General features: G+C 72.4%; 54 protein-coding genes (2 of these 54 running past the window's edge). 20 read left to right on the top strand and 34 right to left on the bottom strand.

Annotation, left to right across the window (positions count from 1 at the left end):
• Positions 1-74, bottom strand: partial view of a sugar ABC transporter substrate-binding protein gene (locus E6U81_RS11775; RefSeq protein ID WP_136230023.1) — the start only. Its footprint begins 937 nt before the window's first position; the window shows 74 of its 1011 coding nt (coding positions 1-74); the start codon lies at positions 72-74; its stop codon lies off the left edge, out of view.
• Positions 75-294: 220 nt separating this feature from the next.
• Here E6U81_RS11775 and E6U81_RS11770 point away from each other — a divergent pair, with 220 nt between their 5' ends.
• Entirely contained in the window at positions 295-1308 is a 1014-nt protein-coding gene (locus E6U81_RS11770) for a Gfo/Idh/MocA family oxidoreductase (RefSeq protein WP_136230022.1), read from the top strand.
• 145 nt (positions 1309-1453) lie between these two features.
• Here E6U81_RS11770 and E6U81_RS11765 read toward each other — a convergent pair whose 3' ends face one another.
• Positions 1454-2377, bottom strand: coding sequence for a DMT family transporter (locus tag E6U81_RS11765; protein ID WP_136230021.1), 924 nt, complete (start codon positions 2375-2377; stop codon positions 1454-1456).
• A 134-nt stretch (positions 2378-2511) separates the two neighbouring features.
• Between E6U81_RS11765 and E6U81_RS11760 the strand changes: the two genes are divergently transcribed.
• Positions 2512-2880, top strand: coding sequence for a hypothetical protein (locus E6U81_RS11760; RefSeq protein WP_136230020.1), 369 nt, complete (start codon positions 2512-2514; stop codon positions 2878-2880).
• A 61-nt stretch (positions 2881-2941) separates the two neighbouring features.
• On the opposite strand, the gene E6U81_RS11755 is transcribed toward E6U81_RS11760, so the two are convergent.
• Both E6U81_RS11755 and E6U81_RS11750 read right to left on the bottom strand, forming a co-directional pair.
• Positions 2942-3535 carry a hypothetical protein gene (locus E6U81_RS11755; protein ID WP_240803768.1) on the bottom strand — a complete coding sequence of 198 codons (594 nt, stop codon included), beginning with the start codon at positions 3533-3535 and terminating at the stop codon, positions 2942-2944.
• Between the two features lie 59 nt (positions 3536-3594).
• Positions 3595-4212: a dihydrofolate reductase family protein gene (locus E6U81_RS11750; protein ID WP_136230019.1), complete on the bottom strand. Its 618-nt coding sequence runs from the start codon at positions 4210-4212 to the stop codon at positions 3595-3597.
• Between the two features lie 201 nt (positions 4213-4413).
• Between E6U81_RS11750 and E6U81_RS11745 the strand changes: the two genes are divergently transcribed.
• Positions 4414-5148 (top strand): SDR family oxidoreductase, encoded by a 735-nt coding sequence (locus E6U81_RS11745; RefSeq protein WP_136230018.1) that lies wholly within the window; start codon positions 4414-4416, stop codon positions 5146-5148.
• Between the two features lie 531 nt (positions 5149-5679).
• Positions 5680-6162 carry a GNAT family N-acetyltransferase gene (locus tag E6U81_RS40985; protein ID WP_168714613.1) on the top strand — a complete coding sequence of 161 codons (483 nt, stop codon included), beginning with the start codon at positions 5680-5682 and terminating at the stop codon, positions 6160-6162.
• A 210-nt stretch (positions 6163-6372) separates the two neighbouring features.
• On the opposite strand, the gene alc is transcribed toward E6U81_RS40985, so the two are convergent.
• Positions 6373-7491 (bottom strand): allantoicase, encoded by a 1119-nt coding sequence (gene alc / locus E6U81_RS11735; RefSeq protein ID WP_136230016.1) that lies wholly within the window; start codon positions 7489-7491, stop codon positions 6373-6375.
• Positions 7492-7494: 3 nt separating this feature from the next.
• Entirely contained in the window at positions 7495-8838 is a 1344-nt protein-coding gene (allB, locus tag E6U81_RS11730; RefSeq protein ID WP_136230015.1) for an allantoinase AllB, read from the bottom strand.
• Positions 8839-9165: 327 nt separating this feature from the next.
• Between allB and E6U81_RS11725 the strand changes: the two genes are divergently transcribed.
• Positions 9166-9969: an IclR family transcriptional regulator gene (locus E6U81_RS11725; RefSeq protein ID WP_030852090.1), complete on the top strand. Its 804-nt coding sequence runs from the start codon at positions 9166-9168 to the stop codon at positions 9967-9969.
• 72 nt (positions 9970-10041) lie between these two features.
• On the opposite strand, the gene E6U81_RS11720 is transcribed toward E6U81_RS11725, so the two are convergent.
• Both E6U81_RS11720 and E6U81_RS11715 read right to left on the bottom strand, forming a co-directional pair.
• Complete coding sequence (locus E6U81_RS11720) at positions 10042-10737, bottom strand: ABC transporter ATP-binding protein (RefSeq protein ID WP_136230014.1); 696 nt, start codon at positions 10735-10737, stop codon at positions 10042-10044.
• The gene (locus E6U81_RS11715; RefSeq protein ID WP_136230013.1) at positions 10734-11819 is read right to left on the bottom strand and encodes an ABC transporter permease; all 1086 of its coding nucleotides are present in this window, start codon (positions 11817-11819) and stop codon (positions 10734-10736) included. Before E6U81_RS11715 ends, E6U81_RS11720 begins: the two co-directional genes overlap by 4 nt.
• 134 nt (positions 11820-11953) lie before the next feature.
• Between E6U81_RS11715 and E6U81_RS11710 the strand changes: the two genes are divergently transcribed.
• Both E6U81_RS11710 and E6U81_RS11705 read left to right on the top strand, forming a co-directional pair.
• A complete protein-coding gene (locus E6U81_RS11710; protein WP_136230012.1) occupies positions 11954-13225 on the top strand; it encodes a sensor histidine kinase in 1272 nt (423 codons plus the stop codon).
• On the top strand, positions 13222-13851 hold the full coding sequence (locus tag E6U81_RS11705; RefSeq protein WP_136230011.1) for a response regulator transcription factor: 630 nt from the start codon (positions 13222-13224) through the stop codon (positions 13849-13851). Before E6U81_RS11710 ends, E6U81_RS11705 begins: the two co-directional genes overlap by 4 nt.
• Before the next feature lie 12 nt (positions 13852-13863).
• Here E6U81_RS11705 and E6U81_RS11700 read toward each other — a convergent pair whose 3' ends face one another.
• A complete protein-coding gene (locus tag E6U81_RS11700) occupies positions 13864-15351 on the bottom strand; it encodes a PLP-dependent aminotransferase family protein (protein WP_136230010.1) in 1488 nt (495 codons plus the stop codon).
• Between the two features lie 88 nt (positions 15352-15439).
• Between E6U81_RS11700 and E6U81_RS39765 the strand changes: the two genes are divergently transcribed.
• The 5 genes from E6U81_RS39765 (at position 15440) to E6U81_RS11680 (ending at position 20274) form a co-directional block, all read left to right on the top strand.
• Complete coding sequence (locus E6U81_RS39765; RefSeq protein WP_168714607.1) at positions 15440-15622, top strand: hypothetical protein; 183 nt, start codon at positions 15440-15442, stop codon at positions 15620-15622.
• Entirely contained in the window at positions 15589-16200 is a 612-nt protein-coding gene (locus tag E6U81_RS11695) for a nucleotidyltransferase family protein (protein WP_136230009.1), read from the top strand. The genes E6U81_RS39765 and E6U81_RS11695 overlap by 34 nt, the downstream gene beginning before the upstream one ends.
• A 251-nt stretch (positions 16201-16451) precedes the next feature.
• Complete coding sequence (gene aceB, locus E6U81_RS11690) at positions 16452-18071, top strand: malate synthase A (protein ID WP_136230008.1); 1620 nt, start codon at positions 16452-16454, stop codon at positions 18069-18071.
• Between the two features lie 374 nt (positions 18072-18445).
• Positions 18446-19636: a GDSL-type esterase/lipase family protein gene (locus E6U81_RS11685; RefSeq protein ID WP_240803767.1), complete on the top strand. Its 1191-nt coding sequence runs from the start codon at positions 18446-18448 to the stop codon at positions 19634-19636.
• Between the two features lie 50 nt (positions 19637-19686).
• The gene (locus tag E6U81_RS11680; RefSeq protein WP_136230007.1) at positions 19687-20274 is read left to right on the top strand and encodes a 3'-5' exoribonuclease; all 588 of its coding nucleotides are present in this window, start codon (positions 19687-19689) and stop codon (positions 20272-20274) included.
• A 116-nt stretch (positions 20275-20390) separates the two neighbouring features.
• On the opposite strand, the gene E6U81_RS11675 is transcribed toward E6U81_RS11680, so the two are convergent.
• The 7 genes from E6U81_RS11675 to E6U81_RS11645 form a co-directional block, all read right to left on the bottom strand.
• Positions 20391-21782 carry a nucleobase:cation symporter-2 family protein gene (locus E6U81_RS11675; protein ID WP_136230006.1) on the bottom strand — a complete coding sequence of 464 codons (1392 nt, stop codon included), beginning with the start codon at positions 21780-21782 and terminating at the stop codon, positions 20391-20393.
• A gap of 313 nt (positions 21783-22095) precedes the next feature.
• Positions 22096-23496: an 8-oxoguanine deaminase gene (locus tag E6U81_RS11670; protein ID WP_136230005.1), complete on the bottom strand. Its 1401-nt coding sequence runs from the start codon at positions 23494-23496 to the stop codon at positions 22096-22098.
• Positions 23497-23689: 193 nt separating this feature from the next.
• Entirely contained in the window at positions 23690-24613 is a 924-nt protein-coding gene (gene pucL / locus E6U81_RS11665; RefSeq protein WP_136230004.1) for a factor-independent urate hydroxylase, read from the bottom strand.
• A 1-nt stretch (position 24614) separates the two neighbouring features.
• Positions 24615-25007, bottom strand: a complete 393-nt coding sequence (gene uraH, locus E6U81_RS11660; RefSeq protein WP_030765369.1) for a hydroxyisourate hydrolase — start codon at positions 25005-25007, stop codon at positions 24615-24617.
• 8 nt (positions 25008-25015) lie between these two features.
• Positions 25016-25522, bottom strand: a complete 507-nt coding sequence (uraD, locus tag E6U81_RS11655) for a 2-oxo-4-hydroxy-4-carboxy-5-ureidoimidazoline decarboxylase (RefSeq protein ID WP_136230003.1) — start codon at positions 25520-25522, stop codon at positions 25016-25018.
• A 154-nt stretch (positions 25523-25676) separates the two neighbouring features.
• Entirely contained in the window at positions 25677-26060 is a 384-nt protein-coding gene (locus tag E6U81_RS11650) for a helix-turn-helix domain-containing protein (protein WP_136230002.1), read from the bottom strand.
• Entirely contained in the window at positions 26057-26308 is a 252-nt protein-coding gene (locus tag E6U81_RS11645) for a hypothetical protein (RefSeq protein WP_078959365.1), read from the bottom strand. The genes E6U81_RS11650 and E6U81_RS11645 overlap by 4 nt, the downstream gene beginning before the upstream one ends.
• A 125-nt stretch (positions 26309-26433) precedes the next feature.
• Between E6U81_RS11645 and E6U81_RS11640 the strand changes: the two genes are divergently transcribed.
• The 3 genes from E6U81_RS11640 to E6U81_RS11630 all read left to right on the top strand — a co-directional run bounded on the left by E6U81_RS11640 (position 26434) and on the right by E6U81_RS11630 (position 29929).
• Positions 26434-27267, top strand: coding sequence for a TIM barrel protein (locus E6U81_RS11640; protein WP_136230001.1), 834 nt, complete (start codon positions 26434-26436; stop codon positions 27265-27267).
• A 75-nt stretch (positions 27268-27342) separates the two neighbouring features.
• Positions 27343-28233: a 2-hydroxy-3-oxopropionate reductase gene (locus E6U81_RS11635; RefSeq protein WP_136230000.1), complete on the top strand. Its 891-nt coding sequence runs from the start codon at positions 27343-27345 to the stop codon at positions 28231-28233.
• 238 nt (positions 28234-28471) lie between these two features.
• Positions 28472-29929, top strand: a complete 1458-nt coding sequence (locus E6U81_RS11630) for a catalase (RefSeq protein ID WP_136230170.1) — start codon at positions 28472-28474, stop codon at positions 29927-29929.
• Positions 29930-30327: 398 nt separating this feature from the next.
• Here E6U81_RS11630 and E6U81_RS11625 read toward each other — a convergent pair whose 3' ends face one another.
• The 3 genes from E6U81_RS11625 to gcl form a co-directional block, all read right to left on the bottom strand.
• The gene (locus E6U81_RS11625; RefSeq protein WP_136229999.1) at positions 30328-30783 is read right to left on the bottom strand and encodes a hypothetical protein; all 456 of its coding nucleotides are present in this window, start codon (positions 30781-30783) and stop codon (positions 30328-30330) included.
• A gap of 83 nt (positions 30784-30866) precedes the next feature.
• On the bottom strand, positions 30867-32363 hold the full coding sequence (locus E6U81_RS11620) for an APC family permease (RefSeq protein WP_240803766.1): 1497 nt from the start codon (positions 32361-32363) through the stop codon (positions 30867-30869).
• A gap of 200 nt (positions 32364-32563) precedes the next feature.
• Positions 32564-34351, bottom strand: coding sequence for a glyoxylate carboligase (gene gcl, locus E6U81_RS11615; protein WP_136229998.1), 1788 nt, complete (start codon positions 34349-34351; stop codon positions 32564-32566).
• Between the two features lie 266 nt (positions 34352-34617).
• Between gcl and E6U81_RS11610 the strand changes: the two genes are divergently transcribed.
• Together E6U81_RS11610 and E6U81_RS11605 are read left to right on the top strand one after the other, a co-directional pair.
• On the top strand, positions 34618-35547 hold the full coding sequence (locus E6U81_RS11610; RefSeq protein WP_136229997.1) for a hypothetical protein: 930 nt from the start codon (positions 34618-34620) through the stop codon (positions 35545-35547).
• A 54-nt stretch (positions 35548-35601) separates the two neighbouring features.
• A complete protein-coding gene (locus E6U81_RS11605; RefSeq protein WP_136229996.1) occupies positions 35602-36090 on the top strand; it encodes a glutathione peroxidase in 489 nt (162 codons plus the stop codon).
• A gap of 124 nt (positions 36091-36214) precedes the next feature.
• Here E6U81_RS11605 and E6U81_RS11595 read toward each other — a convergent pair whose 3' ends face one another.
• The 3 genes from E6U81_RS11595 to E6U81_RS11580 form a co-directional block, all read right to left on the bottom strand.
• Positions 36215-37915 carry an AMP-binding protein gene (locus tag E6U81_RS11595; RefSeq protein WP_136229995.1) on the bottom strand — a complete coding sequence of 567 codons (1701 nt, stop codon included), beginning with the start codon at positions 37913-37915 and terminating at the stop codon, positions 36215-36217.
• Between the two features lie 84 nt (positions 37916-37999).
• Positions 38000-39118: a winged helix DNA-binding domain-containing protein gene (locus E6U81_RS11590; RefSeq protein WP_136229994.1), complete on the bottom strand. Its 1119-nt coding sequence runs from the start codon at positions 39116-39118 to the stop codon at positions 38000-38002.
• A 430-nt stretch (positions 39119-39548) separates the two neighbouring features.
• On the bottom strand, positions 39549-41498 hold the full coding sequence (locus E6U81_RS11580; RefSeq protein ID WP_136229993.1) for a M20/M25/M40 family metallo-hydrolase: 1950 nt from the start codon (positions 41496-41498) through the stop codon (positions 39549-39551).
• 346 nt (positions 41499-41844) lie between these two features.
• On the opposite strand from E6U81_RS11580, the gene E6U81_RS11575 reads away from it, so the two are divergent.
• From E6U81_RS11575 to E6U81_RS11565, 3 genes are all read left to right on the top strand, one after another.
• Positions 41845-43545 (top strand): M4 family metallopeptidase, encoded by a 1701-nt coding sequence (locus E6U81_RS11575; RefSeq protein WP_136229992.1) that lies wholly within the window; start codon positions 41845-41847, stop codon positions 43543-43545.
• A gap of 136 nt (positions 43546-43681) precedes the next feature.
• A complete protein-coding gene (locus E6U81_RS11570) occupies positions 43682-44065 on the top strand; it encodes a hypothetical protein (RefSeq protein WP_136229991.1) in 384 nt (127 codons plus the stop codon).
• 189 nt (positions 44066-44254) lie between these two features.
• Positions 44255-44449 carry a hypothetical protein gene (locus tag E6U81_RS11565; protein WP_136229990.1) on the top strand — a complete coding sequence of 65 codons (195 nt, stop codon included), beginning with the start codon at positions 44255-44257 and terminating at the stop codon, positions 44447-44449.
• A 37-nt stretch (positions 44450-44486) separates the two neighbouring features.
• On the opposite strand, the gene hypE is transcribed toward E6U81_RS11565, so the two are convergent.
• The 12 genes from hypE to E6U81_RS11505 all read right to left on the bottom strand — a co-directional run.
• On the bottom strand, positions 44487-45578 hold the full coding sequence (gene hypE / locus E6U81_RS11560) for a hydrogenase expression/formation protein HypE (protein ID WP_276615803.1): 1092 nt from the start codon (positions 45576-45578) through the stop codon (positions 44487-44489).
• On the bottom strand, positions 45571-46713 hold the full coding sequence (gene hypD / locus E6U81_RS11555) for a hydrogenase formation protein HypD (RefSeq protein ID WP_136229989.1): 1143 nt from the start codon (positions 46711-46713) through the stop codon (positions 45571-45573). The genes hypE and hypD overlap by 8 nt, the downstream gene beginning before the upstream one ends.
• Entirely contained in the window at positions 46710-47069 is a 360-nt protein-coding gene (locus tag E6U81_RS11550) for a HypC/HybG/HupF family hydrogenase formation chaperone (RefSeq protein ID WP_240803765.1), read from the bottom strand. Before E6U81_RS11550 ends, hypD begins: the two co-directional genes overlap by 4 nt.
• The gene (gene hypF / locus E6U81_RS11545) at positions 47038-49449 is read right to left on the bottom strand and encodes a carbamoyltransferase HypF (protein WP_136229988.1); all 2412 of its coding nucleotides are present in this window, start codon (positions 49447-49449) and stop codon (positions 47038-47040) included. Before hypF ends, E6U81_RS11550 begins: the two co-directional genes overlap by 32 nt.
• Positions 49449-50432 (bottom strand): hydrogenase nickel incorporation protein HypB, encoded by a 984-nt coding sequence (gene hypB, locus E6U81_RS11540; protein WP_136229987.1) that lies wholly within the window; start codon positions 50430-50432, stop codon positions 49449-49451. The genes hypF and hypB overlap by 1 nt, the downstream gene beginning before the upstream one ends.
• A gap of 3 nt (positions 50433-50435) precedes the next feature.
• Positions 50436-50831, bottom strand: a complete 396-nt coding sequence (locus tag E6U81_RS11535) for a hydrogenase maturation nickel metallochaperone HypA (protein ID WP_136229986.1) — start codon at positions 50829-50831, stop codon at positions 50436-50438.
• Between the two features lie 217 nt (positions 50832-51048).
• Positions 51049-51603: a hydrogenase maturation protease gene (locus tag E6U81_RS11530; protein ID WP_136229985.1), complete on the bottom strand. Its 555-nt coding sequence runs from the start codon at positions 51601-51603 to the stop codon at positions 51049-51051.
• Positions 51600-53018, bottom strand: coding sequence for a hypothetical protein (locus E6U81_RS11525; RefSeq protein WP_136229984.1), 1419 nt, complete (start codon positions 53016-53018; stop codon positions 51600-51602). The genes E6U81_RS11530 and E6U81_RS11525 overlap by 4 nt, the downstream gene beginning before the upstream one ends.
• A complete protein-coding gene (locus E6U81_RS11520) occupies positions 53015-53728 on the bottom strand; it encodes a DUF6084 family protein (RefSeq protein ID WP_136229983.1) in 714 nt (237 codons plus the stop codon). The genes E6U81_RS11525 and E6U81_RS11520 overlap by 4 nt, the downstream gene beginning before the upstream one ends.
• Positions 53725-54387 carry a DUF5947 family protein gene (locus E6U81_RS11515; RefSeq protein WP_240803764.1) on the bottom strand — a complete coding sequence of 221 codons (663 nt, stop codon included), beginning with the start codon at positions 54385-54387 and terminating at the stop codon, positions 53725-53727. The genes E6U81_RS11520 and E6U81_RS11515 overlap by 4 nt, the downstream gene beginning before the upstream one ends.
• The gene (locus E6U81_RS11510) at positions 54384-54911 is read right to left on the bottom strand and encodes a hypothetical protein (protein ID WP_136229982.1); all 528 of its coding nucleotides are present in this window, start codon (positions 54909-54911) and stop codon (positions 54384-54386) included. The genes E6U81_RS11515 and E6U81_RS11510 overlap by 4 nt, the downstream gene beginning before the upstream one ends.
• Positions 54908-55425, bottom strand: the 3' end of a protein-coding gene (locus E6U81_RS11505; protein WP_136229981.1) for a nickel-dependent hydrogenase large subunit. It continues 1267 nt past the right edge of the window; the window shows 518 of its 1785 coding nt (coding positions 1268-1785); its start codon lies off the right edge, out of view; it ends in the stop codon at positions 54908-54910. The genes E6U81_RS11510 and E6U81_RS11505 overlap by 4 nt, the downstream gene beginning before the upstream one ends.

Here is a 55425-nt window from a genome sequence, read left to right as displayed (position 1 = left end):
CCCGCGAGCGAGGCCCCCAGTACCGCCGCGAGCACGGCGCCCACGACGCGCACCCCTGTCCGAACCCTAGCCACGTCGCCGCGCCCTTCCCTCGTCCGTCTCGTCCGCCATCGCGGCCGTCATCATTCGGTCATTCCGGTTTCAGCCGCCCAGTATCCGCCACAGTGGACCATGAAGGGCCATCGGGGCATGCACCCGCAGATCGACACGGCGGGATCGCAGATCAGCACGCGAAACCCCCAAGATCGACGCGAGCGGATTGACAGGTTCCCCCAACGGGGCCAGGTTGAGTTCATGCGCATCGGGCTCATCGGAACTGGCCGGATCGGCTCGTTCCACGCGGCGGCACTCGCCCGCCACCCGGAGGCGGGCTCGCTCCTGCTCGCCGACTCCGATCCCGCGCGGGCGGCACGCCTCGCCGACCGGCTCGGGGCCACGGCCGCGCCCTCCGTGGAGCAGGTCTTCACCTGGGGCGTGGACGCGGTGGTCGTGGCCTCCTCCACCGACGGGCACGCGGAGCTGGTCGTCCGGGCGATCCGCGGCGGGCTCCCGGTGTTCTGCGAGAAGCCGGTCGCCCCCGACCTCGGCCGCACCCTGTCCGTCCTGCGCGAGGTGTCGGCCCTGGGCGGGCTGCTCCAGGTGGGCTTCATGCGCCGCTTCGACGCGGGCTACCGCACGGCCCGGGAGATGGTCCGCTCCGGCGCCCTGGGCCGGCTGCACACCGTACGGACGACGACGGCCGATCCCACTCCGCCAGCCGCCGACTACCTGGCGACATCGGGCGGCCTCTACCGGGACTGCATGGTGCACGACTTCGACATGGTGCGGTGGGTGACCGGCCGCGAGGTGGTGGAGGTGTACGCCGCCGGGTCGGACGCCGGTCCGCCGCAGTTCCGGCAGACGGGTGACGTGGACACGGCCGCGGCGGTCCTCACACTGGACGACGGGACCCTGGTCACGGCCACCGGTACCCGGTGCAACGGCGCCGGCTACGACGTGCGGATGGAACTGGCCGGGGAGCGGGACCAGGTCTCCGCCGGACTGGACGACCGGACGCCGATCGCCTCGACCGAACCGAACGGGCCGCCGGCCGCGAGCAAGCCGTGGACCGGCTTCCTGGAGCGCTTCGGCCCCGCGTACGAGGCCGAGCTGGATGCCTTCGTACGGCTGGTGCGCGGCGAGTGCGAGAACCCCTGCGACGGGCGGGAGGCCCTGGCCGCGCTGCGGGTCGCGGAGGCCTGCGAGCTGTCGCGGCGGGAGCGGCGCCGGGTCCGGCTGGAGGAGCTCCCGGACCTGTCGGATCGGTAACCGCATCGGCGACCGGTTCGGTGACCGGTTCGGTGGGCAGGGCATCCGGCCACCCTACGGGGGTGATCCCCGGCTGACTGCGGCGCTTTCCGGTCACGCTCGCGGACGCGCTCGCGGCCTGCTCGGGGACCTGCTCGGGGCATGCTCAGGCAGGGGCCGGGGTGAGCGCGCGCCGCCCCCAGGCGGTGCCGACCAAAACCAGCACAACGCCGGCGTAGCCGAGAGGTCCCAGGTGCTCCCCACCGACAGCGATGCCCGCGACGGCCGCCCACAGGGGCTCGGTGCCGAGCAGCAGGCTGACCCGGGAGGGCGAGGTACGCCGTACGGCCCACATCTGCACGAAGAAGGCGAAGAGGGTGCAGAAGACGGAGAGGAACGCCAGGCCGGCCCACTGGGCGGGCCCGAAGTCCGCCGCGGCGGCCCAGGGGGTCGCGCCGGTCCCCGGTACGGCGGCCAGCAGGGCGAAGACGAGCACGGCGCCGCCGAGCTGCACCGTGGTCAGCGACAGCGGGTCGGCGCCGCGGACGCCCTCGGAGCGGGCCATCAGCAGCACGTGCAGGGTGCGGGCGAGGGCGGCGCCGAGGATCAGCAGGTCGCCGAGGCCGGGTGCGGTGAAGCCGGCGCCCTGGGTGAGCAGCACGACGCCGAGGACGGAGGCCGCGGCGGCCCCGAGGAAGGAGGCGGAGGGTGCCTTCCGCTTCACGGCGGCGTCGGCGAGCGGGGTGAAGATCATGGTCAGGCTGATGATCAGCCCCGCGTTGGTGGCGGAGGTGTGGACGACCCCGTAGGTCTCCAGCAGGAAGATCCCGCCGAGCACGAGCCCCAGCAGCCCGGCGCCGCGCAGCTGGGCCGGGGTCAGCGCGCGCAGCCGCGCCCACCCGGCGACGACCAGCACGGGCAGCACGAGCGCGAACCGCAGCACGAGTACGGCGATAACGGTGTGCGCGGTGGTGATCCCCTTGGCGGCGAGATAGCTCCCGCCCCACACGACGGCGACGGCCAGCACGGGCAGATCACCGGCCCAGGCGCGGCGGGGTGGGGCTTGCAGGGCGGGCGAGGCGACGGCCACGGGAGGTCTCCAACATCACTCGGGAGGTGGAGACATCGGTGGCTCGCACGGTTGCGGGGCACACCGTACCGGAGCCGATCATGCGGGGCGACCCGTTTCCGGGCCTCGCGCCCCCGACCCGTAGAGTCGGCCGCATGGCTGATCTCTACGCCGTGGATCTGGCGTTCGACCTGCTCGACACCACGCCCGACGCCGTGCTCGCGGAGGTGCGCCGTCACATGACGGGGGACGGCCTGCTCTCACCCCGGGGCCCGGCCTGGCGGGTCGGCGGGATGCTCGTCGGCGAGTTCGGCCCGGCGGAACGCGACGGCTGGGCCCTGACGGCCCGCCAGGAGATCCACGAGCATCAGCTCCCGGCCCTGGAGGACCTCCTGCTGCTCCTCACCCCGCACATCCGCCCGCCGGGCCCGGTCGGCCGCATCCGCCACCACGCCCACGAGTCCCCGGACCTCCTGGTCCTGCGCGAGGGCCGGGTGGTCCAACTGGCCCTGGACCGGCGGTAGCCGATGCCGCCGGGGGTGCCCGGCACCGGCTGCGGCGGGACCGCCGGCGGGACCGGCAGGTCTACACCGTCCTGTGCCACCCGCCGTCCTCGGTGCCCCAGCCGGTGACGCGGGGCCGGACCGTGGGGAGGGCCCAGGGCTCCACGCTCGCGCCGCAGAGCTCGGCCAGGAACTGGACCGTTCCGCCCTCGTAGTGCCACCAGGGGCCGTTGCGGGACCAGACGGTGACGGGCCAGTGGTCCGGATCCCCTTCGAGCCCGGACCAGAAGAACCGGTCGCCCTCCGCCGAGTCCGCCCAGGCCATCAGGGGCGCCGACAGGAGCTCCTCGGGACGCAGCTCGGCGGGACAGTTCGACCCCCAGTCCCCGTTCTCCTTCTCCATGGCCCTGGCCCAGTCGCGCTCCTCGCCGGGCTCGGGGAGGCTGACGGTCAGGAAGTCGTCCAGCTCGAACGGCGGACACCATTCGGCGAGCGCCTTGAAGTCGGCCGGCAGAGCCGTGCCGAGGATCTCCTCGACCTCCCGCCACCCGAACACGGCGGGTTCCTGCCGCCGGATGTCCACCAGTCCTGGAACGGCACGTTCCAGTGCGGTGACCGCCTCGTCGGCGTCGATGATCCTGCGTACCGGCTTCTGCGTACCTATGAGCTCTTCCACGGCCGCAGCCTGCCAGACGGGCCGTTCGCCCTCCCGGCCGGGCTCCGCCCGGCCGCTCGCTACGCGCCGACGGTGCCGAACGACGCCCGGCCCGTCGGCCGGTAGGTGTGGATGGCCGTCCCGACGGGCGTCGTGCGGGAGGCCGTCAGCTCGTAGGCGGTCGGCAGCCCGCCGGTGGGGAACAGCCTGCGTCCCGCGCCCAGGACCACGGGGAACACCAGCAGGTTGATCTCGTCGACGAGGTCCCGGGCGAGCAGCCACTGCGCGAGCTGCCCGCTCCCGTGCACCTGGAGTTCCCCATCGAGCGCGTCCTTGGCCCGGACGATCTCGCTCTGCAGGTGCTCCCCGTCGAGCACGGTGGCCGGCCCCCAGGCCGGCTCCTCGATGGTGGTCGAGGCCACGTACTTGTGCAGCCGGTTCAGCCCGCCCGCGACGGGGTCGCCCGGCTCGTCGTGCTCCGGCCAGTAGCCGGCGAAGATCTCGTACGTCTTCCGTCCGAGCAGGAACGCCCCCGCCCGGCCGAACACCTCGGTGATGAACTCCCCCATCTCCTCGTCGACGTAGGGCGCGGCCCACCCGCCGTATTCGAACCCGTCACTGCGGTCCTCGTCGGGCCCGCCGGGCGCCTGCAGCACGCCGTCCAGCGTCACGAAGGTGGTCAGTGTCAGCTCCGCCATGGCCCTGCGCTCCTCGCTCGATGGTCTCTACGGGTTCAGACTCCCGCTCCCGCCAGAACTCATCGCGCCGCCACGCACGGCCCGCACCCGATTCCCGTCGCCCCCGGGAACGCGGGGTCGGATTCCTGCCAGCGGTGGCGGGTCGGGCGCTATTTGATTGAACTCGCAACCAATCAGCGGGGCGAATGCGGGAGGAAAGCCATGGACAGGAACGCGGTGGCACTGGTGACCGGGGGGAGCCGGGGGATCGGGGCGGCGGTCGCGGTGCGGCTCGCCGAGGACGGGGCGGACGTGGCGATCACGTACCTCAGCGACGCGGAAGCCGCGGGGCGCGTGGTGAAGGCGGTGGAGGCGCTCGGGCGGCGGGCGGTCGCGCTGCGGGCCGATGCGGGGGACGCGGCGGAGGTCGCCAACGCCGTCGGGGAGACCGTACGGCGGTTCGGGCGGCTCGACGTGCTCGTCAACAACGCCGGGGTGGGGGCGGTCGGGCCCCTGGAGGCGGTGGAGTCGGCCGACGTGGACCGGGTGCTCGGCGTCAACGTGCGGGGCGCGTTCCTCGCGGCGCAGGCCGCGGCCGGACGGATGCGGGAGGGCGGGCGGATCATCACGATCGGCAGCTGCATGGCGCAGCGGGTGCCGGGGCCGGGCGGGGTCCTGTACGCGATGAGCAAGGCCGCGACGATCGGGCTGACGAAGGCTCTGGCGCGGGAGCTCGGCGGCCGCGGGATCACCGCGAACGTGGTGCATCCGGGGCCCGTCGACACCGACATGAACCCGGCCGACGGCCCGTACGCGGGCCCGCAGGCGGCGATGACGGCGCTGGGCCGGTTCGGGAAGGCGGCGGAGGTCGCGGACGTGGTGGCCTTCCTGGCCGGACCGGGCGCCGGCTACGTCACGGGCGCGGAGTTCGCGGTGGACGGCGGCCACGCGGCGTAGCCCTCGCCGGGCGTGCGGGCGGACACGACCCGGGGGCCCCCGAACCCCGGGCAGACCCGACCCCGGGGTGCCCCAGGACCCCGGACGGGCATGGACCCGAGGCGCCCCGCTCCCGGGCAGGCGGGGAGCCGGGGCACCCCTGCCCCCGGGCGGGCAAGGACCTGGGTGCCCCGGCCGCTGGCCGGCCCGCGGACCGGGAGGCCGGGGCAGCGCCCGGCCCGCCCTCCCCCGGGCCGGGGGCGGCGCGCATCCGGGAGCCCCGAAGCCTGGGCGGACACGCACCCGGGTGCCCCAGGCCCCCGAGCGGTCACCGACCTGGGAACCCCCCGAGCCCGAGCGGACCCGCATCCGGGAGCCCGGAGACCCGGCGGGCATGGACCCCGGGCGGACAGGGCGCTGGGTGCCCCGGCCGCTGGCCGGCCCGCGGGCCGGCCAGGAGCCCGGGTCGCGCCCGGCTCGCCCTCCCCCGGGCCGCGGGCCGACTGGCGCGCTTATGCTCGGCTTGATCGACATACCGAACGGGCTGGGGGAATCGTGGACTTCACCGACCGGCAGGGCCGGAGCGTGGTGCTCGACGAGATCACGGACGGGAACTGGCGCGCCGTCGCCGACGTGGCGCCGGCGGACGGCCAGCGCCGGTTCGTCGCCGCGCTCGGCGCCCGGTACCTGCTCCTCTCGATGCGCGGCGGGGTGTGGAGTTCGCTCGCGATCCGCGCCGGCGACACCGTCGTGGGGCACGTGATGTGGGCGTACGACGACGAGGGCGGCGCCCACTGGATCGGCGGCATGATCGTCGACGCCGCCGAGCAGGGCCGGGGCGTGGGGCGGGCCGCGGTGCGCGCACTGGTCGGGCGGCTCGCGGCGCTGCCGGCCTGCCGGGAGATCCGGCTCTCGTACCATCCCGACAACGCGCCCGCCGCCAGGCTGTACGCCGAGCTCGGCTTCGTGCCCACCGGCGAGTTCGAGGACGACGAGGTCGTGGCCGCGCTGGGCGTCGCACCGGTCTCCGGCTGACCGGGCGGGCCTGGGCGGAGCCGGGCCTTGTGCCGCCTCGGCGGGGCTTCTCCGGGTCTTCGCGGCGGCCCGTCTCGGCCCGCGCCGTGCCCCGCGGGGCGCGGGGCCACCGCTCGCCCACGCCGCAGGGGCGCACCGGGATCCGGTGCGCCCCTGCGGGGTGTGCCGGCCCCGGGGGTGTCGGCCCCCGGGGCGGTCAGCGGTACGGCGTCAGCCGCCCAGCTCCTGGTGACGGGCGGTCAGCGCCGCCGCGCCGGCCTCCGTCAGGGAGCCGAACAGGCGCAGGCGCGAGAAGCCGCCGTCCGGGAAGATGTCGATCCGTACGTGGGTGCCCACCGCCGGGGCGTCCAGTACGAAGCGGTGGTTGGTGTCGGGCTGCAGGCGGGTCCGGGGCAGGAACTCCGTCCACTCGCCCTCCTCGCCCGTCCTGACCGACAGGGAGGCCCAGCCGGCCGAGTTGCCCTTGAGGTACGCGGTGTCGATCTCGACGGCGCGGATCTCGGACTCGGTGACGAGCTGGTAGCGGATCCAGTCGTTGCCGTTGTCGCGGCGGCGGGCGGTCTCCCAGCCGTCGTCCATCTTGCGGGAGCGGCCCGGGTTGATGGTGTTGGTCGGCGGGGAGTAGAAGCGGTTGGAGGCGTCCTGGACGGAGCCGCCGTTCTCCAGCGCCACCACGTCGAAGGAGCCGAGCGCGGCGAGCCACTCGGGGTCGGGCAGGACCTCGCCGTGGACCCGCAGGCGGGCGATGCCGCCGTCGGGGTGCTGGTTGACGCGCAGGTGCGTGAAGCGCTGCTCGGCGTCGACCTCGAAGCCGTTGGCGGCGTGCCCGCCGACCGCCGTGCGGGGCACGATGGTCGTCCACTTCACGTCGTCGCCCTGGAGCTCCTCCGGGGTCGGCGCGAGGGCGCCCTCCCAGTTGGTGGCCTCGATGGAGACGGCCTGCGGCATGTTGCCGCGGAAGTGGGCGGTGTCGACGACGATGCCGCGGATGACGCCGGGCGCGCCGAGGCGTACGAGGGCCCAGTCGTGGTCCTCGGGCGTGGGCCAGGGCTGGGTGGCGGAGACGCCGCGGCGGCGGCGGGTCTCCCAGCCGTCCATGACCTTGCCCTTGTGGCCGAAGTCCTCGGGGTCGAAGTGCGCGGCCTCGGAGATCAGCAGGTTCTCGCGCTGGGCGAAGAACTCGTCGTTGGCGGCGATGACACCGGCGCCCAGTTCACGGGCGGCGAGGTTCGCGTACTGGGTGAAGGGGAAGTCCGCGGTGCGGTAGTCCGCGTACGGGTCGCCGCCTCCGTACGGGTTCGCGTTGCCGGTGAAGGATTCAATCGCCACTGGTCAGTTCTGCCTTTCGAGGAGGAGGCCCGTGGGCTCGGTCGGGGTGCCGTGGTCGGCGATCTGCGTGCCGCGCAGCCAGGTGGACTTCACGACGCCGTGCAGGGTCTTGCCCGCGTACGCCGTGACCCGGTTGCGGTGGTGGAGTTCGGCCGGATCCACGGTGAACGTTTCTTCGGGGGCGAGCACGGCGAAGTCGGCGTCGCGGCCGGCCTCGATCGCGCCCTTCTGCGCCAGCCCGGCGAGGGCGGCCGGGGCGGCGGACATCCAGCGGACGACGTCCTCCAGGGTCCGGCCGCGGCGGCGCGCCTCGGTCCAGATGGCGGGAAGGCCCAGCTGGAGGGAGGAGATGCCGCCCCACGCGGTGGAGAAGTCGCTCGTCTTCAGGTCCGCGGTGGAGGGCGAGTGGTCGGAGACGATGCAGTCGATGGTGCCGTCGGCGAGCGCGTCCCACAGGAGGTCCTGGTTGGCGGCCTCGCGGATCGGCGGGCAGCACTTGAACTCGCTCGCGCCGTCCGGCACTTCCTCGGCGGTGAGGGTGAGGTAGTGCGGGCAGGACTCGACGGTGATCCTGACGCCCTCGGCCTTGGCCGTGGCGATCAGCGGCAGCGCGTCCGAGGACGACAGGTGCAGGACGTGGACGCGGGCGTTCAGCCGCTTCGCCTGGGCGATGAGGTTGCCGATGGCGGTGTTCTCGGCGTCGCGCGGCCGGGAGGCCAGGAAGTCGGCGTACTTGGGGCCGGGGACGACGGGGGCGGCGTCGAGGTGGTGGGGGTCCTCGGCGTGCACGATCAGCAGGCCGCCGAAGCCGGTGATCTCGGCGAGGGAGGTGGCCAGCTGCTCCTGGTCGAGCTCGGGGAACTCGTCCACGCCCGAGGGCGACAGGAAGCACTTGAAGCCGTAGACCCCGGCGTCGTGCAGCGGGGCCAGGTCCTTGACGTTGTCCGGGAGGGCGCCGCCCCAGAAGCCGACGTCCACGTGCGCCTTGGCGCGGGCGACCTCCTGCTTGACGCGCAGGTTGTCGACCGTGGTGGTCGGCGGGAGCGAGTTGAGCGGCATGTCGAGGATCGTGGTGATGCCGCCGGCCGCGGCGGCGCGGGTGGCCGTCCAGAAGCCCTCCCACTCGGTGCGGCCGGGGTCGTTCACGTGGACGTGGGTGTCGACCAGGCCGGGGAGCAGGACGTCGTCGCCGAAGTCCTCCAGCCGGGCTCCGGCCGGCACCTCGGCGTCGTGTGCGAGCACGGCCGTGATCTTCCCGCCGGCGACGGCGACCGAGGCGGCGCGCGTCCCCTCGGGGGTGATGACGCGCGTCGAGCGCAGTACCAGTTCCACAGCCACGTCGGCCACCGGAACCTCCCCATCTACTTCCACAGAGCGAAATTCAACGTTCTGTTGACGGAGTCTTCCCGGCGATCCGGGAGCAGTCAAGAGTCCACAGACGGACCACTGACACACCGGGACCGCAATTGGATGTTTCCACAGGATGGAATTAAGATTTCGCTATACAGAATGTAGCTACCACCACGGGAGTCGGGCGGATAACTTCCGGAGGACGTCCGCCACCAGGACAAACCACCTCTGACCGGCGGCGACGGCCCCCACCCCAGCACTAGGGCCGACGCCGACCGCCGGGTAGGCTGCTCCCTTGCCTGCCAGCACCGAAAGGACCGCGCCGTGCCGACGTCCAGCGCCAGCACCACCGACGCTTCCTCAAAGACCCCTGCCGCCAGCGGTGGCGTCCAGTCCCTTGAGCGCGCCTTCGATCTGCTCGAACGTATGGCCGACGCCGGGGGCGAGGTCGGCCTCAGCGAGCTCTCGGCCGCCAGCGGTCTGCCCCTGCCCACGATCCACCGCCTGATGCGCACGCTGGTGGCGTGCGGGTACGTACGCCAGCAGCCCAACCGACGGTACTCCCTCGGCCCCCGCCTGATCCGCCTCGGCGAGTCCGCGTCGCGCCTGCTGGGCACCTGGGCGCGCCCCTACCTCGCCCGTCTGGTCGAGGAGACCGGCGAGACGGCGAACATGGCCCTGCTCGACGGGGACGAGATCGTCTACGTCGCCCAGGTGCCGTCCAAGCACTCGATGCGCATGTTCACCGAGGTCGGCCGCCGGGTCCTCCCGCACTCCACCGGTGTGGGCAAGGCACTGCTCGCCCACACCCCTGCCGACGAGGTACGGGCCCTGCTGGCCCGCACCGGGATGCCGGCCGCGACCGAGAAGACCATCACCACGCCCGAGGGCTTCCTGGAGGCACTGGAGCAGGTCCGCAGGGCCGGCTACGCGGTCGACGACAACGAGCAGGAGATAGGAGTCCGCTGCCTGGCCGTGTCGGTGCCGAACTCGCCGACCGCCGCCGCGATCTCCATCTCCGGCCCGGCCGGACGCGTCACCGAGGCCGTGACCGAGTCCTTCGTCCCGATCCTCCAGAACGTCGCCGCCGAGCTGTCGGTGGCCCTGGCCAACCAGAGCCCGGCGTAGGTCTGCCGCACGGCCGTGCGAAGGCCCCGGCGCCCCCACCGAGGGGGCACCGGGGCCTTCCCGTACGCGGGCTCAGGACGCGGCGACGCGGTCCTGGTGCCCGGCCGTCAGCCGGCCGTCGGCCATGGTCGCCGTGCGGTCCATCCGCTCCAGGTGGGCGTGGTCGTGGGTGACGAGCACCGTCGCGGTGGAACGCTCGCGCGTCAGCGTGACCAGCAGGTCCAGCACGGCCGCGCCGCGCTCGTGGTCGAGGGCGCTGGTCGGCTCGTCGACCAGCAGCACGGCGGGCTCGTTCATCAACGCGCGGGCGATGTTGATCCGCTGGCGCTGGCCGCCGGAGAGCTGGTGGGGGCGCTTGTCGGCCTTGTCGGCGAGACCCACCGCGTCCAGCAGTTCCAGTGCCCGCCGGCGCAGGGCCTTCGCGGGCCGGCCCGCCACGTGGGCCATGACCTGGAGCTGCTCGGCGGCGGTCAGCGAGGCCAGCAGGTTCGGCTGCTGGAAGACGATGCCTATCTTCTCCCGGCGCAGGGCCGACTTCTCGGCGGGGCCGAGCCGCGTGGTGTCCTCGCCGGCGACGACGACCCGGCCGCGGTCCGGGGTGACGAGGGTGGCGGCGACCGCGAGCAGGGAGGACTTGCCGGAGCCGGAGGGCCCGATCACCGCCGTGAGGGTGCCGGCCGGGACCTCCAGGCCGACCGCGTCGAGGGCGGTGAGCCGGCTCTCCCCGTCGGGGTAGGTGAGCGTGACGTCGTGGACGAGGAGGGTCATCGGGCGCTCCCGAGGGCGGTCAGCGGGTCGACGGCGGTGATCCGCCGGATGGACAGGGCCGCGCCCAGCGCGCCGAGCGCGATCATGATCGCGGCGGGAACGAGCACCGTGGCGGCGTCGAGGACGAAGGGAACGTCGCCGCCGCTGATCACTGCGCCGAATCCGGCGGCGAGCCCGGTGCCCAGGCCGGTGCCGATGGCGAGCATCACCACGGCCTGGCCGAGGGCGTCCCGCAGCAGGTAGGGGGTGGAGGCTCCCAGGGCCTTCAGGACGGCGATGTCGCCGCTGCGCTGGATGGTCCACACCGTGAAGAAGGCCCCTATGACCAGGGCCGAGATGGCGAAGAGGAAGCCGCGCATCAGCTGGAGCGAGCCGTTCTCGGCCTGGTAGGAGCCTATGGCGCCCAGGGCCTCGTCCACGGTCTGCGCCCGGGTGGCCGCCGCCCGGTCGGCGGCGGCGAGGTCCAGGCCGCTGCCGGAGACGGCGACGACGGTGGCGAGGGTGTCGATGGAGGTGCCGGGGTTGCCGATGCGCTGCCAGTCGTTGAGGTCCATCCAGACGACCGGGGTGTGGCTGTAGGCGGCGGTGCCGGCGACGGCGGCCACCGTCAGTTCGAGCGGGCCGATCTTGAGCTTGGCGCCTGCGCTGAGGCCGCCGAGCTCCTTCGCCGCCTTCTCGGCGAGGACCACCCGGCCCTGCGTGAGGCCCGCGTCCCGCGGCGCTATCCCGCCCGCGGGCTCCACGCCGAAGACCGAGACCGCGGCGGTGCGCTCACCCGAGACGGCGTTGGTGGTGCGGATGCCGAGGGGCTGCGCGGCCTTCACACCGGGCTGCCCCCGCCAGGCCAGCCACGCGGACTCGGGCACCTGGGAGTTGGTGAAGGACACCTTCTGGTCCCCGGTGGGAGCGGCGAAGGCCAGGTGCGAGGCGGGCAGGCCGGTGATGGCCGAGATGTTCTCCCGGGCCAGGCCGGCGGTGAGCCCGGACAGCAGGCCGACCAGCAGCGTGATCAGCAGCACCACCGAGCCCATGAGGGCGAAGCGGCCCTTGGCGAACCGTAGATCTCTCCATGCGACGAACATGTCCCCCACCTTGGTGTTCCGCGTGGACACAAGGCATCGCGCCACAGTAGTGATCCTCGTATCGAAGGGCGCACCGGTACATCAAACTTTCGGTTGACCGGGGCCGGCGGGGACCCGCTTACGCTGGTCGGGACATGACTGCCGCCGCTCCCCCCGTACCGCCCGGCTCCTGCGCGCCCCCGGCCGCAGCCACCGCCACCACCGCCGCCCGGGCCCTGACCCCCGTGTCGAAGGTGCTGAAGCTGTGCCTGCACGCCCTGCTCCTCGGGCTGCTCGCGCTGGCCGCCGGCCGGGCCGTCGCCGACTCCGCGCCCCGGGTGGGCTGGGTGGTCGCCGCCTGCGCGCTGCTCGCCACCGTGTACGCGGCCGGGGTGCGGGCGCCCGCCGTGCACAGCTCGCCGCGGGCGGGCGCGGTGTGGCTGGCCGGGCTCGGGGCGGCCTGGGCGGGCCTGCTGCTGGTCTCCCCCGACGGGCTGTGGATCGCCTTCCCGCTGTACTTCCTGGAACTGCACCTGCTGCGGCTGCGGTGGGGGGTCGCGGCCGTCGCGGTGACGGCCTGCGCCGCCATCGGCGGCTTCCTCGCCCACAGCGGCGCGGCGACCCCGGGGGCCTTCCTCGGGCCGCTGCTGGGCGGCGCCGTGGCGGTGGCGACCGTACTGGGCTACCAGGCCCTGTACCGCGAGAGCGAACGGCGCCGGGAGCTCATCGAGGAGCTCATCACCACCCGCGCCGACCTGGCCGCGGCCGAACGCAGCGCGGGGATCCTGGCCGAGCGGGAGCGGCTGGCCCGGGAGATCCACGACACCCTCGCCCAGGGCCTGTCCTCCATCCAGCTGCTGCTGCGGGCGGCCGAGCGGGCGCTTCCGGAGGGTGCCCCGGCCCTGCCGCACATCGCGCAGGCCCGGGAGGCCGCCCAGGACAACCTCGCCGAGGCGCGTCGCTTCGTCCGCGCCCTGACACCGCCGGACCTGGAGCACGGCTCGCTCGCCGCGGCGCTGGAGCGGCTGTGCGCGGGCGTGCCGGGGCCGCGGGTGCGGTTCTCGCTGAGCGGCCGGCCGCGGGTGCTGCCGACCCCGTACGAGGTCGCGCTGCTGCGGATCGCCCAGTCGGCGCTGGCCAACGTGGTGCGGCATGCCCGGGCCGGGCGCGCGGAGATCACGCTGACCTTCATGGACGCCTCGGTGACGCTGGACATCGTCGACGACGGGCACGGCTTCGACCCGTCCTCGGCCGCCTCCGGCTCGGGCGACGGCGGCTTCGGGCTGCCCGCCATGCGCTCGCGCGCCGAGACCCTGGGCGGGCTGTTCACGGTGGAGTCCGCCCCCGGGCAGGGCACCGCCGTGGCCGTCACCCTGCCGCTGCCCCTGGAACACCTGGAACACGCGGACCCCGTGGAGGCCCTGTGACCATCCGGCTCCTGCTCGCCGACGACCACCCCGTGGTCCGGGCGGGCCTGCGCGCGGTACTGGACACCGAGGAGGACTTCGCGGTGGTGGCCGAGGCGGCGACCGCCGAGCGGGCGGTGGAGCTGGCCGCCGGCGCACCGGTGGACGTGGTGCTGATGGACCTCCAGTTCGGGCCGGGCATGCACGGATCGGAGGCGACGGCCCTGATCACGGCCCGCCCGGGCGCCCCCCGGGTGCTGGTGCTGACCACGTACGACACGGACGCGGACATCCTGGCGGCGGTGGAGGCGGGCGCCTCGGGCTACCTGCTCAAGGACGCCCCGCCGGAGGAGCTGGCGGCTGCCGTGCGCACGGCAGCCGCGGGCCAGTCGGCGCTGGCCCCCGCGGTGGCGCTGCGCCTGATGGACCGGATGCGGATGCCGGCGGAGGCGCTGACGAAGCGGGAGCTGGAGGTGCTCCAGCTGGTGGCGGACGGCCTGTCGAACCAGCAGATCTCCAAGCAGCTCTTCCTCAGCCAGGCCACGGTCAAGTCCCACCTGGTCCACGTCTACGCGAAGCTCGGCGTCGAATCCCGCACGGCGGCGGTCGCGGCAGCCGCCACCCGCCGCCTGATCCGCACCCCGTAGCGCGGGCCGCCCCTACGCCACCCAGTGCGGTCGGTCCACCGACGGGGGCAGGGGGACGCCGTCGTGGAAGGCGGCCGCGAGGCGGCGTACGCCCTCGTCCAGGCGGTCGGCCGGGAGGGTGTACGGGATGCGCAGGCGGTGTTCGAAGGTGCCCGGGTCGACGCCGAAGCGGGCGCCGCGGCCGATGTGCACACCGGCGGCCGCGGCCCGTTCGGCCAGGGCAGAGCTGACCGGTTCGCCGAGGTCGACCCAGAGCGAGAGGCCGCCCGGCGGTATCCGCCAGGACCATTCCGGAGTGTGCCGCTGGAGCGCGTCCACCAGGGCCGTGCGCCGGGCGCGCAGCTGGTCGAGCCGTGCGGGCAGGGCGCCGTCCATGCCGTCCAGCAGCGGGAGCGCGACGAGCTGGTCGAGGACCGAGCCGGTCATGTCGGCGGAGACCCGCAGGGCCGTCAGTTCGGTGATCATCTTCGCGGTGGCCCGGACCCAGCCGACGCGCAGGCCGCCCCAGTGGGTCTTGCTGAGCGAGCCGATGGTCACCACATGGTCGGCGCCGCCGCGCGGGGCCAGGGAGGCCAGGGGCGCGGGGGCGGGGACGTCCAGGGCGATGTCGGCGATGGTCTCGTCGACGACGAGCCAGGTGCCGGTGCGCCGGGTCGCCGCGAGCAGCCGCAGCCGCTGCTCCTCGGGCATGAGCGCGCCCGTCGGGTTGTGGAAGTCGGGGATCGTGTACGCCAGCCTCGGCACGGTCTGGCGCAGCGTGGACTCGGCGATCTCCATGTCCCAGCCGGTGTCGGAGACGGCGATGGACCCGGTCCGCAGCCGGGCGTGGCGCAGGGCGTCCAGGGCGTTGGCGTAGGTGGGGTTCTCGGTGACGACCCGGTCCCCGGCGCGGCAGAGCAGGCTGACGACCAGGGTGAAGGCCTGCTGGGCGCCGGAGGTGACCAGGATCTGCTCGGGGCGGGTGGGCAGGCCGCGCCGGGTGAAGCGCTCGGCGACGGCCGTGCGCAGGTCGGGCAGGCCGAAGGGGTGGTAGCCGGGGGTGCGGGCGGCGTCCGGCAGCCGGGGCGCGGCCCACGCGAGGGCGTCGGCGAGGGCGCCGTCGGGGGCGCCCATGGCGGCGATGGCCAGGTCGATGCCGGGCTCGCCGTCGGCGCTGTACCCACCGGCGCCGACGAGGGCGTGGGCGCCGACCGGGCGGTGGCCCTCGGGGAGCTCGGTCCAGGTGCCGGAGCCGCGCCGGCTGCGGACGTAGCCGCTCTCGCGCAGCAGGTCGTAGGCGCCGGTGACGGTGGCCCGGCTGGCGCCGACGGCTTCGGCGAGCTCACGTTCGGCGGGCAGGCGCACGTGCAGGGCGATGCGGCCGTCGAGGATCAGCGTGCGGACGGCTTCGGCGAGCGAGCGGTAGCCGGGGCGGGCGAGTACGTCGGCGGGGAGCAGCGCCGCGAGCTGGCGGCTGCCGATGGTTCTGTCCGCTGTCTGGACCACTCGCCCGTTCGCCATGCCAACCTCCCCTGATTGGCTCTGACGGCCAGGCCAATCGAGGTCCAGACTCGCGGTATTGGCCCCCGATTGGCAAGGAGACGCCGAGATGCTGACCGACCGTGACGAACGTGCCCTGCTGGCCGCCGCCGAGAACCGGATCTCCCGTCCGCTGCGGATCGGGGCCGCGCTGGCCTCCGTACGACGTGCCTTCGCGCGGCGGCCGCAGGACCGCGCGCAGGGGCGAGAATCGGTGGCATGTCATCCCACACGCACTCCGATTCACCCGTGATCGCGGGACTGCTCCTGGCCGCCGGCGGCGGCCGGCGGCTCGGCGGCCGCCCCAAGGCCCTGCTGCCCTACCGCGGCCGGCCGCTGGTGGAGAACGCCGTGCGGGTGCTGCGGGAGGCGGGCTGCGGCCCGGTGCACGTGGTGCTCGGCGCCTCGGCGGCCGAGGTCCGCGAGCGCGCCGACCTGTCCGGCTGCGTGGTCGTGGACAATCCGGACTGGGCGGAGGGAATGGGTTCCTCGCTGCGGGTGGGCCTGGCCTCCCTGGCCGGTACGGGCGCCAGCGCGGCCCTGGTCTCGCTGGTCGACCAGCCGGGAATCGGCCCGGCGGCCGTGGCCCGGGTCCGGGAGGCCTACCGCTCCCCCGCGAGCCTGGCGGCGGCGGCGTACGGCGGGGAGCGCGGGCACCCGGTGCTGTTCGGCGCGGACCGCTGGGCGGACATCGCGGCGACGGCGACGGGCGACCAGGGCGCCCGGGTCCATCTGGCGCGCCACGCCGGAGAGCTCATGCTGGTGGAGTGCTCCGACGTCGCGGAGGCATTCGACATCGACACACCGCCCGACCTGGCACGACTCCTCTGAGCACCGCGTGACGACAGTGGCACTGAGGGCCACCGACAAGTGGAATCTGTCGACTCAGAGAATCTCGACATCAACAAACCATTGAACTTCCACCATGAGGAAATTACTATCCACTGGTCAGAAGCGCCCTGAACCCACAGACGGCGCCCGCGACCGTATTTCGGAACTCTCCACACCCGACGGCACTGCGTGCCGTCTCGCGCGAGCATTCCCCGCGGCCGCCAGGCACCGCCGCTGAAGGAGTGACAGTTATGTCCGCACCAGCGCCGTCCCCGCTGGCCATCGTCGACGCCGAGCCCCTGCCCCGGCAGGACGAAGTCCTCACCGAAGCGGCCCTCGCGTTCGTGGCCGAGCTCCACCGGCGGTTCGCCCCCCGCCGTGCCGAGCTCCTCGCCCGCCGCGGTGAGCGCCGTGCCGAGATCGCCCGGACCTCCACCCTCGACTTCCTCCCGGACACCGCACAGGTCCGCGAGGGCGACTGGAAGGTGGCGCCGGCCCCGGCCGCGCTGAACGACCGCCGTGTGGAGATCACCGGTCCGACGGACCGCAAGATGACCATCAACGCCCTGAACTCGGGCGCCAAGGTCTGGCTCGCCGACTTCGAGGACGCCTCGGCTCCCACCTGGGAGAACGTCGTCCTCGGCCAGCTCAACCTGATCGACGCCTACGAGCGCCGCATCGACTTCACCGACCCCCGCACCGGCAAGTCGTACGCCCTGGGGCCCGCCGGGGAGCTCGCGACCGTCGTCATGCGCCCGCGCGGCTGGCACCTGGAGGAGCGCCACCTGCAGTTCGAGGGCGGCCCGGCCTCCGGCTCGCTCGTCGACTTCGGCCTGTACTTCTTCCACAACGCCAAGCGCCTGATCGGCCTCGGCAAGGGCCCGTACTTCTACCTGCCGAAGACGGAGTCGCACCTGGAGGCCCGCCTCTGGAACGACATCTTCGTCTTCTCCCAGGACTACGTCGGCATTCCGCAGGGCACGGTCCGCGCGACCGTCCTGATCGAGACGATCACCGCCGCGTACGAGATGGACGAGATCCTCTACGAGCTGCGCGACCACGCGGCGGGCCTGAACGCGGGCCGCTGGGACTACCTCTTCTCCATCGTGAAGAACTTCCGCGACGGCGGCGAGAAGTTCGTCCTGCCGGACCGCAACGCGGTGACGATGACCGCCCCCTTCATGCGGGCGTACACCGAACTGCTCGTCCGCACCTGCCACAAGCGCGGCGCGCACGCCATCGGCGGCATGGCGGCCTTCATCCCGTCCCGCAAGGACGCCGAGGCCAACAAGATCGCCTTCGCGAAGGTCAAGGCCGACAAGGACCGTGAGGCGGGCGACGGCTTCGACGGCTCCTGGGTCGCCCACCCCGACCTGGTCCCGATCGCCATGGCCTCCTTCGACGCCGTCCTCGGCGACAAGCCCAACCAGAAGGACCGGCTGCGCGAGGACGTCTCGGTGGCCCCGGGCGAGCTCATCGCGATCGACTCCCTCGACGCGCGGCCGACGTACGAGGGCCTGCGCAACGCGGTCCAGGTCGGCATCCGCTACATCGAGGCCTGGCTGCGCGGCCTCGGCGCCGTCGGCATCTTCGGCCTGATGGAGGACGCGGCCACCGCCGAGATCTCCCGCTCGCAGATCTGGCAGTGGATCAACGCCGGGGTCGTCTTCGAGAACGGGCAGACCGCCACCGCCGAGCTGACCCGCGAGATGGCCGCCGAGGAACTGGCCGCCCTGCGCACCGAGGTCGGCGAGGAGGCCTTCGCGGCGGGCAAGTGGCAGCAGGCCCACGACCTCTTCCTGAAGGTCTCCCTGGACGCCGACTACGCGGACTTCCTCACCCTCCCCGCGTACGACCAGCTGGTCGGCTGAGCCCCCGGGTCCGGCCGGAACGCACAGCGACCGGACCCCCCGACTCCGCCCCCGCAGCCCACGGCTGCGGGGGCGGAGCCGTATCCGCCGCCCGGCCGGAAGCACCGACCGGGCGCCCCCACGCCGTGCGCCCCGAGGGCGGCGGCCGCCACAACTCACCAGCACCACAAGGGCGTTGCGCTCGCAGGCGACCCCGGAGACCGAACGACCGATCGGTCGTTACTGGTTCGTAACGTGACTGTACCTAGCGGTAACAAGCGGGCCCGTGTCACCTTTCCGATGCCACCGGCCGGCGGTACCCCCACTTTCCCAGCCACACGAACGGCAACGCAGTCGTTGCCGGCTTCGGCGTGGCCGAGCGCAGGAGTTCCGCAGTGATCGGATTCCGCAACGTCAGCAAGGACCGGGTCCCCAGTCGGGTGCGACGACTGGCCTGTGCCGCCGTGACCGTGCCGCTCGCCGCCGGCGCGCTGCTGGCCGGCGGCGCCGGAACCGCCGGGGCCGCCCCCGGGACCGGGCCCACGGCCGTGGTGTCCATGGGCGACAGCTACATCTCCGGCGAGGCCGGGCGCTGGAAGGGCAACAGCCTGACCAACACCGGGAACCGCAACGGCACGGACCGGGGCTGGGTCAGCGGCAGCACCTACGATCCCGCCCGGGTGTACGGGACCACGGCCGGCGGCTGCCACCGGTCGGACTCGGCCGAGGTGCGCAGCGCCGGGGCGATCGCCGACGTCGCCGTGAACCTGGCCTGCTCCGGGGCCGTCTCGCAGAACGTGTTCCGCGCCTCGAACGGCGGCGTCTCCTACAGGGGCGAAGCCCCCCAGGCCGATCAGCTGGCCGCGGTGGCCGCGAGCAACAACGTCAAGGTCATCGCCCTGTCCATCGGCGGCAACGACCTGGGCTTCGCCGACATCATCAAGGAATGCGCCCTCGACTTCGTCATCTGGAACTCGTACTGCTACGACAACCAGCAGTACGGCGTCGACCAGAAGATCGACGCGGTCATGGCCGACGTCGGCAAGTCGGTCGACGAGATCCGGGCCGTCATGCGCACGGCCGGGTACGCCGACTCCTCCTACCGGATCGTGCTCCAGTCCTACCCGTCGCCGATCCCGCGCGGCGCGGAGAACCGGTACACCCAGAGCGACTGGAGCCGGCTCAACACGGGCGGCTGCCCCTTCTGGAACCGGGACTCGGACTGGGCGCGCGATTCGCTCGTGCCGCAGATCGCGAACCGCATCAAGGGCGTCGCCGCCGCCAAGGGCGTGCAGTTCCTGGACCTGAGGGACATGCTCCAGGGGCGCGAGGTGTGCGCGAAGTCGAGCAAGCTGGTGAGCTCCACCGTCCCGGCCTCGGCGAGGACGAGCGAATGGGCGCGCTGGATCGACAACAACGAGTCGCAGGGCCTGATCCAGGAGTCCATGCACCCCAACTACTACGGCCAGCTGGCCGCCGGCCGGTGCCTGGCCCTGGCGGTGGCGCAGCCCGCGGCCTCGGCCACCAGCTGCAGGAACACGGCGGGGAGCGATCACACGGGAATGTTCCTGACACCTGCGCCGTAGCGGTGAAAACCGGATGATCGACAGCGGCGCGGGCTGGCATGCTCTCGTGCATGGCAGCCCGCAACGCACGTCCCAGCCTGTACATCTCCGTCGACATCGAGGCCGACGGACCCATTCCAGGACCGTATTCGATGATCAGCTTCGGGGCCGCGGTCGCCGGCCGGCAGGAGGGGGACGTGTACACGGCCGCAGATCCGGAAAGGCGCACCTTCTACCGGGAGTTGCAGCCGATCAGTGACGCGTTCGTACCCGAGGCGCTGGCCGTCAGCGGGCTGGACCGCGACCGGCTGGTCCGGGAGGGCGCCGCTCCGGCGGCGGCGATGGCCGAGTTCCGCGCCTGGGTGCGGAAGGTGTCCGTGGACGCCCAGCCGGTGATGTGCGGCTACCCGGCGTCCTTCGACTGGACGTTCCTGTACTGGTATCTGATGCGGTTCGGCGGGGACAGCCCCTTCGGGCACTCCGGGTGCCTCGACATGAAGACCCTCTACGCGACGAAGGCGCGGGTGCCGCTGCGGGCCGCGGTCAAGGGGCGGATGCCCCGCGAACTGCTGTCCAAGCGGCGCCACACGCACCACGCACTCGACGACGCGATCGAGCAGGCCGAGCTGATGAGCAACCTGATGCTCTGGCGGCCCTGACCCGACGCGCCGTCACCGCACGTACGGGCGCACGGCGGTGCGCTCGTACCGGACACGGCGGTGCGCTCGCCACACCCGCAGTGGGTGGCGAGCGCACCGCCGTGCTTCCTGGCCGGTCAGTGGACCGGTACGGGTTCGGGTGCGGCCCCCGAGGCCGCGCCCTTCCTGGCGCCGAGGTGGTTGAAGGCCAGGTTCAGCACGATGGCCACCACGCAGCCGGTGCTGATGCCGGAGTCGAGGACGACCAGCAGGTCCTTGGGGAAGGCGTGGTAGAACTCCGGCGCGGCGATCGGGATCAGGCCGATGCCGACGGACGCGGCGACGATCAGGGCGTTCTCGCCCTTCTCCATGGCCGCGCCGGCCAGGGTCTGGATGCCGCTGGCGGCCACCGAACCGAACAGGACGATGCCGGCGCCCCCCAGGACGGGCAGCGGGACCACCCCGATGACGGAGGCCGCCATCGGACACAGGCCCAGCAGGATCAGGATGCCGCCGCCCGCGGCGACGACGAAGCGGCTGCGTACCTTGGTCATGGCGACCAGCCCGATGTTCTGGGCGAAGGCGCTGCACATGAACCCGTTGAAGAGCGGGCTGATCGCGCTGCCGAGGGTGTCGGCGCGCAGGCCTCCGGCGATGGCCTTCTCGTCCGCCGGCCGGCCGACGATCTTGCCCAGGGCCAGGATGTCGGCCGTGGACTCGGTCATGCAGACGAGCATGACGATGCACATCGAGACGATCGCCGCGACCTGGAACTGCGGTGCGCCGAAGTGGAACGGGGTGGGGAAGCCGACCACCGAGGCGTTGCTGACGGCGTCGAAGCTGGTCATCCCCAGCGGAAGGGCGATCAGGGTGCCCGCGACCAGGCCGAGCAGGATGGAGATCTGCTGGAGGAAGCCGCGCAGGAACTTGCGCATGAGCAGGACGATCACCAGGGTGACGGCGGCCATGCCGATGTTCTTCATCGAGCCGTAGTCGGCGGCCGTGCGGTTGCCGCCCTGCGACCAGTTGAAGGCCACGGGCAGGAGCGAGACGCCGATCAGGGTGATGACCGTGCCCGTGACCACGGGCGGGAAGAAGCGGACGAGCTTGCCGAAGTAGGGGGCGGCGAGGAAGCCGACGGCGCCGGCGACGATGATCGCGCCGAAGATGACGGGGAGGGCGTCGGCGCCCTCCCCCTTGCCTATGGCGATCATCGGGGTCACTCCGGCGAAGGAGACGCCGTTGACGAAGGGGAGTTTGGCGCCGATCTTCCAGAAGCCGAGGGTCTGCAGGAGGGTGGCGAGCCCGGCGGTGAAGAGGGAGGCGCCCATCAGGAAGGCGGTCTCGGTGGCGGAGAGCCCGACCGCGGGGCCGACGATCATGGGCGGGGCCACGACGCCCGCGTACATGGCGGCCACGTGCTGCAGGCCGCTCGTGAACATTTTCAGCGGAGGCAGGGTCTCGTCGACCGGGTGCTTCTCCTCCGGTACTGCGACTGCGTCTTTGCGAAACCTGGGCGGTTGGGCCACGGCTTCCTCCGGTCGGGTAACACGTCGGCAGGGACGTGGGTGTCATGGAGGTGGTGCGAAAGCGGTGCGAGTCGAGCGCGCGTGTGAAGTTGTGGGTGGTTCCGGTGGAGCTACTTCTTGCCCCAAGGGGTGCAGAAACGATTCGCCCAATCGCCGCTTCCGCAATGCGCCATGGCGCTGGTGGCACGAGTCACCGCTCCCGGGGACGCCTTCGGATTTCCTCGGGCGCCTCCCGGGAACGGCTGCCCACGGACCCCGCTCGGGTCCGCGGCGACCGGCCGGGGGCCGTCCCCCCCGGCCGGACTCCGGGGGATCAGGCCTGCGCGATCCGCGCGAGGCGCTGGGCCTCTTCCCGCGTGGACACCGCGATGGCGTCCTCGTCGGCGAAGAGCAGCCGGTTGTTCTCGACGATCTGCTTGCCGTTGACGAACGAGGCCGTCACCGGGGCGGCCGCACCGAAGACCAGAGCGGTCACCGGGTCGGCGATCGAGGAGTGCAGGAAGGTGTTCAGGTTCCACAGGACCAGGTCGGCGCACTTGCCGACCTCCAGCGAACCGATGTTGTCGGCACGGCCGAGGACCTGCGCACCGCCGTACGTACCGAGGCGCAGGGCCTGGCGCGCGTTCAGGGCACGCTCGCGGTGGACCGGGTTCAGACGGTTGATCAGCAGCGCGTTGCGCAGCTCGGTGTGCAGCTCGCCGGACTCGTTGGAGGCGGTGCCGTCCACGCCGAGGCCGACCGGGACGCCGGCGGCCAGCATGTCCGGAACGCGGGCGATGCCGGCGGCCAGACGGGCGTTGGAGGACGGGCAGTGCGCGACACCGGTCTTGGTACGGGCGAACGCGGCGATGTCGGAGTCGTTCATGTGGACGCTGTGCGCCATCCACACGTCCTCGCCGAGCCAGCCGGTCGACTCGAAGTAGTCGGTCGGGCCCATGCCGAAGAGCTCGTGGCAGAACTTCTCTTCCTCGACGGTCTCGCTGCCGTGCGTGTGCATGCGCACGCCGAGGCGGCGGGCCAGCTCGGCGCCCTGCTTGAGCAGCTCGGTGGAGACCGAGAAGGGGGAGCAGGGGGCGACGGCGACCTGGGTCATCGAGTCGAAGGACGCGTCGTGGAACTTCTTGACGGTCGCCTCGGTGTCGGCCAGTGCGCCTTCGAGGGTCTCGACGGCGTGGTCCGGCGGCAGGCCGCCGTCCTTCTCGCTGCGGTCCATCGAGCCGCGGGCGAGGGTGAAGCGGACGCCCATCTCGGACGCGGCCCGGATGATCGAGCCGGAGAGGTCGCCGGATCCCTTGGGGAAGACGTAGTGGTGGTCCATGGCGGTGGTGACACCGCCCTTGGCCATCGCGGCGAGGGAGCCCTGCGCGGCCGTGTACGTCATCTGCTCGTCGATGCGCGCCCAGGTCGGGTACAGCGCGACGAGCCAGTTGAAGAGGTTGTGGTCGGTGGCCAGGCCGCGCGTGATCCACTGGTAGAAGTGGTGGTGCGTGTTGACCAGGCCGGGGGTCACGAGGTGCCCGGTGCCGTCGATCCGGCGGACTACGTTCTCGAGGTTCTCGGGGGCCTTGCCCGCACCGATGAATTCGATCTTGTTGCCTGCGACGACGATGTGACCCGAGGCGTACTCGGTGTCATTGGCGTCGACGGTCGCGATCGCACAGTTCTCGATGACGATGCGCCGGGCGGCGCTGTCATGGGCTGCCGATGCTGCCATGGGACTTCCTCGTGCTTTCAGTGGCGGTGCGGGCACGGCAGGACCCAGGGGATTTGAGTGCCGGAGCCGGGGCCTTGGCAGCTGACAGTACTGCCGCCCCACGGAGTGCGTCCGGGTGCCGATTCAGGAAGTTGGGTCGTGTCGCGCGGTCCCGGGGCCACTGCGGAGAGCCCCGGGACGCGCGTGCCGCGCTCTAGAGGTTGGTCATGTCCACCGGGATGCGCGCGTCGGCACCGTCCCGCAGGATCGTGGCCTCGATCAGACCGTACGGACGGTCCGCGGCGAAGTACACCTCGTTGTCGTTCTTGAGGCCGAAGGGCTCCAGGTCGACGAGGAAGTGGTGCTTGTTCGGGAGCGAGAAGCGGACCTCGTCGATCTCCGAACGGTGGTTGATGATGCGCGAACCCATCTGGTACAGGGTCTGCTGCAGCGAGAGGGAGTAGGTCTCCGCGAAGGCCTGCAGCATGTGCTTGCGGGTCTCGGCGTAGGACTTCTCCCAGTTGGGCATCCGCTGCTCGTCGTCGGACCAGTTGAAGCGCCAGCGGCTCGACACCTGGGTGGCCAGGATGCGGTCGTACGCCTCCTGCAGGGTCGTGTACTTGTCCTTCACGTAACCCCAGAACTCGGAGTTCGTGGAGTTCATGACGACGAGGTCCTTGAGGCCGGAGATGACCTCCCAGTTCGTGCCGTCGTACGTGATCTGGGTGACCCGGGTCTCGCCGCCGTTGCGGACGAAGGAGTGGTTCACCTCGTCGGAGCCGATGAACTTGGAGTTGGCGTCCGAGGTGGCGATCCGGGACCAGGAGTACTCCTCGATCCGGATGCGCGCCTTCTGGATCGGCTCCTGGCTGTTCACGAACCAGCGCGCCAGGTGGATGCCGAACTGCTCGGCGGACTCGATGCCGTACTCCTTGGCGAACGCGTACACCGTGTTCTTGGTGGTGTCCGTCGGCAGGACGTTGGCGTTCGAGCCGGAGTAGTGGACGTCGTCCATGTCGCCGGAGAGGGCGACCGAGACGTTCAGGTCCTTGATGTGGTGGGTGTCGCCGTCCCGCGTGATCTTGACTACGCGGTTCTCTGCTTTGCCGTACTGGTTCTGGCCCAGAATGGTGGCCATGCTAGCTCCCTCGGTAAACGGAGTAGCCGAACGGGTTGAGCAGCAGCGGTACGTGGTAGTGCTCGCCCGGGTTCACCGCGAAGGTGATGGTGACCTCGGGGAAGAACGGACCGCTGTCCCTTACGCGGGGGGCGTCCTGCTGTGCCTCGGCGGCTTGCTTCTTGGAGAAGTACGTCTCGGTCTCGAAGTCGAGACGCACGTGGGTGGTGCCCTCCGGCAGCGCCGGCAGGTCCTTGCAGCGCCCGTCCGCATCGGTGGCGGAGCCGCCCAGGGCCGCCCACTCGCCGTCGAGGCCCGTGCGGGCCGACAGGGAGATGGCGACGCCCTCGGCGGGCTTGCCGATGCTGGTGTCCAGGATGTGCGTGGACACCGACGCGGTGGTCTCGGTACTCATGGTCGGTCTCACTCTCCTTCTACGAGGCGGGTCAGGCGGATCTTGTTGATCTTGACGAGCTCCCCGCGGGCGGTTTCCCGCTCCTGCTCGGGCGAGTTGTCGATCCGGACCTTGACCGCGTCACGCATGAACTCACCGGTCGCACCGGTGGCGCAGATGAGGAAGACGTGGCCAAACTTCTCCTGGTAGGCCAGGTTCAGTTCGAGGAGTTCGTTCTTGAGCTCCTCCGAGGCACCGGCCATGCCGCGCTGCTCGCGGGCGGAGGTCGGGTCTCCCGGCTTCGGCCGGCCGATCGGCGCGTGGCCTCCCATCGCCTCGGCCAGGTCCTCCGCGGTGAGCTCCGCCATGGCGGCCTCGTTCGCGGCGAACAGGGACTCGGCGGTGGCGAAGGGGCGCTGGGCGAGCATCCTGCTCCCCCACGCCGAGCTGGCGCACACCTCGTGCAGCTCGGCCGTGGCCGCGCCGTCGTCCAAGGTGTTGATCCGGGTGAGACCCGGGGTCGGACTCGAAGTCACGGTAGGCCTCCGTGGCCTGTTGTTGCTTTGACGGGCTGCGCATAGCTAACGCTCTCCACAACACGGCGTCAACACTTTGTTGAAACTTCCCGTACACAAAAGCCGCCGCCCGGGCGAATTGGGCGGCGGCTGGTCACCGTGAGTCAGAAGTCGTTCACGCTTGGCTGTTCTTGCTGGGGTTTTCCCTGTTCAAGTAGTTGTAGACCGTGAACCGGCTGACCCCCAGGGCGCCCGCGACCGTTTCCACACCGTGCCGGACGGAGAAGGCGCCGCGCGCCTCCAGTATCCGCACGACGTCCTGCTTGGACTTCCGGTCGAGCTGGGACAACGGTACGCCGTGCCGGCGCTCCAGCGCGGCCAGGATGTGGTCCAGCGAGTCCGAGAGCTGGGGCAGCCGCACGGCGAGCAGCTCCTGCCCTTCCCAGGTGAGCACGACGTCGTCGGGCGTGGCCCGGGCCGGGTCCATCAGCTCGCCGCCCATGGCGTCGACGAGCGGCTTGACCGCGGCGACGAAGGGGTGGTCGCGGGGCTCGGTCATGGCGTCTCCTCGCCGATCACGTTGACCTGGAGGGTGACGCGCGTGGCCCCGGCCCCCAGGGAGTCGCGCAGCAGCGCGGTCACCGCGGACAGCACCCGGTCGGCCTCGCCTTCCGCGGTGTTGCCGAACGGGCCGACGTCCACCGCCTCCAGCTGGGCCTTCTGGATGACCTCGCGGGCCGCCACGGCGTGGTCGGGGGCCTCTTCGAGATCGAAGGGCTCGGTCGTGAACTCCACTCTCAATCGCACGCCGTCAAGCTACCGCGCCGTCTCGATTTTTCGGGAGTCCGCACTTGACATCCGCGCGGGGCCCCATGCAGTCTTCCATCAAGCAGAAAATAACTTCCGCAATACGGAAGGAGCGCACACCCCTCATGGGATACACGGACCAGCGCTTCGATGTGAACCTGTCGATCCTCTTCACGGAACTCCCGCTCCTGGAGCGTCCCGCGGCTGCCGCCGCAGCGGGCTTCACGGCGGTCGAGCTGTGGTGGCCCTGGATCGAGACCCCCACCCCCGCACAGTCGGAGCTCGACGCCCTCAAGAAAGCTCTTGAGGACGCCGGCACCCAGCTGGTGGGCCTGAACTTCTACGCCGGCCAGCTGCCGGGCCCGGACCGCGGCGCGGTCTCGGTACCCGGCGAGGAGTCGGACCGCTTCAACGCCAACATCAACGTGGCGGCGGACTTCGCCGCCTCGGTCGGCTGCAAGGCGCTCAACGCCCTGTACGGCAACCGCGTCGAAGGCGTGGACCCGGCCGTCCAGGACGAGCTGGCCCTGAAGAACCTGGTCGTGGCCGCCCAGGCCGCGGACCGCGTGGGTGCGGTCCTCCTGATCGAGACCCTCAACAAGCCCGAGTCGCCGCTCTACCCGCTGGTGAGCGCCCCGGCCGGCATCGAGGTGGTGGACAAGGTGAACGAGGCCACCGGCCTCGGCAACGCCAAGTTCCTGCTCGACCTGTACCACCTGGCGATGAACGATGAGGACCTCTCCGAGGTCATCGAAAAGTACGCCGCCAAGACCGGGCACGTCCAGATCGCGGACAAGCCGGGACGGGGTGCCCCGGGCACCGGCGAGCTGCCCCTGGAGGAGCTGCTCGACCAGCTGAAGAAGGCCGGATACGAGGGCTACGTAGGCCTCGAGTACAAGGCCGCGGACGCCGCCGCCTCCTTCGCATGGCTGCCGGCCGAGGCCCGCGCCGCCAAGTAAGAGGACGAAGTCCGGGCGATCAGCCAGGCACCTCACGCACTTTTCGTACAAAGCATTAAGAGAAGGACCCTCATCATGAGCAACCTCCCCAAGATCGCCTGGATCGGTCTCGGAATCATGGGCTCCCCCATGTCCGAGAACCTGCTGAAGGCCGGCTACCAGGTCACCGGCTTCACGCTGGAGCAGGACAAGCTGGAGCGCCTGGCCGCCGCCGGCGGCACCGCGGCCGGCTCGATCGCCGAGGCCGTCAAGGACGCCGACGTGATCATCACGATGGTGCCCGCCTCCCCGCAGGTCGAGGCCATCAACTACGGTCCCGAGGGCATCCTCGAGAACGCCCGGTCGGGCGCCCTGATCGTCGACATGTCCTCGATCACCCCGCAGACCTCCGTGGACCTGGCGAAGAACGCCGCCGAGAAGGGCATCCGCGTCATCGACGCCCCGGTGTCCGGCGGCGAGGCCGGCGCCATCGAGGCCGTCCTGTCGATCATGGTGGGTGGCGAGCAGGCCGACTTCGACGAGGCCCTGCCGGTCCTCGAGACCCTCGGCAAGACGATCGTCCTGTGCGGCCCGCACGGCTCCGGCCAGACGGTGAAGGCCGCCAACCAGCTCATCGTCGCGGTGAACATCCAGGCGTGCGCCGAGGCCGTCGTCTTCCTCGAGAAGTCGGGCGTGAACCTCACCGCCGCCCTGGACGTCCTCAACGGCGGTCTGGCCGGCTCCACGGTCCTGACCCGCAAGAAGGACAACTTCCTGAACCGCGACTTCAAGCCCGGTTTCCGGATCGACCTGCACCACAAGGACATGGGCATCGTCACCGACGCCGCCCGCAACGTCGGTGCGGCCCTCCCGGTCGGCGCGGTCGTCGCCCAGCTGGTCGCCTCGCTGCGCGCCCAGGGTGACGGCGGCCTGGACCACTCGGCCCTGCTGCGCGCCGTCGAGCGCCTCTCCGGCGCCCAGGTCTGAGGTCCCCGCCGGGCCCCCACGGGGCCCGGAACGCCCCCTCGCAGGAGGGGGCGCCGAGTCTCCGGATGGTGCCGGTGCTGACACCTGTCCTGTCGCGCCCAAGCGCCGGCACCGTCCGGGTCATCTCGCCCCACAACTTCGTTCAACAAACTGTTGACGTTTAGTTCTCGCCGAATTTAGGCTGTTCCGCATGACGGAAGACGCTTTCCGTCAGCAGTTACCCGTACGGAAGGTCACCATGTCGAAGCGCACGCTGACGACCGAGTCCGGCGCCCCGGTCGCCGACAACCAGAACTCCGCCACCGCCGGCGTCGGTGGCCCGCTCCTGATCCAGGACCAGCAGCTCCTTGAGAAGCTCGCCCGCTTCAACCGTGAGCGCATCCCGGAGCGTGTGGTGCACGCCCGCGGCTCGGCCGCGTACGGCTACTTCGAGGTGACCGACGACGTCACCGCCTACACCAGCGCCGCCTTCCTGAACACGGTCGGCAAGAAGACCGAGACCTTCCTGCGGTTCTCCACCGTCGCCGACTCCCTCGGCGGCGCGGACGCGGTGCGCGACCCCCGCGGTTTCGCCCTGAAGTTCTACACCGAAGAGGGCAACTACGACCTCGTCGGCAACAACACCCCGGTGTTCTTCATCAAGGACCCGATCAAGTTCCCCGACTTCATCCACTCCCAGAAGCGCGACCCCTTCACGGGCAAGCAGGAGCCGGACAACGTCTGGGACTTCTGGGCGCACGCCCCCGAGGCCACGCACCAGATCACCTGGCTCATGGGTGACCGCGGCATCCCGGCGTCGTACCGCCACATGAACGGCTACGGCTCCCACACCTACCAGTGGACGAACGAGCAGGGCGAGGCCTTCTTCGTCAAGTACCACTTCAAGACGAACCAGGGCATCCGCTGCCTCTCCGGCGAGCAGGCCGCCGAGCTCGTCGGCCGGGACGCGAACTCGCACCAGACCGACCTGCTGCAGGCGATCGAGCGCGGGGTGAACCCGAGCTGGACCCTCTACGTCCAGATCATGCCGGCCGCCGAGGCCGCGGACTACCGCTTCAACCCGTTCGACCTCACCAAGGTGTGGCCGCACGCCGACTACCCGCTGCAGCGCGTGGGCCGTCTGGTCCTCGACCGCAACCCGGACAACGTCTTCGCCGAGGTCGAGCAGTCCGCCTTCTCCCCGAACAACTTCGTCCCGGGCATCACCGCCTCGCCGGACAAGATGCTCCAGGGCCGACTCTTCGCCTACGCCGACGCCCAGCGCTACCGCCTCGGTGTGAACCACACCGTGCTGCCGGTCAACGCCCCGAAGGCGACGAAGGCCGACAACTACGGCCGCGACGGCGTCATGGCGCTGCGCAACGGCTCGCGCCACGACAAGAACTACGAGCCCAACTCGTACCAGGGCCCGGCCGAGACCGGTCTGGCGCTGGGCGCCCCGAAGGCCGTCTCCGGCTACACGGGCACCCACGAGGCCCCGGCCCACACCAAGGACGACGACTTCTTCCAGGCCGGTGAGCTCTTCCGCCTGATGTCGGAGGCCGAGAAGCAGCGTCTGGTGGCGAACATCGCCGGCGGCCTCTCCCAGGTCACCCTCGAGGACGTCATCGAGAAGAACCTGGCTCACTTCCACGCCGCCGACGCCGACTACGGCCGTCGCGTCGAGGAGGCCGTGCGCGCCCTGCGCGACGCCTGAGCCACACAGGTGTACCGGGGGCCTGACGGGAGGTCAGGCCCCGGGTGCTGAGCCCGACCCGTGGACCCGGATGAGGGGTGGTACGCGGCGAGGGCAGGACGAGGACCGTGGCGAGCGTGCGAGCCAGTGCGGTGGTAATGGGTTCCGAGGCCCGTCTCTTGACCTGAGGGAGACGGTGCCGGAGTTCTCGTCGCCCGCCCGCCACGGTCCCAGCCACTCCTCTTCTTACAGGGGCTGCGCACAGAGCGCCCTGCAGGAAGAGGAGACCTCCTCCCCACAGACTCCGCCCGGCGGTGCGAACGTCCTGTCGCGCCAGCCTCGCACCGTCGGGCGGTAACAAACCAGAGCGCCGAGTCACGGACGGTCCCGTGACTCGGCGCTTTGTCGTACCCCGGCCCTCAGCGTGCCGGTGGCACGAAGGTGGGCCGCAGGGCGGGCGGCAGGTCGGACTTCCGCCCGAACACCTGGACGTGGTCCGGGTTCATGTCGTCGTTCTCCCACGTCGCGAGGAACCCCGCCGCCAGCAGGATCCTGATCAGCTCGCCCTGCATTCGGGTGCTCGCCGTTGCGAAAAGCCGGACGGCCGGCGCCTCGACCTCGCCGGCGAGGAAGGCCTCCCTCGCCGCCCGGGCCATGCCGGAATCGGGTGTCCAGCTGACGGAGACGGCCGCCGACCCCAGCTCGGCGTCGGCATCGACCATCACCCTCGGACCCATCCGGCCCGGGCCGTCGGGAGCGTCCTCGCGAAAGGCGGGCAGGCCCGCGTCCTGCAGGGCCCGGACGACCTGCCCGGCCAGCTCCCTGCGGACGGTGAGGACTTCCTCGCAGGCGCGCGGGTGTCCGGGCTCGGCCATCTCTTCCCCTCATCAGGCACGCGACCCGCCCGGGCCGCGGCCCGGCCAGGATCGCACGCGGGGCAGACGGGGCCCAAGGGCTCCTACCAGTCGGTGTCGGCGCCCGGTTCGGTCTCCAGGGACTCGCGGTCGAACAGCAGCATGCCGAGGAAGAACAGCCCTCCCAGCCCGAGCAGCCCGGCCACCACCACGACGGGGACCAGGGCCTCCCGCGGGGTCACGAGGGCGAACAGCGCGAGCAGCGTCCAGGCCAGCGCGCAGCCCGCGACGGGCAGTTCCAGGCGGCCGAGGTCGAAGGCGCCCTCCCGGCGGCCCAGGCGGCGGCGTACGGCCAGGTAGAGGACGATCGTGGCGCCGTAGATGAGGGCCGGCAGGATCGTCGACGCCGTGATCAGCTCCAGCAGCGCCGCGCCGGGCAGTGCGACCATCAGGACGCACCCGAGCGCGAGGATCAGCAGGGTCGCGGGGACCGGCGTCCGCGTACGGGGGTCCACCCGGCGCATCACCCGGTGCGCGGGGAAGCGCCCGTCACGCGACATCGCGTACACGAGCCGCGAGCAGGCGGTCATCACCACGATCCCGGCACCGAAGAACGCGAACGAGATCGCGACGAGCAGCCCCTTCTCGGCGGACGGCCCGAGCCGGTCCCGCATGATCGCCGCGACCGGCGAACCCTCGGCGGTGATCCGCGGGAGGTCCTGGACGGCGACGGTGAGGGCGATCAGGAGCAGCATGCCGAGGATCCCGGCGGCGACGACCGACCCCACGATCGCGCGGGGGACGCTGCGGTGGGGGTCCTTGGCCTCCTCGGCCAGGTTCGCCGCGGAGTCGAAGCCGACGAGGGTGGCCAGCCCCATGATCATCGCCAGCATCAGCCCGCCGCCGACGGCGAAGTAGCCGGGCGCGTGCGCGGCCACGCCGCGTGAGGTGAGGTTGCCGGCCGAGCCGTCGCCCGTGACCGCCACGGCGACGAGGAGGGCGATCGCCACCACCACGACGAGCACCACTTCGAGTCCCACCGCGGCCGAGTTGATCCAGCCGACCAGGCGTGTCGAGGCGATGGCGAGGACGGCCTGGACGAACAGCACCACGAGGGTGATCACCCGGGCGGTGCCCTCGTCCGGCGCGATACCGGCGAGCGGCATGAAGGCCTGGCTCGCCAGCGCGTTGTCGATCGCCACCACGGCGATCGCGAGGTAGCAGAAGGTCAACCAGCCGAACCACCAGCCGGTCCGGGTGCTGCCCAGCCGGGACGCCCACTGGTACGAGGAGCCGCTGAGCGGGATGCGGGCCGCGAACTGGGCGACCACCAGCGCCACCAGGGTCTGCCCCACCGCGGCGAGGGGCCAGAGCCAGATCCCCACCGGCCCGGAGCTGCGCAGCACTTCGTCGTAGGTGGCGAAGACGCCGACCGCCACCGAGATGAAGGCGAACGAGATCGCGAACACCTGGAAGGAGCCCAGCGTGCGCTTCAGCTCCTGCCGGTACCCGCCGAGCCCGACGTCGGCCCCGGCACTCCCGTCGCCACTGTCCACGGCCCCGCTGTCGCCGTCCGGTCCGCCCGTCGATGCCTGCGCCACCCCGGCCACCTCGCTCTCCTCCGGCACCCGGCGGCAGCCGGAGGCCCCGGCCAGTGTCCTGCGCCGCGGCGCGCCGGCCCGGCCGCCGGCGGCCGACGCACACGAGTCGGAACCCGAACGGACGCGGTGGCCGAACGCGCCGCGCCCCCCGCCCTCCTCGCGGAGGGACGGGGGGCGCGGCGTACGGCCGGAGCCGGGGATCAGACCTGCAGGGCCTTGATCGCGGTCGGGGCGTGACCGGGCTCGGTCGCGAGCTCCTCGAACTCGGTGACGTCGCTCATGTCGACGGTCTTGCTCATCGAGATGTTGGTGATGCGCTCCAGGATGGCCTCGACGACGACCGGGACCTGGAACTCCTGGGCCAGCTTCTTGGCCTGCTCGAAGGCGGCGCCCAGCTCGTTCGGGTCGGTGACGCGGATGGCCTTGACGCCCAGGCCCTCGGCGACCTTGACGTGGTCGACGCCGTAGGCGCCGAGCTCCGGGGTGTTGATGTTCTCGAACTCGAGGTTGACCTCGAAGTTGATGCCGAGACCACCCTGCGCCTGACGGATCAGGCCCAGGTAGGCGTTGTTCACGAGGACGTGGACGTAGGGGACCTTGTGCTGGGCGGCGACCGCCAGCTCCTCGATCATGAACTGGAAGTCGTAGTCGCCGGAGAGCGCGACGATCGGGGTCTCCGGGTCCGCGGTGGCGGCACCGATGGCGGCCGGGATGGTCCAGCCGAGCGGGCCGGCCTGGCCGCAGTTGATCCAGTGGCGCGGCTTGAAGACGTGCAGCATCTGCGCGCCGGCGATCTGGGAGAGGCCGATGGTGGTGACGTATCGGGTCTCGGGACCGAACGCCTTGTTCATCTCCTCGTAGACGCGCTGCGGCTTCATGGGGATGTTGTCGAAGTGCGTACGGCGCTGCAGGGTGGCCTTGCGCTCCTGGGCGGAGGCGGCCCAGGCGGAGAAGTCCGGCAGCTTGCCCTCGGCCTTGAGCTCCTTGGCGACCTCGATGAAGAGCTCCAGCGCGGCCTTGGCGTCGGAGGCGATGCCGAAGTCCGGGGCGAAGATCTTGCCGATCTGGGTGGGCTCGATGTCGACGTGGACGAACTTGCGGTCGCCCAGGTACGCGTCCAGGTTGTAACCGGTGTGGCGGTTGGCCCAGCGGTTGCCGATGCCGAGGACGACGTCCGACTCCAGGAAGGTCGCGTTGCCGTAGCGGTGCGAGGTCTGGACGCCGACCATGCCGGCCGCCAGCTCGTGGTCGTCCGGGATGACGCCCCAGCCCATGAGGGTGGAGATGACCGGGATGTTGGTCAGCTCGGCGAACTCGACCAGCAGGTCGGAGGCGTCGGCGTTGATGATGCCGCCGCCGGCGACGATCAGCGGGCGCTCGGACTCCAGCAGGAAGCTCAGGGCCTTCTCGGCCTGGGCGCGGCTGGCCTGCGGCTTGTAGACCGGCAGCGGCTGGTAGGTGGCCGGGTCGAACTCGATCTCGGTCAGCTGGACGTCGATCGGCAGGTCGATGAGGACCGGGCCGGGGCGGCCGGAGCGCATGAGGTGGAAGGCCTGCTGGAAGACGCCGGGGACCTGCGCGGCCTCCAGGACCGTCGTGGCGGCCTTGGTGACGGGCTTGGCGATCGAGGCGATGTCGACGGCCTGGAAGTCCTCCTTGTGGAGCTTCGAGACCGGGGCCTGACCGGTGATGCACAGGATCGGGATCGAGTCCGCGATGGCGGAGTACAGGCCGGTGATCATGTCGGTGCCGGCCGGGCCCGAGGTACCGATGCAGACGCCGATGTTGCCCGCCTTGGCACGCGTGTACCCCTCCGCCATGTGCGAGGCGCCCTCGACGTGGCGGGCGAGCGTGTGGTTGATGCCGCCCACGTTCTTGAGCTCGCGGTAGAAGGGGTTGATCGCAGCACCGGGGACACCGAACGCTTGTTCGACACCCTCGAGCTTGAGGATCTCAACTGCAGCAGCGGCGGCTGTCATACGAGGCATCAGGTTCTCCTGCGGGTCTGGCGGTCAGGCTTTTCCGTAATCCGGAAGTTTTGTTCTGCTATACGGAACAAGCTAAGCGGCGTCTCCTCCGGCGTCAAGGCGGTAGGGGACCTCGGAAACCACCAAAAGCCGCATCTCGCTCGACGACTTGTACAAATCGCCGATCCGTCGGCGGGAACGGGGCGGAAATGGCGCGCGCGCTCGCCCCGGCGGTCGCCGGTGGTGGAGCATGGACCTACGCACGGCGACGGAGGGGGCCAGGTGTCATGGCGGAAGCGGTACCGGTGCGCTGCCCGGCGTGCCTGCGCGAGAACGGCTACACCGCGCCGGTCTTCCCCTGCGCCTGCGGGAGCCCGGTCAATCCCCCGCTGGACCTGTCGGCGCCACCGCTGCTGCTGACCCACCGCACCTGGTCGGACAGCTGGGTGACGGTGCGCTGCACGGCGTGCGGGCGGGAGAGCGAGTGGCCGCATCCCGAGGTGGGCTGCGGATCGTGCGGCACGGTGGTACGCCTTCCCGTGCACCCGCTGGAGCAGCCGGAGGCCGGTACGGGACCGGGTGCGGGACCGGGGGCCACGGCGGGCTCGGCGGGTCCCGGGGCGCAGGCGGGTCCGGTGGGCCCTGCGGGTGCGGTGGGCACTGCGGGTGCCGCGGGTCCGGGAGGCGTGGGCGGCCCGGCGGATCAGCGCGGCGGCGCCCCCGGCGGCGCCGCAGGTGCCGCCTCGGCCGCCGCTCCGGCCGGCGCCGCGGCCGCGCGGCCCGGTGCGGACCCGGCGCACATACCGCTGCCGCCGACGACGGCGGTGCCGCGGCCCGCGTTCCGGCCGGTGACCATCCGTACGGCGCGGGACGCGGTGGCCACGGCCGCGCTGTACCTGCGCTGGCTCGGCTTCCAGGACGTACGGCAGCCCGACGGGCGCCCGATCCCCTCGGCGGCGGTGGACCTGCGGGCCCCGGGGCTGGTGGCCCAGGTGGACCCGACCACCGCGCCGGCCGGGCTGCGGGCGGTGGAGTGCGTCTGGCTGAACGGGCTCACGGCTTCGGCGACCAGCGTGTACTTCTCGCTCGCCGGGTACACGGAGGACGCCCGCAGCCGCGCGGACGAACTCGGGATACCGCTGTTCGTCATGGACCTCACGGGCATGCCGCAGCCGGTCAACGACCCGGCGGACGCGCTGGTCGGATCGGGGGCGTAGCGGCCGACCCCTTAGGCTCGGGGCATTACCTGCCGACTGTCCGAGGAGAGTCCCGTGAGCCTGTACGACATCCCGCTGACCACCCTGTCCGACGAGCCCACCAGCCTGGCCGCGCACAAGGGCAAGGCGATCCTCCTGGTGAACACCGCGTCGCAGTGCGGTCTCACCCCGCAGTACTCGGGACTGGCCCGCCTGCAGTTCGCGTACGAGACGAAGGGCTTCACGGTCATCGGCGTGCCCTGCAACCAGTTCGGCGGGCAGGAGCCCGGCAACGCCGAGGACATCCAGACCTTCTGCGCGGCCGGCTTCGGTGTCACCTTCCCGATGCTGGAGAAGTCCGAGGTCAACGGCGAGAACCGGCACCCCCTCTACCAGGAGCTGGTGAAGACCCCCGACGCGGACGGCGAGGCGGGGGACATCCAGTGGAACTTCGAGAAGTTCCTGATCTCCCCCGCCGGTGAGGTCGTGGCGCGCTTCCGCCCGCGTACCGAGCCGGAGGCCCCCGAGGTCATCGCCGCGATCGAGGCGCACCTGCCCGCGTAAGCACGCACGTACGGGCGCTCACGTACGGTCGCCCGCGTACGGCCGGGCGCCGCACCGCCCGGCATGCCGCGGCCCGGCCGGGCCCCGGCTTCGGCGGCCCCCGCTTCGGCCCCGGCCGCCCTGCTCAGGCCAGATCGGCCTCGCGGTACTCCGCCGCCGAGCCGGCCGCCGTGAGCTCGCGCAACTCCACCCGCCGGATCTTGCCGGACACGGTCTTCGGGAGTTCGGCGAACTCGATGCACCGGATCCTCTTGTACGGGGACAGCACGGCGCGGGAGTGCTCGAACAGCACCCGGGCGGTCTCCGGCCCGGGCTCCCACCCGCCCGCGAGGGTGACGTACGCCTTCGGGACGGCCAGCCGCAGCTCGTCCGGGGCGGGGACGACGGCGGCCTCGGCGACCGCCTCGTGCTCCAGCAGGGCGCTCTCCAGCTCGAACGGGCTGATCTTGTAGTCGGAGGCCTTGAAGACGTCGTCGGAGCGGCCGACGTAGGTGAGGTACCCGTCGGCGTCGCGGGCGGCGATGTCGCCGGTCCGGTAGAGCCCGTCCGCCATGGCCTCGGCGTTGCGCGCCGGGTCGTCCCGGTAGCCGGTCATCACCCCGGCGGGCCGTACGCGCAGGTCCACGCACAGCTCACCCTCGTCGGGGGACTCCTTGCCGGTGACCGGGTCCAGCAGGACGATCTCGTAGCCGGGCGCCGGGCGGCCCATGGATCCGGGCTTGACGGGGACGCCGGGGAAGTTGCCGACCTGGAGGGTGGTCTCGGTCTGGCCGAAGCCGTCGCGGATGGTGACGCCCCAGGCCTCGCGGACCTTCTCGATGACCTCGGGGTTGAGCGGCTCGCCGGCGGCGACGGCTTCGCGCGGGGGCCTGGCCAGCCGGGTGAGGTCGGACTGGATCAGCATCCGCCACACGGTGGGCGGGGCGCAGAAGGTCGTCACGCCGTGCCGGTCCATCTCGGCCATCAGGCGCTCGGCGTCGAAGCGCGCGTAGTTGTGGACGAAGACGGTCGCGCCGGCGTTCCAGGGGGCGAAGAGGTTGGACCAGGCGTGCTTGGCCCAGCCGGGCGAGGCGATGTTGAGGTGCACGTCGCCGGGGCGCAGACCGAGCCAGTACATGGTGGAGAGGTGCCCGATGGGGTACGAGGCGTGAGTGTGCTCGACGAGCTTGGGGCGGTCGGTGGTGCCGGAGGTGAAGTAGAGCATCAGGGGGTCGGTTGCCAGGGTCTCCCCGTCGGGGGTGAAGCCTCCCTCGGCGTCCGGTGCGTCGGCCAGCCGCAGCCAGCCGGCGGGAACCCGGTCGACCGGGTCCCCGGCGGCGATGCGGGTGTAGTCGCCCGGCACCTCGTCGAACTTGGCCGTGTCCTCGATCCGCGCGACGACGTGGCGCACGTGGCCGCGCCCGACGCGGTCGCGCAGGTCGGCCGGGCCGAGGAGGGGGGGCGCGGGGATGACGACGGCGCGCAGCTTCATCGCGCCGAGCATCACCTCCCACAGCTCGCGCTGGTTGCCGAGCATGACGAGGATCCGGTCGCCGGGCGCGACGCCCTGGCCGCGCAGCCAGTTGGCGGTCGCGTCGGACCGCGCGGAGAGCTGCGCGAAGGAGAGGGCCTCGCTGGTGCCGTCCTCCTCGACGATGCGCAGGGCGTCGGCGTCGTTGCCGGCGGCGATGTGGTCGAACCAGTCGAGGGCCCAGTTGAAGCGGTGGGGGCGGGGCCAGGTGAATCCGGTGTGGGCGGCTTCGTAGTCGCCGCGTCGCTCCAGCAGGAAGTCGCGCGCGGCGAGGAACTGGGCGACGGCGCTGCTGCGGGCACTTTCGGTCGTCATGGCAGGTATCGTGCCGCGTCCGGTGTACGCACCACCAGGGCTCCGTCAGCCGCGAGTTGCCTCTCGCGGCGCCTCGGGCGCGCCTCAGCGGCGGATCGGCGCGAACCGTACGGACGGGGCGGGCCGGTCGCTCCCGTCGGGCAGACCGCCCATCCCGGCGATCAGCTTCTCCCCCTCGGCGACGATCTCCTCCTCGGCCGCCTTCGACACCCGGTCGAACAGTTCGACGCTGAGCACCGCGCCCTCCAGCTTCCACAGGCCGGCGAGGAACCCGTCGACGAGCAGGGTGCAGTGGGCCTGGTTCCCGGTCCAGCTGCGCCCCTTGACCTCGGGGGCGACCACCCGGGTCCGGTCGGCGTGCGACAGCAGGAGGTTGTCGAACTCCGGGAGGAAGCGCGGCGGCGCCGGGGTGGCCGCGTCGGGCCGGGGCGCGTCGGGCAGGTCGAAGAGCTCCACGCCGTTCTCGTCGCGGAAGACGAGCAGCCCGGGCCGCAACCGCTCGAAGGCCTCGCGCAGCCGGGTCAGCCCGGCCCAGGTCTGCATGTCCTTGACGGAGGCGGGCCCGAACGCGGCGAGGTAGCGCAGGACGACGTCGTCCACGGGCTGCGCCGCGCCGGCGGGCTCGCCGAGCCAGTTCTCGACGGTGGTGAGCCGCACCTGCCCGCTGCGGCCCCACACCCCGCGGGGTGTGACCTGAACCAGCGGCAGCCGGCAGCGCGCCGCGACGGAGAGGGACTGCGGGTCGGCGTCGGGCCACTCCTCCAGCAGGTCCTCACGGATCTCGGCCATGGTGCGCGGCGCGCCATCGACGAGGGCGCGGGCCCGGTCGGCCAGCCGGTCCAGGTCCACCCCCACGAGACCCTTGCGGAAGTAGTCGACCTCGCGGTCGCGCGCCGGCTGGACGAGGGGGCGCAGGGTGAGGGCGTCATGCGCGGTGTGGGTGTGGATGGTGGAGCGCATGGTGACCATCCGGACCACCTCCCGGGACTCCATGAGGCCGGCCAGTTCGGCGGGGTCGAAGCCGGCGAGCCGGGCGTGCAGCTGGAAGTAGGGCGGCTTGACGTTCTGCGCCTGCAGCCCGAGGAGGTGGGCGACGGCGTCCCCCGCGGACATCTCGGCCCGGCCCAGCAGCAGTTGGCGGGCGAGCGTGGCACGGTTGAGCGCGCGGGTGTCGAGTACGGGATGTGTCGTCCTGGAAGCCATGACAGCAAGCTATCCGCCCTTGCGGACACCTACTGTCCGCAACTCGGCATCGAAGGCCACCGGAAATCCCACCTGCGCCCGGCTCCCTTCCGCCTCACGACTGGGCCGTCTCCCGCGACGGCCGCGGGTTCGCCTCCCCCTCGACGCTGGCCGCCCCCTTCCGGCAGCTGCGCGAGGAGCGCGACGGGGATGGCCCGGATCGCCCTGCACCGCCCGCCGTAACCCGAACTCCCTCTTCGCCGTCCTGCGCAGGAGGAGGTCGAGTTCGCCGGCTCCACACGGGGCAGCGCCAGGGCGTCCAGACGGACATCGACGAAATCAAGAAAGTCGCCCCGTCAACTCCGTTGATCTACTCCCCTGTTGCACCCGAGCCACCTGGTACCGAACGACGCAGCAGCCCTCGGCCCGGCCGTCAGGGCCCTCGCCGCCGTCACAGGCCGGCGAAGGTCAGGGCCGTCGCGATGACCGAGCGTGCCACGGTCGCCGCGAACTCCGGGTTGTGGTCCTGGTCGAGGAGGGTGTCGCCCGGGGTGTGGTACTGCCGCGTCCCGGTGCCGGGGTCTCCGTCGGGCGTGGAGAACAGGTCCTCGGAGACGGCGACGGCCGCCCAGCCCCGCTCGTGGAAGCTCGCGTGGTCGCTGCGCCCCGCCGCCGGGTCGGCGGGACCGGTGAGCTGCTGCACCGTCACGGCGGAGTCGATGACCGGCACGGTACGGGCGACCCGTTCGCCCAGCGCGTCGGACGCGCTCACGACCGGGCCCGCCACCAGGGACCCGGCGTGGATCTCGACGACGGGGCTGCTCCCCTGCTGCCTGCCCGCGATCATGTCCATCTGGAAGACCCCGGCGATGCGGTCACCCGCCGCAGCGGCGGCCCGTGCGTAGAACTTGCTCCCGACCAGGCCCTGCTCCTCGGCGTTGAACAGTACGAAGCGCACGTTCCGGGTGGGCTCCCTGCCGTCGTCGAGCAAGCCTCTCAGGCACTCCGCCGCGGCCATGACGGCTGCTGTCCCGCTGCCGTCGTCGTCGGCCCCTGGCGCGGGGTCCACCGCCGGATCGTAGGGGCGCGGATCGCCGTCAGCGTCGACGAAGTCGCCGTTCGCCGCAGTGGAGTCCATGTGGGCGGTGATGAGTACGGTCGCGTCCGCGCCGGGGACGCTGTGCTCGGCCTCCACGTTCAGCAGCCGGTGCTCGCGCCACCGGAACGGGTGCAGTCGGACGGTCAGGCCCAAGTCCTCGAAACGGCGCGCCAGCGCCTCGACGACCCGTGCGTTGTCCTCGGCCGACGCGTCCCGGCTGCGCACCTTCAGCGGTCCGCCCTCCACCAGCGGCTCGACGCCGGAGATGCGCGCCACGTGCCGGCTGAGCACCTCGGACGTCACGACCGCGCGGACCGCGGCGATCGTCTCCGGGGAGGGGAGGCCGTCCCCGAACGCCGCCGCGAGGCGTCCGGGCAGGGCCTCGGTGCGGAAGTCGAGGAGCGCCGGGTCCGGCAGCAGCCGTTCGGTGTGTCCTGGCTTCGCGCCCGGCAGGTGCACCTCCTCCACCGGGGCCCCGGCGGGCGCCGCGAGATAGACGCCGCCGGGCGCGGGCCCCAGCGAAGCGACCGGCGGGGCCGAGGTCGCCGCCAGCTCGTCGGCGACGTAGCCGAAGACGGCCGTGGCGCGCAGCGCCCCCTCGACGTCCGGCCGGGATCCGGGCGGAGCGCCGGCGAACGCCTCGAAGGCTTCGACGGCCGGGAGCGGGCGGTTGTCGCGGAGGAGGAAGGCCACCGTGTCCTCCACGCTCCCCCGCAAGTCGGTGGTGAATCCGGCTTGTTGGAGCGCGGTCGCACCGCTCGTGCTCGCCATGGCGAGCACGAGCCGCGCGGAGGCGACATGCACCGGAACGACCTCTGCGGCGTTCGCGATCACCGCCAGGTCGGACAGCTCCCGTCCCTCCGGCAGCTCGATCCGCGTCCAGAAGACGGGACGGTTCTCCATGGCCGCGCGGGCGAACACGGGGTGGGCCGCGGTGCGCATCCCCGCCTCCCGGGCGAACGCGCGCTCCTGGGGGTCCTCGCCGACGAAGACGCACGCGACGGGAGCCGAGCCGGGCGGCTGGACGCTCGCGACCGCCTCGTCGAAGGGGCTCCGGCTGCCCTTCGGCCCCCAGCGCACGAGGGCGTCGTCCGTGAAGCGGCCGGGGAACGCCTCGTGCAGGGCCGCCGCCACGGTGGCCGGTGGAAGCGTACCTGGGTCGGAGAGGATGCCCTTCGGGGCCTCGCCGAGGGAGTCGAGGACGGCCATGACACGCGGCCGGGGCCGGAGGGTCAGCGATTCGTCGGCCGCCAGCAGGGCATCGGCCAGGGTGCCCCCTATGTCGAAGAAGAACACAGGCATCTGAAGTCCTCCGTGACCCGGGAGCCCGGGGGGCCGACGGCCACGTGCCCGGCCAACGGCCGGGCACGCTGCTCCGAGAACAGGCTCCCGACCCCTCCATCGTCGTCTTGCGGTGGCACCCCCGCATCCCCGCATCCCCGGCGGATGCCGTTGAACGGGGCACAGTTGAACGGGAGACGGCTGTGGGAGCAGGAGCACAGTGCATCCCTACGGGCTGCCCGGTTGCCGCCGGTGTCACCTGATGTGACGTTTGAAGGGGAGGCCGCGAAGGGGACGCGCGCAAAGGGGAGGGGAAACAGGAGCGGGGACGCAACCAGGAGCGGCACGAAGGGTCGTGTCATCAGTCATGTCACAGCTCGAAAGCTTCCGCTATCACTTCACCGACGACCCGCAGGCGGACGGCGGGCCTCCAGGGCCCGAGTCGGTGCGCGGGGTGGGCGCCCCGGAGGGCGTCGAAAGGTCCCGCGGTTTCAACTCGGCCGAATCGGCCGCACGGTTCTACCTGGCGGAGAAGCTCGCCGTGGAGGAGTCACCGGCGCTGCGGGAGGCCGTCCGCGAGGACCGGCCCGAGCGGGTGCCCGATCTCGTGCTGAGCATGGAACGCCGTCAGGCCGGTACGGGCACCACTCTGGTCCGCTTCGAGCAGACCCAGCAGGAGATCCCCGTCTTCGGCGCCGAGGTGCTGGTCGAGATCGACGAGGACCAGCGGCTGGTGTCGATGGACGGCAGGCTCGGCGAGGTGGCGGGCGTCACCCCCGTGCCGGAGCTGTCGGGTACGGAGGCTCTGGAGCGGGTCAAGTCGGCGACCGGGAGCACGGTCGACGCCGCGGAGCTGCCACCGCCCACCTTGACGTACATCAGCCGCAACGATCAGTGGCACCTGGCCTGGCACCTGCGCGAGGTGCCGGCCCAACTGCCGGAGAACCGCCGTGAGGCAGGCCGGCGCGGCCACGGCCTCGGCGCGTCGCCGCGCGAGGCATTCCCGCTCACCGGATACCTCGTCGACGCGCACTCCGGCGAGATCCTCAAGTCCTACGGGATGTCCCCCACGATCACCGTACCGATCAGGCTGGAGGGCGAGGACGAGGTCAGCGCCCGGCAGCGGTTCCACGGCAGCCGGCAGAACGGCTCCTTCCTCCTGCACGACCAGTGGCGGCAGATCGCCACCTACGACATGGGCTTCGCGGACATCGACACCGCCCCGCCGCCGACCGCGGCGATCGGCTCGCCGCAGGCCGACTTCGGTGTCGGCCACCGGGCCGGGGTCTCCGCGCACGTCAATGCCGAGCGGGTGGAGAAGTACTACCGCGACCAGCTCTTCCGCAACGGCATCGACGACGCCGACATGGACCTGGTCTCCCTGGTCAACTGCACCTACCACGAGGACGGACCGGGACCCGAGTGGTTCAACGCCGTCTGGTTCAAGGGGCGGATGTGGTACGGCCAGGTGTCCGAGGGAGGCCGGCTGGTCAGCCTGGCCCGGCATCTCGACATCATCGCGCACGAGATGACCCACGGGGTGATCGAGACCTCCAGCAACCTGATCTACCAGGACCAGTCCGGCGCCCTGAACGAGTCGCTGTCGGACACGATGGGCATCATCATCTCCAACTGGTACCAGGCGCCGGACCGCCACGACGTCCGCACCTGGAGCTGGGAGCTCGGGGCCGGGATGGGCGGCAACGGGAAACCGCTGCGCGACCTGAGCGATCCCACCCGGACCGGCGATCCCGACCACATGGACGACTATCTGAACACGACCCACGACAGCGGCGGGGTGCACACCAACAGCAACATCCACAACAAGGCGATGTTCAACCTGCTCACCTCGGTGGACGCGGCGGGCCGGCCGGTCCTCAAGGTCGAGGAGTGGGCGCTGCTGATCTACCTCGCCCTGGTGCGGCTGCTGAGCACGTCTGACTTCTCGGACATGCGACGCGCCCTGCGGGACGTCACCGGCACGTACCTCTTCGGCAACACCGCGCTGCAGTCCGCCGCCCGGGCTGCGATCGACGAGGCGTACGAGAAGGTGGGCCTCCCCGCCTGAGCACCAGGGCCGGGTCGGCACGTCCGCTCATCGGATGATGACGGTGTCCTGGGCGCGCCGACCCGGCCGCCGTGCGCTGACGGGTGTGGGTGCGGCGTTCCTGGGGAGGCGCGCCGCAGGAAGGCGGTGAGCGGTCATGGCGCGGGTGGAGGTGGACGGGGGCGAGGTCGTGGTGCGGCTGGGGGTGCGCGAGGGGCTGGCGGCGCGGCGGCGGCAGGTGCGCGTGCCCGTGTCGGTGCTGCGCGAGGTTCGCGTCGAGAGGAGCTGGTGGCGCGTACTGCGCGGGCAGCCCGGTTCGGGCAGGTGGTCCCCGGGGCGGTGCAGCGGGGTCCGGGCGAGGCCCGCGGGGGAGGACTTCGTCGCGGTGAAGGCGGAGAGCGCCGTGCTCTGCCTGGAGCTGGCCGAAGGGGCGCCCTTCGGCCGGGTCGCCGTCTCCGTCGACGATCCGGAGCGGGCCGTGCGCGAGGTGCGCGCGGCCATGGCGTCCGGGGATGCCGGCAGCCGCTCGCGCGGAGAGTGACGTCACATCCATCATGGCAGGTCAGAGGTTGTGCCCGCCCCTTTCCGGGGCACCCGGAAAGGGGGTGGACGGCCCTGCTGCGCCGGCCGCCGAGGGACACAACCCGGCCGGCTGACCCGCGGTTCCGGCAGCGTCGGACGGGTATCCGCAGGGCAGGGGCCGGTACGCACGGAAGGAGTGTGAACGGTCATGGGTGGCGAGAAGGGCAACAAGAAGGAGCGGATCCGCGGGCGGTCGCCGGATCCGGACCGGATGAAGACGGGCGGCCGGCCGCGCACCCCGGACGAGGTCGCGCACGAGCGGGGCCGGGAGGACGCGACGATGCGGGACGTGATGCGGGATCTGGGCGAGCGGGACCTGGACGACATGCGGGACGACCGCTGACCCGACCCGCCCCGCCCGCCGCCGCCCGGCCCGTACGTCAGCAGATGCGCGGCAGCTGCTCGCCGATCGGAAGGTCGACCACGCGCGTGCCGCCGAGGGCGGTGCGGGCCACGACCAGGCCCGGGTGGGCGTCCACGGCCTCGCCGATGACCGTCGCTCCCCGGCCCAGCGGATGGGCGCGCATGGCGTCCAGTACGGCCTCGGCGTGCTCGCGCGGCACGAAGGCGACCAGCTTGCCCTCGTTGGCCACGTACAGCGGGTCGAGGCCGAGGATCGCGCACGCGTTGGCGACGGCCGCGGGGACCGGGACGCTGCGCTCCTGGATCACGACCCCGGTGCCCGAGGCGGCCGCGATCTCGTTCAGGGAGGCGGCGAGTCCGCCCCGGGTGGGGTCGCGCAGGACGTGCAGGTCGGGGGTGACGGCGAGCATGCTCTGGACGAGGCCGCCGAGGGCGGCGCAGTCGCTCACGACGTCCACGCCGAACTCCAGGCCCTCCCGGACACTCATGATCGCCACTCCGTGGAGGCCGATCTCGCCGCTGACGATCACGACGTCCCCCGGTACGACCCGCTGCGGGCGCAGGTCCACCCCGTCGGGGATGATCCCGATGCCCGCGGTGTTGATGTAGACGCCGTCGCCGTGGCCGGCCTCGACGACCTTGGTGTCGCCGGTGGCGATCTCCACGCCCGCCGCCCGTGCGGCGGCGCCCATGGTCTCGGCGACCCGTGCCACCACGGACATCTCGACGCCCTCCTCCAGGATGAACCCGCAGGACAGGTACGCCGCCCACGCCCCGCTCATCGCCAGGTCGTTCACGGTCCCGTTGACGGCGAGGTCGCCGATGCCGCCTCCGGGGAAGAACAGCGGTCGCACCACGTAGGAGTCGGTGGAGAAGGCCAGCCGGACGCCCCCGAGGCGGACGGCCGCCGAGTCGCCCATCTGGGCCAGCACGTCACCGCCGAACGCGGGGGCGAAGAGGTGCTCGACCAGTTCGGCGGAGAGCGCGCCACCGCCGCCGTGGCCCATCACCACGCGCGGGCGGTCGCGCAGCGGCGCCGGACAGGTCCAGCCCGTGACGTCGAGGGTGGGGGAGGGGGTGGGGGTGGCGGTGGTAGCGGCGTCAGACAACGGGGCTCGCCTCCAGCGGGGTGGTCGCGGCGGCGGGCACGGTGCCCAGTTCGAGCCGCCGGTAGAGGTAGTACGCGGCGCAGGCACCCTCGCTGGAGACCATGGTGGCGCCGAGCGGGCTGCGCGGGGTGCACAGGGTGCCGAAGGCCTCGCACTCGTGCGGTTTCAGCAGCCCCTGGAGCACTTCGCCGCTACGGCACTCGGCCGGCTCCCGGGTGTTGATGCCGGTGACCGAGAAGCGGTGCTCGGCGTCGAAGTCGCGGTAGCGGGAGGACAGCCGCCATCCGCTGTCCGGGATGACGCCGATGCCGCGCCAGGCCCGGTCGGTGACCTCGAAGACGTCCTCCAGCATGGCCAGGGCGGCCGGGTTGCCCTCCGGGCGGACGGCGCGCGCGTAGGCGTTGTCGACGGTGTGCTCGCCGCGTTCCAGCTGCCGCACGGCCCGGCGTACGCCCTCCAGGATGTCCAGGGGCTCGAAGCCCGTCACCACGATGGGCACGCGGTGGCGCGCGGCCAGCTCGGGGTACTCGCTCACGCCCATCACGCTGCACACGTGCCCGGCGGCCAGGAAGCCCTGGACGCGGCAGCTCGGCGACTGCATGATCGCCTCGATCGCCGGGGGCACCCGGACGTGGGACACCAGCAGGCTGAAGTTGTGGATGCCGAGCTTCTTCGCCTGGTGGACCGTCATGGCGTTGGGCGGGGCGGTGGTCTCGAAGCCGATGCCGAAGAACACCACCTGGCGCTGCGGGTTCTCCTGGGCGACGCGCAGGGCGTCGAGCGGGGAGTAGACGACGCGTACGTCGCCGCCCTCGCTGCGCACCTGGAACAGGTCGCGGCCGGTGCCGGGCACCCGGAGCATGTCCCCGAAGGAGCAGAAGATCACGTCGGGCCGGGAGGCGATCTCCAGCGCCTTGTCGATGACCTCCAGCGGGGTGACGCACACCGGACAGCCCGGACCGTGAATCAACTCGACCTGTTCCGGCAGGAGTTGGTCGATGCCGTGCCGGATGATGGTGTGGGTCTGGCCGCCGCACACCTCCATGAGGGCCCAGGGGCGAGTCACGGTGGCGTGGATGTCGTCGAGCAGCCGGCGCGCGAGGGCGGGGTCCTGGAACTCTTCGATGTACTTCACGGCCGGCCTTCTTCCTGGGCTTGCTGGGGTGCGGTGGCCTCTCCGGCGAACGGCCCGTCGGCGAAGGGCCAGGGGGAGTCGGCTTCGGCCTGGGCGGCCGCCTGCTCCCATGGATCGCCGAACTCCTCCTGGAGCATGCCGAGTTCCTCGAAGAGCGCGAGGGTCTGCCGGGCCGACTCCTCGTCGAGGCGCTGGAGGGCGAAGCCCACGTGGACGATGGCGTATTCGCCCACCTGAAGGTCCGGCAGGTACTCCAGGCACACCTCCTTCTGCACGCCGCCGAAGTCGACGGTAGCCATGCGGGTGCCGTCCTTCTCCCCGATGTCAAGCACTCTGCCGGGTACCGCCAGGCACATGGGCTTCTCCTTGCTGTGGGTGGTGCGGGTACTGCTCCGGGGCGGCGGCCGCCGCCACCATGAGCTGGCCGAGGGACAGCCCGCCGTCGTTCGGGGGCACCCGGCCGTGGCGCAGAACGGTGAACCCGGCGGCCCGCAGGGTGCGGGCGCACGCGGAGGACAGCAGGGCGTTGGCGAAGACGCCGCCGGTCAGCGCGACGGTGTCCAGGCCGTGCCGCTCGCGCGCGAGCGCGCAGAGCTCGCCGACCAGGGCGGTGATGCCGGCGTGGAAGCCGGCGGCGATCGTCCCCGGGTGCGTGCCCGCGCGTACGTCGGCCACGACGGCCGTCAGCAGCGGCGCCGGGTCGGCGACCACCGGGCCGGCGCCGGGGCCCTGCGGGACGCGCAGCCCGAAGGCGTAGTGGGGGCCGGCCGCGCCCGCGCCGAGGGCCGCGGCCTCCAGCTCGATCGCGGCCTGCGCCTCGTAGCCGGCGTGGTGGCAGACGCCGGCCAGCGAGGACACGGCGTCGAAGAGCCGCCCCATGCTGGAGGTCGGCACGCAGTTCAGGCCGCGCTCCAGCTGGCGTTCCAGTACGCGCAGTTCGTCGGGCGGGCACGCCGCGACGCAGGGCAGGTCCGGGGTGCGGGCCAGGCCGGCTGCCCGCAGGTGGGCCAGCGCCATCCGGTACGGGCGGTGCACGGCAGCGTCGCCGCCCGGCAGCGGCACGTAGCCGAGGTGGGCGAAGCGGGTGTAGCCGGCGTAGTCGGCGAGGAGGACCTCGCCGCCCCACACGGCGCCGTCGTCGCCGTAGCCGGTGCCGTCGAAGGCGACGCCGATCACCGGGTGTCCGCCGTCGAGGCCGTGTTCCGCGAGGGCGGAGGCGATGTGCGCGTGGTGGTGCTGCACGCGGACGAGCGGGCGGGATCCGGCGGTGCGCCGCGCCCATTGGGCGGAGCGGTAGCCCGGGTGCCGGTCCGCCGCGAGGAGTACGGGGCGGACGCCGGTGATGGACTCCAGCTGCCGCTCGGCGCGTTCGAGGGCGTACTGGGTGGCGAGGTCGTCCATGTCGCCGATGTGGGCGGACAGCCAGGCGCGGCGCCCCTCGCCGAGGCAGAAGGTGTTCTTCAGGTCACCGCCGGCGGCGAGGGTCGCGGGGACCGGCAGCGGCAGTGCCATCGGCAGCGGGGCGTATCCGCGGGCGCGCCGGACGGCCAGCGTCTCACCGTCGCAGACCCGCACCACGGAGTCGTCGCAGGGCACGTGGATGGGGCGGTCGTGGGTGAGCCAGGCGTCGGCGAGGCCGGCGAGCCGTTCCAGGGCCTCGTCGTCGTCGGTGACGATGGGCTCTCCGGCGAGGTTCCCGCTGGTCATGACGAGCAGGCGGGGGCCCGGCGGGTCACCGGGCAGGCCGAGCAGCAGGTGGTGGACCGGGGTGTACGGGAGCATCACCCCGAGGTCGGGGCAGCGCGGGGCGACCCCTTCGGCGAGTACGCCCGGCGGACCCCCGGGGTCGGCGGCGGTGCGGCGGCGCAGCAGCACGACGGGCCGCACGCCGCCCTCCAGCAGGGCGCGTTCCTCGGGGCCGATGTACGCGTACCGTTCGGCGTCGCGGACATCGCGGGCCATCAGGGCGAAGGGCTTGTCGCCGCGGGCCTTGCGGCGCCTCAGCTCGGCCACGGCGCGCGGGTGGGTGGCGTCGCAGGCGAGGTGGTAGCCGCCGAGGCCCTTGACGGCGAGGATCGCTCCGGCCGCGAGGAGCCGGCGGGCCCCGGCGATCGGGTCCTCGTCCGGGGTCTCGCAGGGGGGCCGCCCGGTCCGCCCGGTGAGCAGGGTCAGCCGGGGGCCGCAGGCCGGGCAGGCGACCGGCTGGGCATGGAAGCGGCGGTCGGCGGGATCGCCGTACTCGCGGGCGCAGTCGGGGCACATGGGGAAGCGGGCCATGGTGGTGTGGGCTCGGTCGTAGGGCAGCCCGGTGACGATGGTGAACCGCGGCCCGCAGTGCGTGCAGGTGATGAACGGGTGCCGGTGGCGCCGGTCGGCCGGGTCCGCGAGCTCGGCGAGGCAGTCGGCGCAGGTGGCGACGTCCGGGGAGACGAGGGTCCGCGCGGGGCCACCGGTGCGGGAGGCGATGATGGTGAATCCGGCGCCGCCCGCGACGGGTACCTCGTGGTGGTCGACGGCGTCCACGACGGCCAGCGGGGGCGCGTCCGCCGCGAGGTGCTCGCAGAACCGCGAGACGGCGGCCGGGGCGCCCTCGACCTCGGCGACGACGCCCTCGGGGGTGTTGGTGACGTGTCCGGCGAGGCCGAGCCCGGTCGCGCGGGTGTAGAGGTAGGGGCGGAAGCCGACGCCCTGGACCACGCCGCGGACGGTGACGCGGCGGCGCTGGACCGCCTCCATCAGCGGGGCTGCGCGGCGGGCTGGACGTGCGGGCGCGGGTGCCCGTGCCCGGAGCCGTTGCCCTGGCCGTACACGGGGTCGGGGCCGTCGCTGTGGGCGTGGGCGTGATCGGGGCCGGGGTCGGCGTGGGAGTGGGCGGGGGCGTGCCCGGGTCCGTTGGAGCGGCCGTGCTCGTGATCGTGGTCCGGGCCGTGGGAGTGGCCGGCGCCGTGGTGGTGGTGATGGCCGTCGGACCCGTGTTCGTGTCCGTGTCCGTGCAGGTGCCCGTGTCCGTGGTCGTGGCCCTGTGCCTGCTGCCGGCCGGCCATCACCGGGGTGTGCGTCCCGGTCCCGTCCCCGGCGGCCAGCGCCCGGTCGAGCAGGAGCCCGAGGCCCTCGCCCCTGCGGGCCGAGGTCATGACGATCTCCACGCCGGGGTTGACGCGCTCGACGTTCGCGCGGAAGGCGGCCTCGTCGAACTCGACGGCCTGCGCGATGTCGGTCTTGGTGACGACCACCAGCTGCGCCAGCCCGAAGGCGGTCGGGTACTTCAGCGGCTTGTCCTCGCCCTCGGTCACCGAGGCGAGCACCACCCGCAGCGTCTCCCCCAGGTCGTAGCTCGCCGGGCAGACCAGGTTCCCCACGTTCTCCACGAAGAGGATCCGGGTCTCCTCGGGCAGCCAGCCGTCCAGGTGCCGGCCGAGCATCCCGGCCTCCAGGTGGCAGAGCCCGTCCGTGAGCACCTGCTTGACCGGTACGCCCGAACGGGCCAGCCGCAGCGCGTCGTTCTCGGTGGCCAGGTCCGCGGTGAGTGCGGCGACCGGCACCGATCGTTCACGTGCCAGGAGCAGTTCGCGCTCCAGGAGCGCCGTCTTGCCGCTGCCGGGGCTGGAGAGCAGGTTGACCACCGTCGTACCGCGGGCGGTGAGTCCGGTGCGCAGGGCCCGGGCGGCGTCGTCGTTCTTGGCGAGTACCGCCTGCCGCAGATCGACCACTCGGCACATGGTTCAGGCCTCCTCGGGAATCGGTTCGCGGGTACGGGCGCCGGCGGGGCCGTCCTCCCAGCGGACGCTGAGGATCTCCAGCTCGCGGCCCGACAGCAGTTCCACGTCCGTGGCCCTGCCGCATCCGGGGCAGCACAGCTCGGGGGGCATCCCCACGGCCCAGGTGCCGGGGCAGGTCGCGCAGCGGGCGCGGGCCGCCACGGATTCGGTGACGAGCTCGGCGCCGTCGAGAACCGTTCCGGCACAGGCCAGTTCGAAGCAGAAGGTCAGCGCGTCGGGCACCACACCCGCCAGCTCGCCCACCCGGAGCCGTACGGACGTGACGGCGTGCGCGCCGGCCGCCCCGGCGGCTTCTTCCACCTGGCCCACGACGGCCATGGCGATCGACATCTCGTGCATCGGACTCCGTCCTGCCGGGGCTCATTACACCGGCGGAACGGGGGTGCGGCGGTCGGGCACGCCGGTGCGCCGCACCCCCCGTACGCCGTTCGGCGGGGGGTGCGGCGGCCGTGGTGTCACATGCTGCGCATACGCAGGTAGCGCCTGAGGTCGGGAAGGACCTGGAGGACGACGGCGGCGAGGACGGCGAGCGCGGCCCCGCTGATGACGGCCTTCTTCATGGGGTTCTCCTCAGTTCGCGGCGGGGTTCGCCGGCTTCGTCGGGGGCCGGGCGGTCGAGCAGGTCCAGGGCCATGCGGACGGCCTCCGGCACGGCGGCGGCGACGGGCGGGCTCAGTCCGATGCCCTCCTCGACGCAGGCCGGTTCGCAGCCGAGGACCAGCGTGCGCCGCGGAGGGGTGGCGCCGGTTCCGGCGCACAGGGCGCCCAGCAGGGCGAGGACGGTGTCGGGCGACATGTGGTGGCCGTCGAGCACGGGCCCTTCGCCGGGTCCTGCGGCCCGCGTGCCGGCCCCGTCGGCCGCGCCCGCTTCCGTCTCGATGAGGTAGAGCGTGCCCGGTGCGCCGCCGCGGGCGGTGGCGTCGACCAGCACGAGCGTGTCGTAGCCGTCGAGGAGCTGGTAGGCGAGGTGGATCCCGCGCACACCGAAGTCCACGACCTCGACCCCGTCGGGCAGGGGGTGCGCGGACAGGGCCCGGACGGTCTCCACGCCGAACCCGTCGTCGCCGAGGAAGACGTTGCCGATGCCCGCGATCAGGACCTTGGGGCTCACGCGTCCTCCAGCAGGGTGACCTCGTCGGGCTGGAAGTAGAGGAAGCGGCCCTGTTCCCGGCGGATGTCCGCGCCGGGGTCGTCCTCCACCGTGACGGCGAGGTGCACTCCCCCGTCGACGTCGTGCAGGACGGCCTCGACCTGTGCGGAGCGACCGTGCAGGAAGAGGTCCTGGGCGTCGGTGCGGCGCGGCCCGGGGCGGAGCAGGACGCGGCTGCCGGGTCCGACGGGGGCGCCGTCGATGGTGACGCGGTCGCGGGCCGGATCGGCGGTGTCGGCCCCGGCCGGGTCCCACCAGGGGGTGTCCGGCCTGAACACCGCTTCCTCGTCGGGTACTTCGCAGATCTGCTCCGGACCGTCCGGGCCGGTGACCTCCCGCAGGGAGCGCACCGCGCCGTGCAGGCGTTCCAGCACCTCGGGGGGCAGGGAGTCGGCGAGGTCGATGACGGCGGCTGCCCGGGCGTCCGTGCCTCGCGCCTCGCGCTTCTCCTGGTCGGTCAGGGCCGCCGTGCGCAGGGCGAGGATCTCGTCGATCTCGGTGGCGTCGTACATGGCGCCCGCGCTCTCGGGGGCGATGGCCGGGTGGTCCTCCAGGATGATCGGGGAGGACAGGACCACGTCGGCGCGGCCCGCCTCGCCTGCCAGCACCGGCCAGGTGTGGCGGTTCTCGCAGGCGGCGACGGCCTCCCGGGCCCATTCGGGCGGGTCGGTCATCGACAGGAAGGAACCGGAGTCGAGTCCGAGCAGGAGGTGGGCGGCGACCAGCGAGCGGGGCAGAGCCGCCTCGCGGTCGGCGCCGGATCCGGCCGCGGGGGTCCACGGGCTGGTGTTCTCCACGACGGCCGTGAGCCGGAACACCCGGTAGGCGCCGTCGAGTTCCACGGCCCGCAGTCGCAGTACGCCCTCGATCGCCTCGGTCCGCCGCACCAGGCGGCCCGCCGTCCGCCCGTCGGCGTCGAGGACGGCCTCGATGTCGTCGCGGGCGGGGCGGGCGAACGGCACGCAGACGCCCTCACCCGCCAACCCGCTTACGGGTACGGCCAGTTCGACGTGCTCCTCGGTGCCCTCGTCCCAGGGGACGAGGACCCGGTCGGCCAGGTGCAGTTCGTCGACGTCGGCGAAGCCGCCGCCGTCCAGGGCCTGCTGGACCGTACGCCGCTGCGCGTGCAGGAACCGAAGCTCCAGGGCGAGCGTCGCGTCGCCTCTCGGCTCCATCAGGATCTCGGTCCGCTGGAAGGCGTGCTCGCCGTGGGCCGGACCCCATGCCGGGGGCACGAGGACCCCGAACTGCCAGCGCATCCGGTTCTTGGCGGCGGAGGCCCGGTACGGGTAGAGCACGTACCCCTCGAGGAGGACGGCGTCGGCCACCTGCCGGGCGGCGGCGAAGCGGGCGTCCGCGGTGGTGGTCGTGGTCACGGGGCCGTCCTCTCGGTGAGGCGCGGACGCAGCGCACCCGGCCGGACGGCCCCGGGCGGGGGCGGGGGTCCGGCCGCGGGCGCGGGATCGGCCGCGTCCAGCAGGGAGCGTACGGTCGCCTCCCAGGAGGCGAGCGCGTGGCGGGAGCGGTGGGCGAGCAGCTCGGCCATGGTGTCGCGGGGCAGCCGGAGCCATCCGCAGCCGGGGAAGTGCTGCTCGACCATCTCGCGCCAGACGGCCACGGGCATCCGGTACGCGGCTTCGCGGTCCCAGGGCACGGGCTCCACCCGGAAGCCGGCCTCGCCGGTGAAGGCGGTGCCGGAGAACAGCATCAGCAGCGGGACCTCGCCGTCCTGGAGGGCCTCGAAGTACCGGGTCGCCGCGATGTCCATGTCGTAGGTGCAGGGCACGACGAGGTCCGTCTCGGTCTCCCCGGTGAAACCGGGCACCATCACCGACACCAGGGCGAACTGCACGGGCTGGAGCGTGGTGCCCCACCGAGAGCGTTCGCCGAACAGGTCGGCGAGGCCCTCCGCCTCGGCGGGGCCGTAGCCGCGCCGGGCCGGTTCGATGCGGATCTGGCAGCGCAGGGCGAGGGCGTGCACCCGGGTGTCCGGGTCGGCGGTGACGCGCAACCGGAAGACGAGGGTGGGGCCGGCGGCGTACGGGTCGGCCCGCACGCCGGTGCAGGTGAAGCCGAAGCCCGTCATGACCGGTCCCCCGCGGGGGCTGCGGGGGCCACGGGCCTGGCCCGCCGTTCGACGTCGTCGAAGAAGGTGCCGAGGGCGGCCCGCGCCTCGGCCCCTCCGTCGAAGCCCTGCCACAGCATCCGCATCCGGCCGACCAGTTCGTAGCAGACGTCGATCGGCACGAGGTAGCAGCCGGAGCGGCCCTCCCAGCGGTGCACGAGCAGGGCTTCCGTGTCGGGTTCGAGCAGGGCGGCCAGCGGGCCGCCGTCGAGGACCTGCTGCCAGGTCTGCGGATCGAGTTCGCTCTCGGTCGCCCCGGCGGGGCTGGGGTAGAGGGCGACCAGCCGGTCCAGTGCGGCGTTGCGGAAGAAGAAGGCGACGCCGACGGGGATCTGGAGCCGTTCCCACACCCCGGCGTCGAGCCGGTGGTCCGGGTCGGTCAGGTAGCGGTCGGGGACCGTCCGGTAGCGGCCGGTCCGGGCGCCGGGCCGGTCGAACAGCAGGGAGCAGCCGGTGCAGGCGCAGACCAGCGTCCGCTTCTCGGTCTCCACCAGGTGGCGGTGCCCGTCCGGGGGCACGGCCACCCCGCACAGCTCGCAGGTCTCGGGCCGGGGCGGGCGCGGGCCTGCGAACCGGCGCAGGCCGCGCGGGCCCCCCGTACGCAGGGCGGGCCCGCTCACGGAACCCGCGCCGGGCTCTGCGGCCGGGTGCCGATCTGCAGCAGCGCGGGCTGCGGGGCCGGGGCGGGCTCCATCTCCACGCCGGTGACCTCGGGGGCGAAGCAGGTCAGGGCGTCCTCCAGCGTCCGCCGGGCGCCCTCCTCGCCGCCGGGGCCGCAGCCGCAGCCGGTGGGTGCGGCCGCGGGGCGCAGCCGCAGGACACCGGTGGCCTCGTCGAAGCCGAGCAGTTCCACCGGGTCGGCCGCGCCGGCCAGGGCGCGGGCGATCCGGGTGTGCACGTCCTCGGGGTGCAGGCCGTGCAGGGAGAGCAGGCTCGCCACGAGCTCGTCGTCCGCGGCCGCGGCCAGCGGACCGTCCCCCAGCTTCTCGGCGATCCGGGCGAGCCCGGCGCCGTAGAACTCCATCAGCACCCGCACGAGTTCCTCGGCTGCCGCGCACGCCTCGCGGTCCCCGGTGGCGGCCAGCCGGTCGAGGACCTCCTCGACGCGGCGGCCCGCCTCCCGGGCGTCGACGGCCGCGCTCATCCGCCCAGTCCGCTCAGGCCGGTGGGGACGTGCATGGTCTTCACGGTCTTGCCGCCGCCGACGTACATGTGGACGCCGCAGGGCAGGCAGGGGTCGAAACTGCGCACGGCGCGCATGATGTCGATGCCCTTGAAGTTCTCCGGGGTGTTCTCCTCGAAGATCGGGGTGTTCTGCACGGCGTCCTCGTACGGTCCGGGTGTGCCGAAGGTGTCGCGGGTGCTCGCGTTCCACGGCGTCGGCGGGTAGGGGTGGTAGTTGGCGATCTTGCCGTCGCGGATGACCATGTGGTGCGAGAGGACGCCCCGGACGGCCTCGGTGAAGCCGACGCCGATGGACTCGTCCGGCACCTCGAACTTCTCCCAGGTCTGGGTGCGTCCCGCGCGGACCTCGGCGAGGCCCTTCTCGGCGCAGTGCAGGGCGATGGCGGCCGCGTACGCCTGGAAGTAGGTGCGGGCGCGGTTGCGCTCCAGCGCGTTGCTCCACTTCGGGATCTTCCACTCGAAGCGGGTCTCGG

This window comes from Streptomyces sp. A0592, assembly GCF_004795115.1.
GTDB classification, from domain to species: domain Bacteria; phylum Actinomycetota; class Actinomycetes; order Streptomycetales; family Streptomycetaceae; genus Streptomyces; species Streptomyces erythrochromogenes.
This window is presented reverse-complemented; position numbering and strand designations above follow the sequence as displayed.

What these genes read in the sequence shown, in the direction of transcription:
- E6U81_RS11535 (WP_136229986.1), bottom strand. Translation starts at nt 50,831, where the DNA reads ATGCACGAGATGTCGATCGCCATGGCCGTCGTGGGCCAGGTGGAAGAA.
- E6U81_RS11510 (WP_136229982.1), bottom strand. Translation starts at nt 54,911, where the DNA reads ATGAGCGCGGCCGTCGACGCCCGGGAGGCGGGCCGCCGCGTCGAGGAG.
- E6U81_RS11570 (WP_136229991.1), top strand. Translation starts at nt 43,682, where the DNA reads ATGGCGCGGGTGGAGGTGGACGGGGGCGAGGTCGTGGTGCGGCTGGGG.
- aceB (WP_136230008.1), top strand. Translation starts at nt 16,452, where the DNA reads ATGTCCGCACCAGCGCCGTCCCCGCTGGCCATCGTCGACGCCGAGCCC.
- E6U81_RS11750 (WP_136230019.1), bottom strand. Translation starts at nt 4,212, where the DNA reads ATGGCGGAGCTGACACTGACCACCTTCGTGACGCTGGACGGCGTGCTG.
- E6U81_RS11670 (WP_136230005.1), bottom strand. Translation starts at nt 23,496, where the DNA reads ATGGCAGCATCGGCAGCCCATGACAGCGCCGCCCGGCGCATCGTCATC.
- E6U81_RS11680 (WP_136230007.1), top strand. Translation starts at nt 19,687, where the DNA reads ATGGCAGCCCGCAACGCACGTCCCAGCCTGTACATCTCCGTCGACATC.
- E6U81_RS11565 (WP_136229990.1), top strand. Translation starts at nt 44,255, where the DNA reads ATGGGTGGCGAGAAGGGCAACAAGAAGGAGCGGATCCGCGGGCGGTCG.
- E6U81_RS11590 (WP_136229994.1), bottom strand. Translation starts at nt 39,118, where the DNA reads ATGGCTTCCAGGACGACACATCCCGTACTCGACACCCGCGCGCTCAAC.
- E6U81_RS11640 (WP_136230001.1), top strand. Translation starts at nt 26,434, where the DNA reads ATGGGATACACGGACCAGCGCTTCGATGTGAACCTGTCGATCCTCTTC.
- gcl (WP_136229998.1), bottom strand. Translation starts at nt 34,351, where the DNA reads ATGCCTCGTATGACAGCCGCCGCTGCTGCAGTTGAGATCCTCAAGCTC.
- hypF (WP_136229988.1), bottom strand. Translation starts at nt 49,449, where the DNA reads ATGGAGGCGGTCCAGCGCCGCCGCGTCACCGTCCGCGGCGTGGTCCAG.
- hypB (WP_136229987.1), bottom strand. Translation starts at nt 50,432, where the DNA reads ATGTGCCGAGTGGTCGATCTGCGGCAGGCGGTACTCGCCAAGAACGAC.
- E6U81_RS11760 (WP_136230020.1), top strand. Translation starts at nt 2,512, where the DNA reads ATGGCTGATCTCTACGCCGTGGATCTGGCGTTCGACCTGCTCGACACC.
- E6U81_RS11715 (WP_136230013.1), bottom strand. Translation starts at nt 11,819, where the DNA reads ATGTTCGTCGCATGGAGAGATCTACGGTTCGCCAAGGGCCGCTTCGCC.
- E6U81_RS11630 (WP_136230170.1), top strand. Translation starts at nt 28,472, where the DNA reads ATGTCGAAGCGCACGCTGACGACCGAGTCCGGCGCCCCGGTCGCCGAC.
- E6U81_RS11710 (WP_136230012.1), top strand. Translation starts at nt 11,954, where the DNA reads ATGACTGCCGCCGCTCCCCCCGTACCGCCCGGCTCCTGCGCGCCCCCG.
- E6U81_RS11625 (WP_136229999.1), bottom strand. Translation starts at nt 30,783, where the DNA reads ATGGCCGAGCCCGGACACCCGCGCGCCTGCGAGGAAGTCCTCACCGTC.
- E6U81_RS11550 (WP_240803765.1), bottom strand. Translation starts at nt 47,069, where the DNA reads ATGTGCCTGGCGGTACCCGGCAGAGTGCTTGACATCGGGGAGAAGGAC.
- E6U81_RS11695 (WP_136230009.1), top strand. Translation starts at nt 15,589, where the DNA reads ATGTCATCCCACACGCACTCCGATTCACCCGTGATCGCGGGACTGCTC.
- E6U81_RS11610 (WP_136229997.1), top strand. Translation starts at nt 34,618, where the DNA reads ATGGCGGAAGCGGTACCGGTGCGCTGCCCGGCGTGCCTGCGCGAGAAC.
- E6U81_RS11580 (WP_136229993.1), bottom strand. Translation starts at nt 41,498, where the DNA reads ATGCCTGTGTTCTTCTTCGACATAGGGGGCACCCTGGCCGATGCCCTG.
- uraH (WP_030765369.1), bottom strand. Translation starts at nt 25,007, where the DNA reads ATGAGTACCGAGACCACCGCGTCGGTGTCCACGCACATCCTGGACACC.
- E6U81_RS11745 (WP_136230018.1), top strand. Translation starts at nt 4,414, where the DNA reads ATGGACAGGAACGCGGTGGCACTGGTGACCGGGGGGAGCCGGGGGATC.
- E6U81_RS11575 (WP_136229992.1), top strand. Translation starts at nt 41,845, where the DNA reads ATGTCACAGCTCGAAAGCTTCCGCTATCACTTCACCGACGACCCGCAG.
- E6U81_RS11700 (WP_136230010.1), bottom strand. Translation starts at nt 15,351, where the DNA reads ATGGCGAACGGGCGAGTGGTCCAGACAGCGGACAGAACCATCGGCAGC.
- E6U81_RS11595 (WP_136229995.1), bottom strand. Translation starts at nt 37,915, where the DNA reads ATGACGACCGAAAGTGCCCGCAGCAGCGCCGTCGCCCAGTTCCTCGCC.
- E6U81_RS11650 (WP_136230002.1), bottom strand. Translation starts at nt 26,060, where the DNA reads ATGACCGAGCCCCGCGACCACCCCTTCGTCGCCGCGGTCAAGCCGCTC.
- E6U81_RS11635 (WP_136230000.1), top strand. Translation starts at nt 27,343, where the DNA reads ATGAGCAACCTCCCCAAGATCGCCTGGATCGGTCTCGGAATCATGGGC.
- E6U81_RS11720 (WP_136230014.1), bottom strand. Translation starts at nt 10,737, where the DNA reads ATGACCCTCCTCGTCCACGACGTCACGCTCACCTACCCCGACGGGGAG.
- E6U81_RS11770 (WP_136230022.1), top strand. Translation starts at nt 295, where the DNA reads ATGCGCATCGGGCTCATCGGAACTGGCCGGATCGGCTCGTTCCACGCG.
- E6U81_RS39765 (WP_168714607.1), top strand. Translation starts at nt 15,440, where the DNA reads ATGCTGACCGACCGTGACGAACGTGCCCTGCTGGCCGCCGCCGAGAAC.
- E6U81_RS11520 (WP_136229983.1), bottom strand. Translation starts at nt 53,728, where the DNA reads ATGACGGGCTTCGGCTTCACCTGCACCGGCGTGCGGGCCGACCCGTAC.
- pucL (WP_136230004.1), bottom strand. Translation starts at nt 24,613, where the DNA reads ATGGCCACCATTCTGGGCCAGAACCAGTACGGCAAAGCAGAGAACCGC.